Below are 57,671 nucleotides of genomic sequence, written 5' to 3'. Positions count from 1 at the left end.
TGGGAGCGTCCGCTGCGCCCATGGCCGAATGGCCCATACCTGCCATGCTGGAGTGATCCATACCTGCCATGTTCGAGTGGTCCATACCCTCCATTCCATCCATGGTGGAATGATCCATTGCCGGCATATCATCCTGAGAGCCCATGCTCCCACTACCCATTGAGCCGTGGTCCATAGAGCCATGATCCATGGAACCATGATCCATACCCGGCATTCCGCCCATATCAGCCATGGTCAGACGTGCCGGCTCGCGCATCTCGGGAATCGGTGCCTGCATACCCTTCTCTGGTGCCAGCGTCGCCCGAGCAAAACCCGAGCGGCCCATCGACTCGGCGAAGATGGTGTAGGCCTGGGCGTCCTTCGGATGAACGATGACGTCATAGGTCTCGGCAACGCCAATGCGGAACTCATCGACCGTAACCGGCCGGACGTTGTTACCGTCTGCCTGCACCACGGTCATTTCCATACCGGGAATGCGCACATCAAAGTAGGTCATGGCCGATGAGTTGATGAACCGCAGACGAATACGTTCACCGGGCTCGAACAGACCGGTCCAGTTCTGTTCCGGGCCCAAGCCGTTGATCATGCCTGTAAAGCCCTGCACGTCTTCTACATCCGCCTTCATCATCCGCATATCACCCCAGTCCATGCGATCGCGGACGGTACTCATCAATCCTTTCTCTGCAACATCAGAGAAAAACTCGGGCACCGTTTGCTGCTGACGGTTGTAATAGTCCGGCATCATTTTCAGGTTACGCATGATGCGATCACCCGAGTGTGGATGTTTGTCGGTTAGTTGAACCACATACTCACGATCGTAGCGGAAGGGTTCACGCCCTTCGGGCTCAATGACGATGGCCCCAAATGCACCGTCAGGCTCCTGGAAGCCCGAGTGGCTGTGATACCAATAGGTGCCGGCCTGTGTGATCGGAAACTCGTATGTGAAAGTTTCTCCCGGACGTATTCCGGGAAAGCTGAAGCCGGGCACGCCGTCCTGGGTGAAAGGCAGAATGAGTCCGTGCCAGTGTATGGAAGTCATTTCCGCCAGATTGTTGGTCACCTTTATCCTGACGTTCTCTCCTTCCTTGAAGCGCAGGATCGGACCTGGCGAAGCACCGTTGTAGCCTATGCCCTCCTTGACGAAATCCCCGGTATCGATCTGGACCCGGTCCACGATCAGATTGTATTCGCCGGCCAGTACCGACACAGGCGCCAACAAACTGAAAAAACCCAGCAGCAGGGCTCGCTTCATGGTTTTGCTCCAGACATTACTGATTGAATTGATGGGCTCGGTGAGAAAACGGGATCAGTCAAATACCACCTCGCCATACATGCCTGCCTGGTAATGGCCCGGGACATTGCAGGCAAATTCGATAGTGCCGCTTTCGGCAAATGTCCAGACCAGCTCCTGGCTCTTACCCGGCTCAAGCAGCACACTATTGGGATCATCGTGCTTCATGGAGTGGCCATTACCCATATCCATCTCCATCATGTCGTGGTGGATGGTGCCGCCGTCGATCACGCCATGGTTGACCATCATCATCATTTCTTCCTGATGGGCCTCATGGGTGGCTGCCGTTCCGATATTGAACTCGTGAACCAGGCTGCCCTTGTTCTCGACCACAAACCGCACGGTTTCACCCGGCTTCACCGCGATCGACTCGGGCTCGTAGTAGTTGTCGTGCATCTGTACGGTGATAGTCCGGTCAGCATCCGAGGCTTTGCCCACTTCCCCGATATTGACTCCCTCGCCGTGGGCACCATGGTGACCACCCGCGGCAAAAACAAAACTCGAGACCGATAAAGCTACCGCTGCAACTACAAATCTGGCTGGATTCATGACACCTTCCTCTCATTGGTCTGAATGAGTGCACCATCACCCATCAACCTGAATCCTTTCTGAAAATGGTGAATTAATTGCAGTTCAGTCTGGTTTCAGGTTGATGGGAGACACTGTCAACCTCCATCAATCCCGCGAGGAAGCCGCCCGTGCGACTACTGCTCGTTGAAGATGATTTATTGCTGGCAGAAGGACTTGCCAGCCAATTGGCCAAGGCTGGCTTCAGCGTCGATACCGCTCACACAGCCAGAGAGGCCGAGCTGCTTGGCAAACAGGAAGATTACCGGGTGTGTGTGTTGGACCTGGGCCTGCCGGATGGCAGCGGTCTGGATGTGCTGCGTAACTGGCGCGCGAATCAAGCAGACTTTCCGGTCCTGATCCTGACCGCACGGAGTGACTGGCAGGACAAGGTAAATGGACTCAAGGCGGGGGCCGACGACTATCTGGCCAAGCCCTTTCAGTCCGAAGAACTGATAGCGCGGCTCAATGCCATAGTCCGGCGCAGCGAAGGCAGAGTGCGCTCATTGATTACAGCGGGTCGGTTTGAGCTTGATGAACATCGCCAGAGCCTGAAAATGGGCGACGGTATCGAGCACAGCCTGACGGGCACCGAGTTCCGCCTTCTGCGCTGCTTGATGAGCCAGCCCGGTCATGTGTTCTCCAAGGAGCAGCTGATAGAGCAGCTTTACAGCCTCAATGAAAGCCCAAGTGACAACGTCATTGAGGCCTACATCGGCAGACTGCGCAAACTTGTAGGCACAGACACCATCTCAACGCGGCGCGGTCAGGGGTACCTGTTCAATGATACTGTTTAGGGGACCAACATCGGTAAAGGGTGCCTTGCTTGCCATACTGCTGCCAGCCGGAATCGGGCTGATGGCTATCGCCTGGGTAGTGCATGGTTTTCTGCTGGACAGAATGTCACGGGACTTTATAGAACACCGGCTTATGGAGGAGGTTACCTTTCTCCAATTGCAGCTGCAGGAAGTCGATGGCGTGGTAGGTGCACTGCAAACCGGTGATTACTTTCAGGAAGTCTTCCACCATGCCTTTGCCGTGCACTCCCCTACCACCACCGTCATCTCGCCCGAAACCTGGGCACCGCTGCTCAGGCCACTGATTCAATCCGGGAAACAGGGCAGCATCCGAGTGCAGAATAAAACGGCAGATAACGCACCGGCGGACATTCTTGCCTATCGGCGGTCGTTTGAAATCCAGGGCACGCCGATTGTGGTTATCGTCTCGGAGGATATGGATGCCCTCAAATTGAGTCAGGCGGAGCTGCATGCCTGGACCGCCGTAGTCTCGGTGTTATTAGTCGGCCTGCTGGCCGGAGTGATCTGGCTTGGCATCAGCTTCTCCATGCGCCCGGCAGCAGCACTCCAAGTGGCTTTGAAGCAACTTCAAACCGGTGAGATTTCGCGAATCGATGTAAAGACGCCAGATGAGTTTCGCCCATTGGTTCAACAGCTCAACCAATTACTCGACTCTCTGGATCAGCGCCTGGAACGTTCCCGGGAGGCGCTGGCCAACCTGTCCCATAGCGTGAAAACACCCATCGCCGCGGTCAGGCAGGTTCTCGAGGACACCAACCGACCACTCGATGACTCACTACGGCAACAGATGGCTGTGCGCCTGGGTGACCTTGACAAGCAGCTCGAAGCAGAAATGCGTCGCAGTCGATTTGCCGGACCTCAGGTCGGCAAGAGCGCCTATCCCGTCAAACAGGCGCGCGATCTCTTGTGGATGCTTGGCCGTCTTTACCCGGAAAAAACCTTCGAACTATCCACGTCCCTTGCAGAGGAAAGTCGGTGGCCGGTCGAGGAACATGACCTGAACGAAATACTCGGCAATCTGCTGGATAACGCCGGCAAGTGGTCAACACGCTTTATTGAGCTTTCCCTGGAACAGACCCCCCAGATGATCTCTATCACGGTCAGCGACGATGGTAGTGGTGTAGAGAACACTGAAATGATCAGACTGGGGCAGCGTGGCTTGCGACTGGATGAGCAGACACCTGGTCACGGTCTGGGCCTGGCCATTGTTCGGGACGTGGTAGAGCGGTATTCCGGATTAGTCCGCTTTATGCCAGCGCATTCTGGTGGATTACAGGTCAGGGTAGAAATCTTCGGCTAGGCTGGCTGGTAGGGTAATGCGCGAAGTCAATACATCGACAGTACCGATTGTTTTGTGCCGTTTTTTGATTTTTAACAACCGTTAATCCGATGCATCATGGTTTGGTAAATTACTCATCTCAAGGAGCAATCAATGGCTAAAGTACTCGTTCTATACCATTCCATGTATGGTCATATCGAAACCATGGCCCAGGCCGTAGCCGAAGGCGCTCGTCGTGTAGAAGGCGTTGAAGTCACGCTGAAACATATCCCCGAAACCATGGATCAGGAAGCTTTCAAGAATGCCGGCGGAAAGACGGATCTGGCTGGTAACCAGGCGTCCCCATCAGAACTGGGCGATTACGATGCGATCATCGTTGGCACGCCCACACGTTTCGGCAATATGTCAGGTCAGATGCGGACCTTCTTCGATCAGACTGGAGGTCTCTGGGCCAAGGGCGCCTTGTTCGGCAAGGTTGCCAGCGTATTCACGTCCACCGGCACGGGCGGCGGGCAAGAGATGACTATCACATCTGTGTGGACCACCCTCGCCCATCACGGCATGACTATCGTACCCATTGGTTACGGCACACCGGAGCTGTTCGATATCTCCAAGGTCAGTGGCGGCACACCTTACGGCGCATCGACCCTGGCGGGTGGCGATGGCTCACGGCAACCGGACGAGCGCGAACTGAGTATCGCCCGTTTCCAGGGCGAACATGTGGCCAAAATTACAGCCAAACTCAATAGCTGAATCAGATAGCAAAAAGCCGGGAAGCTTTCGCTCCCCGGCTCTTTTATTCTGACCCGCGACTATATCAAGCCAGAGCACCCAGTGCTTGCTCGTAGTTCGGCTCCTGACCAATTTCGGGTACCAGTTCGCTGTACAGGACCTGATCATTCTCATCCAGCACTACTACCGCTCTGGCAGTCAGACCAGCCAGCGGGCCGTCCTCAATCGCTACACCATAGTTATGGGCAAATTCGCTACCGCGCATGGTGGACAGATTGATCACGTTATCCAGACCCTCACCACCGCAAAAGCGCGCCTGGGCGAATGGCAGGTCAGCCGAGATGCAGACGACAACGGTGTTTTCCACATCGTTGGCCTTGGCGTTGAAGGTACGCACCGAGGTAGCGCAGGTCGGTGTATCAACGCTGGGGAAAATGTTGAGGATCTTGCGCTTGCCAGCCATGCTCGACAGTTCAACATCCGACAGGTCCTTGCCCACCAGACTGAACGCCGGAGCCTTGTCACCCGCCTTGGGGAAATCACCACCAACCAGAACTGGATTACCGCGCATTGTAACGCTAGACATAAGAGCTCCTTTGTACTTGTGGAAACCATGCAGAACCTGCATGGCAAATGACCGCCCGACATCCGCCGTGGCGGCCCTAGAAATCGATACGGTAGAAGAAATCCAGCGAACTGGCAAAGCCGCTCACCGCCTCAAGATATAACCTGCGAGTCAGATCATAGCGTATAGCCAACTGATTCGCCTGATCGAACACCCCGACACCATAACGCAGGCTGAGCTTTTCCGTAATGTAGCCCGCTGCGACAACTTGTGTCGAAATACCTGAGCCCTCGGTTTCCAGCTGAAAATCCTCTATGCCAAGTGTATTGGCCAGATTCTTGGCAAGCGGGGCGCCACCGGCCATGCCCAGAGCCAAGGCTGCCTGACCTACCAGGTTGCTGTCGCCGCCATCTGCTCCCAGGGGGCGACCCAGAATCAAATAGGCCAGGGCTTGCTCCTGGGGCATGCCTGGTTCGGAGAAGACTTCGGTCTGCGGCGCCTCGGCACGCCCGGTCAGGCGCAAACCGGCGACGACGTCGTCAACGCGCCGAATGGCTTCAATGTTAAGAAAGGGCTGTGAAATCGGACCGGCAAACAGAATTTGTGCCCGGCGCAGGCTGAGCCGCTGACCATAGCGCCGGAAACGGCCATCCAGAATATTCAGATCGCCGGTCGCATTCATATCTTCTTCGACCATGATGCGCCCGCTCAGACGCCCGCTCAGGCCGAAGGCCGAAAAGCGCAGCTGATCACCCACTGCCAGTTGTATTCGTGCGTCGATGTCCAGCGGTGGAGCTTGATCTTCAGGTTCTTCACCGACAATAACCACGTCCGGAGACAGCCTCACCGCCTGTTCGGGCAATTCACGTACAGTAATATCACCCTCAGGGACTGCTATCTCGCCCCTGACTCGCAGCTTGTTGTCAGCCAGCGTTACCTGCAGATCCGGGCTGACACGCAGGTCGGCGTAGGGTTCCACAATGACTGGTAGCCGACTGCCCTTCAAGGCCAGATCAAGATCAAGTTCCGGAGCCCAGGTGATGGAGCCAGTGAGACTCCCCTCGCCCTCATCGCCACTGGTCCACTGGCCATCCACCACAGCTCGCTGGCCATTGATATCAATCTCGACTTCAAGCTCCTCCAGGCTCACGGGCAGCTCGGGCCCGCTGACATGTCCTTCGACCAGTTGCAGCCTTCCGACTATCTCCGGTTGACGCAAGGCTCCGGCAAGCCTGCCGCTGCCACTCAATTCACCACGCAGGGTGTCTACCTGAGGCAGGAAAGGCCTCAGGATATTCAGTTTAAGGCCTTCGATATTGTACTGACCGGTGAGAATCTGCTCGCCTACCGGATCATCTACATCTGCCTGGATATCCAGCGTCCCGAAGCCTTCGCTGGCCAACTGGATACGACTGCGAGCGATGCCAGCTCGCATCTGGGTGTTGATATCCAGAAGATCGTAGGGAAACGCCAGAGTCTGTTCCGCTTCAGTAATCGCCACCATGCCGTCGACACTACGCAAGCTCAAGTCAACGACAGGTTCCCCGCCCACCGCCTGCTTGAGTTCGAGATTGGCATTGAGGTCCGCGTTCCAGGCAAAGCCCTCGGGAAGCAGATCCTCGAGCGAAGACAGGGAAAAATCGGTCAACGCAACATCGAGCTGGCGATCGGGCAACAGGCGTTGCTCCCCGTTGAAACACAGTCGCGCTTGCGCATGCCGCCAGCAGTGCTCGGCAATGCGTAACTGAGCGGGGTCAAGCCGGTATGTCAACCTGGCTGCGTCAACCAGCTGCCAGTCCAGCACACCATATTCGATGTCGGCACTGCTGAGCAGTCCCTGCCAACGATCATCACTCAATGCGCCCCGTAATTCGGCATCAATACCGGCGATACCGTTTTCCAGCTCGACTGCAAGTCGATGGGCCGCACGGTTGCCCTTTAAGGTCAGTGACAGATCGCCAATTCGGGTGTCGCCGCTGCGAATCTTCAGGGCGGTCAGAGTCAGATCACCAGGCATCGCCTCGGACAGAGTCACCTTGCCTTTCAGCGTCAGGTCCGCAATGCGTGACCCTTCATAAGCCAGACGCTCGCCACGCAGGTCAGCATCAATTATTGGCGCTGTCTGCCGCCCGCTGGTGTTGATATCACCATTGAGTGCACCGCCAAGTCCCGGCCAGAGCGTAGCCAGCTCAGGCATCCGCACATTTAACCGGGCGTCGATGTTGTCGCTGATTCGCCCGCTACCCGTAACGCTATTGCGGCCCTGGCGAAAGAGCAGATCCTCCAGCACCCAGGAATCCTCTCCCTTGCTCACCGAGCCAGTCAGTTCCAGGGGTCTGGCCCGTAATGTGCCTTCCAGCGCCCATTCGGCATCCAGCTCAAGTTGCTCGTTCACCAGGCTGCCGGTAGTGGCAACCGTTCCGTTCAGGTCCCCTGGAAGATCGTCTACGAAGGCGCCAGGGTCGATACCTTCGAGCACCATACGGGCATCCCATGCCAGGCCATTGACCAACTGCAAGATGCCGGTTGCAGTGGCGGAGCCAGCCTCGGTGATCATCTCAGCCGAAGCCACACGTATTTCGTCCGGGTTTCCGGATACGGCCATGCTCAGATCGACATTCTGCCCGGCCACACCAGATAGTTGTGCGTGCAGATTGCCCTGGCCCTGCATGTCACGCAGAGTGGCGTCAATCGATAGCTGCTCGAGTTGAATTTCACCGGTTTCCTGCGGATATAGCCACTGCCACGGAAACTGAGCCAGATCGAGCTCGACCTCCCCAACAAGCTGTTCTTCCCAACTGGCGCTACCGGTCAGCGCCACACGGCGAGTTGGCTGCTCGACGACGGACAGCGCCAACATCAGATCTTCCATTCCTGTCATGTTGATGATGGTAGCCAGATCAAGCTCTATGTCGCCGCCCTCACCAGGCAGGATGGCACCGCCGGTAATTCGATACCCCTCCTCCATATTGCCCTGCGCGTCCAGTGACGACTGGCGGATAACAAGCTCTCTGGGCAATTCCACAGGTACAACAAAACGATCGCCCCGCCACGCGAGGGTAGCCGGCATCTGCGGGTCGAGGGGTTGCAGCTGTGCGCTCAGGCGTCCTTCCAGGAAGCCTTTGCTGGCAGCTTCGACATCCAGTTCAGTAACACTTCCGCCCAGACGCAGATCAAGCGCCCAGGGCTGTTGATCGACCGGGGGCAGGTTCAGCAGTGCATGGATCTTCAGTGGCCAACCATTGACCAGCCGGATGTCGCCGTTCATTTGCCAGTCAAGATCGGGACCTGTGCCGGTAAAGCGATGAATGACCAGTTCGGAGTCACGCAGATGCGCTGCCAGCTCGATATTGGTCAGTAGAGGTTCATTGGAGTTGACGTACAAACTACCGACACGGAGCTGCTCGATCTGAACGCCAACCGGCAACCGGATATCCGGCAGCGTGATCTGGGTACGCTCCACCTGCTCCTCATCCGTTGGCTGCGTCGTCATCTGGATGCTGGCCACATCCAGTTCATCGACGCAAAAACGCGCACCAAAAAGACATTCGGGCGACCAGGCAAAGCGGACATCCTCAACCACAACCTCGATCCCCTGGTCACGCCAGACTATGCGATCGAAATCCCAGCCCCGCCACAGCTGCCCCTCCTCAAGCCCAAGTTCCAGTCGGGGTTCAAGCCCCTGTATACGCTCGAACAGCCAGCGATTGACTGACTCGTTCATAAGCAACAAGGCCAACAGCAAAGGGATGAGCAGCAGTACCAGCAAGCCTCTGAACAGTACCTTGAGGACGAACAGCATCATAGTTCCGGCCCCATGGAAAAGTGGATACGGAAGCCCTCATCCGAGTCACTGATGGACTGAGCGAGATCCACCCGAATAGGACCTACCGGAGATACCCAGCGAATACCCACGCCGACACTGGTCTTGCGAGCCGCAGCGAGGGAGTCCATGGCGTTGCCATGGTCTACAAAGGTAGCCGCACGCCACTTGGGAATGAATTCGTATTGATACTCGAGACTGCTATCGAGCAAAAACCGGCCTCCGACTCGCTCGCCGGAATCATCGGTCGGCGACAGGCTACGATAGTCATAGCCTCGCACCGACTGATCGCCGCCGGCAAAAAAACGTAGCGAGGGTGGGATCTGTTCAAAATCATCGGTATATACCGCGCCCAGACCGACCCTGGCTAGAAACCGGTGGTTTTCCTCAAACGTATACAGGCCTTTGGCTGTGGTAAAGACACGAGCGAAGTCGACATCCGACACTACCCCTTTCTTTGCTCCTTGCAGGTCCAGCATCAGACTGTAGCCCCGACTTGGATCAATTCCACCGACGCTTTTTGTGCGCTGGAAAGACACCCCCGGGATAAGGAGTGTGCTCTGTCCGGAGTCATTACCCAGGCTAAAGCGTTCATGCTCCAGACGCAGACCGGCGATCCGCTCCCATCCACTGTCCAGCAGCTTTTCATGCTGCGCCCCGACGGTGAAGCTCTGGCTCTCGATATCATCTATATCTTCGTTCTGCCATCCACCAAAAAAGCGCACTGAATTGGTTTGGGGGTGTGTCAGCGGAATCTGGTAATAACCGGTTAACGCTTGTCGGGGCAGGGAAAGCTCGAGTTCCGCTCCACGTTTGTGGCCACGGGCATTGACCCAATGCTCGGTCCAGCTGATGCGCCCTCGTGCACCCACGTCGGTTGAATAACCCGCGCCCAGCCCGAGGGAATGCGGCTTACGTTCAGCAATCTGCACCTCAACCGGGATAAGCCCTTCCTCGGCCCGTGAGGCCGGCGCTGAAACCAGGACATTCTCAAAGTATCCGCTGGCAAGCAGATCTCGATTCAGTTTGGCAAGAAGGTCGGCGTCGTATGGCGCACCGGTCCGAAAATCCACCATACGCTGCAGCAGGTTGTCGTCGAAGGGAGTTTCGGAAAAGACAACGTCGCCCAAACGGAAGCGCTCGCCAGTCTGGTAGACCAGCGTGATATCGGCGACGTTGTCTTCGATGTTGACCAGCAGGCGCTGCTGGCTGAATTGGCCCGAAAAATAGCCAAAGCGCAGGGCCTGATTAGCCATGTAACTCTTGATCGCTTCGTAGTGACCATGGTGCAACACGTCGCCCGGTTGCAACCGCCCTCTCTGGGCCCCTTGCAGATCAAAAGGTTCGGTTCCCATGCCGGCCCCTTCGACGCGAATATCCACTTCCCTGAGTCGGACAGGCTCACCCAGCTGCACTTCCAGCACCAGGACCGGGTCAGTCCGGTTGCCCGTTATTCGATGGGTGATCTCGGCCTGGTAATACCCCAACGCCTGCGCGGCATCAATCGCCTGCTCCTTGCTGTGCCCGGCTAGTCGCTCCATCTCGCGCCTTGTGGAAGCTTCCACTTCACCGACAAAGGCTTGAATATTGTCTTCTACCTGCTCATTTTCCGGCTCGACATTCACTTCGAGGCCGGCATGCGCTGCCATGGAAAAAAAGGTCAGCAAAATCAGCAGTAACGGACGAAGCATGTAGTTTTTCCAGCGACAAATAGGCCAAAAGTGATGCTAACATGCTGGCTACCCATGTCCGGCACAAGATACATCTTCTTACAGACCGGCACCCGGTCCAACCTGAACAGGATGAGCAATGAAATTCGTTTCCTTCAATATCAACGGGCTAAGAGCCAGACCTCATCAACTGAAGGAAATAGTCGAACGACATGCGCCTGATGTGATCGGCTTACAGGAAACCAAGGTCGACGATTCCATGTTTCCCCTCGATGACGTTGCTTCCCTTGGATATCACGTTCATTTCCATGGCCAGAAAGGCCACTATGGCGTTGCCCTGATGACCCGGGAAAAGCCCCTGTGGGTGAACAAGGGCTTTCCGGGGGACGGTGAGGACGCGCAAAAGCGCATGATAAGCGCCGCCATAATGAGTAAGAATGGTGAGCAGACGGTCATCTTCAACGGTTATTTCCCTCAGGGTGAGAGCCGCGATCACCCGCTAAAGTTCCCTGCCAAGACGCGCTTTTACGCCGATCTGCAGGCCCATCTGGAGCAGCAATTCACTCCGGATCAGCGTGTCGTGGTGATGGGCGACATAAATATATCCCCTGAAGATATCGACATTGGCATAGGGGCGGATAACGCCAAACGTTGGTTGCGCACAGGTAAGTGCAGCTTCCTGCCAGAAGAGCGTGAATGGCTGAAAAAACTGAAGGACTGGGGGCTGATTGATACATTTCGCCACCTGAACCCGAACGTAGACGATCGTTTCAGCTGGTTCGACTACCGCAGCCGCGGATTCGAGGCTGATCCAAAGCGCGGACTGCGTATAGATCTGATCATGGCAAGCAGGAACCTGATCGAACACTGTGTGGATGCTGGCGTTGATTACGATATACGGGGGATGGAAAAGCCATCTGATCACGCTCCGGTCTGGGCCGATTTCAAGGACTGACTACCAATACGAAAACAGAAAGGCCCCGCTTTAGCGGGGCCTTCTTTAACCTGAACAACCAGCTACTCGAAATTAGGCGCTCAGGCCATTTCCTCCTCAAGCACGTCGAGCACCAACTCGTTGTCCCTGCAGCTGATGTTGACGGTACCGCCATGATCTGCCAATTCCCCGAACAGGATCGCCTCGGCCAGAGGCCGTTTGATCTTGTCCTGAATTAGCCGCGCCATAGGGCGAGCTCCCATCAATGGGTCATAGCCATGTTCGGCAAGCCAGTCTCGAGCCCTTTCATCGACCTCCAGAAGAACATGCTTATCTTCCAACTGGGCTTGTAGCTCGGTAAGAAACTTGTCGACGACGAACTTGATGCTGTCATGGGTAAGACGTCCGAACTGGATAATGGTGTCCAGGCGGTTACGGAACTCCGGCGTGAAGGTTTTCTTGATCACTTCGGAGGCATCGGTACTGTGATCCTGCTGAGTAAAACCAATTGAAGCACGAGCCATCGATTCCGCCCCGGCATTGGTAGTCAACACGATGATCACATTGCGGAAATCCGCCTTACGCCCATTGTTGTCCGTCAGGGTGCCGTGATCCATTACCTGCAGCAGCAGGTTGAAAACCTCAGGATGTGCCTTCTCGATTTCGTCGAGCAAGAGTACACAGTGAGGATTCTTGGTCACGGCCTCTGTCAGCAGACCACCCTGATCGAATCCCACGTAGCCCGGAGGGGCACCGATGAGACGCGATACCGTGTGCCGTTCCATGTACTCGGACATGTCAAAACGCAGCAACTCGACGCCAAGACTCTTTGCCAGTTGCCTGGTAACTTCTGTCTTGCCAACACCCGTTGGACCCGAAAACAGGAAGGATCCCACCGGCTTGTCAGCGGATTTAAGCCCGGCACGAGACAGCTTGATGGCTGAAGCCAGCGAATCGATGGCCTCATCCTGGCCGAAAACCACTAGCTTCAGGTCGCGTTCCAGATTCTTCAGTAGCTCCTTGTCACTGGAAGAGACATGCTTGGGAGGAATACGCGCGATCTTGGCAACGATGGCTTCCACCTCTGCCACGTCGATCACAGCCGGACGCTCCGAAACAGGCTTTAGCCGCTGATAAGCGCCCGCCTCGTCAATCACGTCGATGGCCTTGTCCGGCATATGTCTGTCGTTGATATAACGTGAAGCGAGTTCCGCAGCAGATCTGAGCGCTTCATCGGTATAACCAATGCCGTGGTGGTCCTCGAAACGGCTTTTCAGGCCCTTGAGAATCTGAATGGTATCTTCCACAGAGGGTTCGATCACATCCACTTTCTGGAAACGCCGTGCCAATGCCCGATCCTTCTCGAAGATACCGCGGAACTCCTGATAGGTCGTTGAACCTATACAGCGCATTTCGCCGGATGTCAGCAGCGGTTTGAGCAGATTCGAGGCATCCATGACACCGCCCGAGGCAGCACCAGCACCGATAATCGTATGGATTTCATCAATGAAAAGAATGGCTTGCGGCCGCTTCTTGAGCGCCTTCAGAAGTGCCTTGAAGCGCTTCTCGAAGTCCCCCCGATATTTGGTCCCCGCCAACAGCGCGCCCAAGTCCAGCGAGTAGACAACCGCTTCAGAGAGAATATCGGGCACCTCACCATCAACGATACGCTTGGCAAGACCCTCGGCAATGGCGGTTTTACCCACGCCGGCTTCGCCTACCAGCAGCGGGTTGTTCTTGCGGCGGCGGACCAGAATCTGCGCGACACGTTCCACTTCGTGGGCGCGTCCTACCAATGGATCAATCCGCCCCAGCCGTGCCTGCTCATTAAGGTTAGTGGCGTACGCATCGAGGGGATTGGTATTGCCAACCGTCTCGCCCCCCTCGTCATCAATACTCTCGCTGTCCGGCGGAACCTGATCAGCTTCCCCGCCCACTTTGGAGATCCCATGGGAGATGAAGTTGACTATGTCGATCCTGGCAATCTGCTGCTGCTTGAGAAAGAAAACCGCCTGGCTTTCCTGCTCGCTGAAAATAGCGACCAACACGTTAGCGCCACTGACTTCACCCTTTCCGGAACTTTGAACATGGAAAACCGCCCGTTGCAAAACGCGCTGAAAGCCAAGCGTGGGTTGGGTTTCACGTTCATGATCCTGTTTCGGGATCAGCGGCGTGGTGGAGTCGATGAATTCGACCAACTCCCGGCGCAGGCGCTCGATATCGGCACCGCAGGCCCGCAAAACATCTATGGCGGCGTGATTATCCAGCAACGCGAGCAACAAGTGCTCTACGGTCATGAACTCATGCCGCTTGTTGCGCGCTTCCTTGAACGCCAGATTCAAGGTGATCTCGAGATCTCTATTGAGCATGGTGCCACCTCATCATGCGGCCGTGGCCGCTTTGTTACGCTTCCCGTTCAATCTGACATATCAACGGGTGCTGGCATTCCCTGGCATATTCATTGACCTGTGCGGCTTTGGTCTCCGCGATATCGCGGGTAAAGACCCCACAGACCGCCTTTCCTTCAGTATGGACCCTCAACATGATCTGTGTAGCTGCCTCTCGGTTAAGAGAGAAAAATGTTTCAAGCACTTCTACGACAAAATCCATCGGGGTGTAGTCATCATTCATCATGACGACCTGGTAGCGTGAAGGCGGTTTGAGCTCCGGCTTGCTGGTCTCCACCGCCAGACCGGAGTCATCCTCGTGTTCTGGATCGTCCGGTCTCTGGTTCAAGGTTAGTTGATAATTGGTCATTGCAAACATGAGAAACATCGCTGATTACAGGCTATTGGATAAAAGCCCGGTGACAAACTGTGAGCTACTACTCAGCTTGCCAGAGGCTGACTTGACTTACTTTGATTCAGTGTTAAAAAGTGTAAACGAGCATTGCACGGCGGTCATCTGTTACCACTACAGCGCCAAGCAGCTCAACACCGCGAACACAAAACCCCCAACCTGGGGCAGCACGAGGGATGTGGCATGCAATACGGCAAGGTGAAATGGTTCAATAACGCCAAAGGGTTTGGCTTCATTATAGCCGAAGGCCGGGATGAAGACCTCTTTGCTCATTACTCAGCAATTCAGATGGACGGTTACCGGACTTTGAAGGCCGGGCAACCCGTTCGGTTCGAGATTATTCAGGGCCCCAAGGGGCTGCATGCGGTCAATATTCAGTCACATGAGGTGGCGGAGCCCGGTATTCGTCCCGAGAGTGAAAGCAGAACAGAAGAGGCACATGCCGCGCAACACTGACTCCCCTTGGAGGCCAGAAAGCAGAAACAACAAGGCCGGCATTAGCCGGCCTTGTCATTATTGCACTGCCTGGGTATTTCAGCCCATGCTGGCAATCATGTCGTCACCAAACTCGGAGCACGAACGCAGCGTAGCGCCGTCCATCAAACGCTCGAAGTCATAAGTAACCGTCTTGTTGGCGATTGCGCCTTCTGTGCCCTTGATGATCAGGTCAGCAGCTTCAATCCAGCCCATGTGGCGCAACATCATCTCGGCAGACAGGATCAGTGAACCGGGGTTTACCTTGTCCTGACCAGCATACTTGGGCGCAGTGCCGTGGGTAGCTTCGAACATGGCCACGGTGTCAGACAGGTTTGCACCCGGAGCGATACCAATACCGCCAACTTCTGCAGCAAGCGCGTCGGACAGGTAGTCGCCGTTCAGGTTCAGGGTGGCGATCACATCGTAGTCAGCCGGACGCAGCAGGATCTGCTGCAGCATCGCATCGGCGATCACGTCCTTGACTACGATATTGCGGCCAGTTTTCGGGTTCTTGAATTGCATCCAGGGACCGCCATCAAGCAATTCGGCACCGAACTCGTCACGAGCCACTTCGTAGCCCCATTCCTTGAAGGCACCTTCGGTGAACTTCATGATGTTGCCCTTGTGCACGATCGTTACTGACTTGCGGTCATTGTCTACGGCGTACTGCAGTGCTTTCTGTACCAGCCGTTTGGTGCCTTCCTCGGAAACCGGCTTTACGCCAATACCGCACATGTCGCTGAAGCGGATCTTGGTTACGCCCATCTCTTCCTGCAGGAACTTGATCACCTTCTTGGCTTCAGGGGTGCCGGCCTTGAATTCAACGCCTGCATAGATGTCTTCGGAGTTTTCACGGAAGATGACCATGTCGACGTCGCCCGGCTTCTTCACGGGGCTAGGTACGCCGGTAAACCAGCGAACCGGACGCTGACACACATACAGGTCAAGCTGCTGACGCAGGGCAACGTTCAGGGAGCGGATCCCGCCACCTACCGGAGTAGTAAGGGGGCCTTTGATAGAAACAACATAATCCTTTACTGCATGCAGGGTCTCTTCCGGCAGCCAGGTATCCTGATCATAGACCTGAGTAGCTTTCTCACCAGCAAAAACCTCCATCCAGGAGATCTTGCGCTTGCCGTTATAGGCCTTCTCAACTGCTGCGTCGACTACCTTCATCATCACTGGTGAAATATCGACGCCGATCCCGTCTCCCTCGATGTAAGGAATAATCGGGTTGTCTGGCACGTTGAGGGACTGGTCGGCGTTTACGGAAATTTTGTCGCCGCTAGCCGGCACCTGGATCTTTTGGTATCCCATTGTTGACTCCGTTAAGTTGTCGTTGTCATGAATGATCCCGCGGGGTAACCCGAGATCAGAGAATACGGTAGTACTGATGGCGCACATTGTTGTAGTTTTCCTACAAAAAGTCACGCCCTTTTCGGTGGATAGGCGAGTTCTTCATTATCTGGAAACACTCTTTACGCCCTTTTACCAACCTGTCGGCAATGTCCGGCCTATTATGTAGTGTCACTACATAGCCACTACTTGTCCGTGTTCAGGAATCCTAGTCTTTTTTACCACCAAATCCAGTCAGCTCATACCATCGGACGGGTAGTGTGTTTCACCTCTGCTGTAGATATAGGCTAACCTATGCACCCTGCTCAGGAGCCCTACATGCGTTTCATACCCCACGTGACTGTTGCCACCATAATCGAGAATCAAGGCCGATTTCTGATGGTAGAGGAACACCGTGACGGGCGGCTAGTTTTAAACCAGCCAGCCGGTCATCTGGAAGAAGACGAAAGTCTTATTAACGCTGCCAGGCGCGAAGTTCTCGAAGAAACCGGCTGCACTGTCGAGATTACCAGCGTGCTGGGTATCTATCTATTCAAGGCCGCCAATGGCATCTGTTATCAACGCAGCTGCTTTGCGGGTCAGTTGCTGGAGGAACATCCCGAGATGGAGCTGGACGAGGGAATTGTTCGTGCACTCTGGATGACGCTGGACGAGGTGCGCGCACGCAGCGCGGACCTGCGCAGCCCCCTAGTATTGGACTGTATAGTCGACTACATCACCAAGCCTCATCATTCACTGGACCTATTTCGTTAAGATGACTATCTCAGCTAGCAAATCACCTGCCCAGACCCGCGTGATCGTCGGTATGTCTGGAGGTGTGGATTCATCCGTCTCTGCAGCCCTTTTGCTTGAGCAAGGCTACCAGGTTGAAGGCCTGTTCATGAAAAACTGGGATGAAGACGACGGCACCGAATACTGCACCGCCCGCGAGGACCTGGATGATGCCCAGGCCGTCAGTGATCGCCTGGGCATCAAATTGCATACCGCCAATTTTGCCGCTGAGTACTGGGACAACGTATTCGAGCATTTTCTGGAGGAATACAAGGCTGGCCGCACACCCAACCCCGACATCCTCTGTAACCGGGAAATCAAGTTCAAGGCGTTTCTCGATTACGCCCTGATGCTCGGCGCAGACCTTATTGCCACCGGCCATTATGTGCGTCGTGACGAACAGAACGGCCAGACTGTGCTGTTGCGTGGCCTGGATACCAACAAGGATCAGAGCTACTTCCTGCACGCGGTCGGTGCCGAACAGATCACGCGCACACTCTTTCCGGTAGGTGAACTGGAAAAGCCCGAGGTGCGGCGTATCGCCGAAAAGTACGAACTGGCAACCGCACGCAAGAAGGACTCCACCGGTATCTGTTTCATCGGCGAGCGTCGGTTCAGCGACTTTCTCAAACAATACCTTCCGGCCCAGCCCGGTGATATAGAAACCACCGAAGGTAAGGTTATCGGCAGACACCACGGCCTGATGTATCACACCATAGGGCAGCGTCAGGGTCTGGGTATCGGCGGTCTGCAGGGCGCGAGCGATGACCCCTGGTACGTTCTGGACAAGGATCTGCAGCGCAATGTGCTGGTGGTCGGCCAGGGGAATGATCACCCTCGCCTGTTTTCCAGCGCGCTGGGCTGCTCGGCCATCTACTGGGTCAATGAACTCGAGGTATCCGCGCCGTTGCGCCTGACTGCCAAGGTCCGCTATCGCCAGCCCGACCAGGACTGCACACTCGAGCGGACAACCGACGGCTACCTGATTCGTTTCGATGAACCTCAGCGCGCCGTGACTCCGGGACAATCCGTGGTGCTTTATCAGGGCGATGTCTGCCTGGGTGGTGGCGTGATCGAAACCGCCGTTCCGGCATTTGATAAGGACGCAGCATGACCAACGCCGAAGAGCAGGTAATAGCCCTTGGTGCGATTTTTGAAGCAGCCATTCAGGTGGACAAACTGGCGCGCACCGGTCAGGTCAGCGAAGGCCCGGTCACCTGCCTTCTGGGCAGCATCCTCAATCGCTCCCCTGATGACGTCATCGCAGTCTACGGCGGATCTCACCACGACATCCGCCGTGGTATCCAGGCCCTGCAAGCCATGCTTGAGCGTGATACCGCGTCCCTGCAACGCGATGCCTTGCGTTACAGCATGAATCTTCTGACCCTGGAACGGCAATTGAGCAAACGCGACGACATGCTCAGCGTGCTCGGTCAACGACTTGAGCAGGCCAACTCACAGGTTGAACATTTCGGCATCATGCACGACAACGTTGCAGCCTCGCTCGGAAGTATTTACCAGGACACCCTCAGCACACTGCGGCTACGCATTCAGGTGCATGGTGATATGCGCTACCTGCAGCAGCCGGATATTGCCAACCGGATCCGGGCCCTGCTTCTTGCGGGAATCCGCTCTGCCAGGTTGTGGCGGCAGCTCGGGGGGCATCGTTGGCAGTTGCTCATCGCCCGCAAGAAACTACTGGAAGCCACCCGGTCGGTACTCAATGGTTGAGCTGGTCAGGCTTGACCAGCCACGCAAAGGTGCGATTCTGCTGGCGTGCTCAGCGCTTATGTTTGCGCTGATGGGTATCCTCATACGCGAAGTATCAACCACGGTAAATAATGAAAACGTGGTGTTCTTTCGCAATCTGCTCGGCGTGCTGTTCTTTCTGCCAATGATACTGGTCAAGGGCTTCGGCCCCTTCCGTACCCACCACCTGCGCAGCCACTTTCTGCGTACTTTCTTCGGCCTGGGCGCCATGTACTGCTTTTTCTATGCAATCGCCCACCTGCCCCTGGCCGACGCGATGCTGTTCACCTACGCCGCGCCGGTATTCACACCACTCCTGGCCTGGTGGTGGCTTCGCGAATCACTGACTTTACGCATGATCTTCATGGTTCTGCTGGGCTTTGCCGGCGTGTTGCTGGTCGCCAAACCCTCGGGAGCGCTGTTCGACCCCAACGCTCTTGCCGGCGTGGGAGCCAGCTTGCTCGCGGCCTGTGCCTTTGTATCCATCCGCGCAATGAGCAATACCGAGCCGGCCACCCGGATCGTATTCTATTTCGCCCTGTTCTCCTCTTTGTTGTCAGCCATTCCTTTGCTCTGGGCCTGGCAACCCCTGGACTCCAGACAGCTGGGCATGCTGGTGGCAATTGGCCTGGTGGCCACTGTCAGTCAGCTACTGATGTCACGTGCCTACAGCCTCGCACCGCCCGGAAAAATCGGGCCCCTGAGCTATCTGGCGATTGTCTTTTCCGGCATTTTCGCCTGGTTCCTCTGGGGTGAGATGCCCGGTCTTTCTTCCTGGATTGGCGCCGCTCTCATATTTGCCTCAACCATGATCAGCATCTTCCTGCCCGGCACCCGGGCCAAAGCCGGCTGATCTGGTGTATCATCTGGCGTTTTTCCGCCCCATCTTTTGACGAGAAAACCTATGCAACTCTCCTCCCTGACCGCCGTATCCCCGGTTGATGGCCGTTACGGCAGCAAGACAGCCAGCCTGCGCCCTATTTTCAGCGAATATGGTCTGATCCGTTTTCGCGTTCAGGTCGAGGTGAGGTGGCTACAATGCCTGGCGGCCCATCCGCAGATCCCCGAGATCGGTCCCTTTTCGGATGAAGCAAACGCCCTGCTCAATAAGCTGGTCGACGATTTTCAGCCTGAACATGCCGAGCGCATCAAGGAAATCGAGCGCACGACAAATCACGACGTGAAGGCCGTTGAGTATCTGCTCAAGGAACAAGTGGAAAGCCTGCCCGAGCTCAAGGCAGTGAATGAATTCATCCACTTTGCCTGCACCTCCGAGGACATCAACAATCTGTCCCACGCGCTGATGCTCCGCGCCGGTCGCGATGACGTGATGCTTCCGTTGATGCAGCGCATTGCGGACGAGATCCGCACCCTCGCTGTAGCCCACGCCGACGTGCCCCTGCTGTCGCGCACCCACGGCCAACCTGCCTCGCCCACAACCATGGGCAAGGAACTGGCAAACGTGGTCTACCGTCTTGAGCGTCAGATCAAGCAGATCGCGGCCGTCCCCCTGCTGGGCAAGATCAACGGCGCCGTAGGGAACTACAACGCCCACCTGTCGGCTTATCCGGAGATTGACTGGGAAGCCAACGCCCAGAGCTTCGTGGAAGAAACCCTGGGACTGGACTTCAACCCCTACACCACTCAGATCGAGCCGCATGATTACATCGCCGAGCTCTATGATGCCACCGCGCGCTTCAACACCATTCTGATTGATTTCGACCGTGATATCTGGGGCTATATTTCCCTGGGATATTTCAAACAGAAAACCATTGCCGGCGAGATTGGCTCTTCCACCATGCCGCACAAAGTCAACCCGATCGATTTCGAGAATTCCGAAGGTAACCTGGGGATCGCCAACGCCATTCTTCAGCACCTGGCCAGCAAACTTCCTATCTCCCGCTGGCAGCGCGACCTGACCGACTCCACTGTGCTGCGTAACCTGGGTGTTGGTTTTGCCCATAGCTTGATCGCCTATGAATCAACTCTCAAGGGAATCAGCAAGTTGGAGCTAAATGCTCAACGTATTGCTGATGATCTGGATGCCACATGGGAAGTACTTGCCGAGCCTATTCAGACCGTCATGCGCCGTTATGCCGTGCCGGATGCCTATGAGAAACTCAAGGAACTGACGCGCGGCAAAGGCATTACACCCCAGGCGCTGCAGGAATTCGTCGATACACTGGAAATACCGGAACAAGCCAAGACTGACCTGAAAGCCCTTACGCCTGCCAACTATATCGGCAGTGCTATCGCTCAGGCGAAACGGATCTGACGGCTTCAATCACTCAACAAGGTCTGACCCATGTCTCTGCCGCACCCTACCGCCCTGCTGGGCGGCATAAGCCCGGACGTTTTTCTGCGCGAATACTGGCAGAAAAAACCCCTGCTCATTCGTCAGGCCTTTGTAGAGCTGGACAACCCCCTTTCGCCCGATGAGCTGGCCGGGCTGGCTCTGGAAGAAGAGGTCGAATCCAGAATTGTGCTGACCCAGGGCGCCACCCCCTGGGAACTCCGCCGCGGCCCATTCAGCGAAGACGACTTCAAGACCCTGCCCGAGCAGAACTGGACTCTGCTGGTCCAGGCTGTGGACCAGTTTGTGCCGGAAGTGGCAGAGCTGATGAAAGCGTTCATTTTCCTGCCGACCTGGCGCCTGGATGACGTCATGATCAGCTATGCGGCCCCTGGTGGCAGTGTAGGGCCGCATTACGACAACTACGACGTTTTCCTGCTGCAAAGCCATGGCCGCCGCCGGTGGAAGATCGGCCAGAACTGCGATGATCAGAGCCCCTTGCTCGACCATCCCGATCTACGCATTCTCAGTGACTTCCAGGAGCTGCAGGAGTATGTACTGGAGCCAGGCGACATGCTCTATATTCCGCCTGGCGTAGCTCATTACGGAATAGCCGAGGATGAGTGCATGACCTGCTCCGTCGGCTTCCGGGCGCCCAGCCACCAGGACATATTGCTGCATTTCACTGACTTTCTGGGTCAGTATCTGGGTGACAGCCAACGCTATGGCGATCCAGATGCCACACCCGTCGCCGACCCGGCCGCCATAGATGATCAAAGCATCGAACGACTCAAGAACATTGTCCTTGAGTTGGTCAACGACAAGTCCGCTTTGGCCGCCTGGTTCGGCAGGCACATGACTGAGCCACGCTACCCAGAGCTGATCCAGCCACAGGAGCTACCGGCCGGCACTCTGCTGGAGGAACTCCGCAATGGTTATGGACTGATGCGAAACCCCAGCGCCCGGCTGGCCTACCGTCTGGAAGCAGATGATCACCTGCTGCTGTTTGCCAGCGGTGAACACTGTCTGTTGCCAGCTACCCTGTTGCCTCTTGTTCAACTAGTCTGTAACAACGACTATTTTGATAGCGAAACCCTGCTTGGCTGGCAGGCTGACGAGGAGGCATGGACCCTGCTGGAGCAGCTATTGACTAAAGGGGACCTCCTGCTGGAGGGAGATGATGAATGAGATTGAAGTTCAGGTAGTTGACTGGCACACCACCGAGGCCCTGCGTGATATTCGCAGGGCCGTTTTCATTATTGAACAGCAGATCCCCGAATCGCTTGAATGGGATTCGGACGATCCCGTTGCCACTCATTTTCTTCTCACCTGTGATCAGGAGCCTGTCGGCACGGCAAGACTACTTGATGACGGTCATATCGGCCGGGTTGCCATCCTGCAAGAGTGGCGTGGCCGCAATCTGGGCGAGACACTCATGCTCGCCGTCATGGAGCACGCCCAGGCGCTCGGAATGCATACCCTGCTGCTCTCGGCGCAGAGCTATGCGCTTGAGTTCTATCGGCGGCTGGGCTTTCAGGTCTGTTCCGCGGAATATCTGGAAGCAGGTATTGCGCACTATGCCATGCGTCGCGACAACCCCTGCAACGACATGCCGCCCATTGAGTTCGTCTCCCCAGGGCGTTTCAGTATTCACAACCCGCAAGAGGCTGCGGCCGTCACGCGCGAGTTGAATCTGACCTGGCAACTGGGGGAGCATCGCGACCTTATAGAAATAGACGAGCAGCAGACACAGGACCATCTGCTCTGGATGCTTGCACAGGCCCGCCGCCGTGTATTCATCTATGCCGCCGATCAGGCCGTGTGGCTATTCAACAGGCGCGAGGTTATCGACGCGGTCGAGCAGTTGGTGGCTCGTCAACCCAAGGCCCGCGTTCAGATTCTGTTGCATGAAGCTACCAAACCTTTCCTCCAAGGCCACTCTCTGGTCAACCTGATGCACAGATTCCCCAGCTTGCTGCAGATTCGCAAACAGCATCCTGAACGCCTCAAGGGACCACAGGTCTATATGCTTGTGGATGACAGCGGGGTCCTGATGCTGCCGCGATCGATTCGCCGCGAGGGCTTCATCCGGTATAACAGTCCAGACCAGGTCAGACGCTGGCAGGGTACCTTCGAAGATTTATGGGCCAGCAGCCAGAGTGATTCTGCTATCAGGAGATTTCTGTTATGAAAATGCCAAAATGGCAACAAGCAGCTGCGCTCCTTCTCGCTCTGGCAGCGTCTGGCCCGTTGCAGGCGGCGCCACAAACCGAGATATTCAGCCTTGGGTACAGCATGGCCGACAGCATGATCCCGGCCATTCAGCCCATGCTCGGCGAAGACGAGCGCGTGTCTGCCTATGGCAATCAGCTGATTGTGCGCGCCGAACCAGAGCGGCTGGAAGAGATACGCACCCTGCTCGCCAACCTGGATCGCAAGCCAGCGCAAATCAGAATAAGCGTAGCCAACAGCGGCAGCGCATTGAGCGGCGATCGTGGCTTCCAGATTAACAGCCGTGTTGAAACCGCAGCGGGCGATATCGTTGTAGGTGACGGCAGTAATCAGACACGCATCATTCGCCGTGAGACACGGGGTCAGAATGATGGAATCCGTCGTCTAACGGCGAGTGAGGGTTATCCGGTGCTTATACAGTCGGGTCAGAGCGTTCCTCTGACCAGCACTGCTACGGATGTATATGGACGGGTCGTCCAGCAAACCCAGTACCGCAACGTGACGCAGGGTTTTTATGCCACGGTAAGACTCAATGGCGATCAGGCTACAGTAATCCTTAGTGCCAATAATGATCGCCTTAACCCGAATGACAAGCGCATCGTAGACGTTCAACAGGCTGATACCGTGGTCTCCGGACGCGTCGGGGAATGGATCAGTATTGGGGGCCTGGGCGACACTGCGCGCAGCAACGACAAAGATATCGGCCGACGCACCACCACCCGCAACCAGAATGACAGCAGCATCCGGTTGATGGTCGAGCGTCTGTAACAGGCTTCAAACCTACCTCAAGTTCGTGTAGTTGGTCGAAAAAATCACTACACGCGATTGACTTATTGCCAACCAAGTCGCATCATTGCGTCGCTCCCGCTAGCCAGAGATTCCGAAAGGATTTCTCCGGACCGCATCCCTAACCATCGGATCGGTCAGTGTCTCAACAGCCCACAAGGCAGTTCGACGAGGTTGCGACTGGAACGAAGTTGTCCTGAGGGACGGGGAAGCGATTTAGCGTCAGTCTGAATGATTGAAATACCACTGCTCTGCCCTGGGAATACATCCTTTTCTCCTGGCAAACGCGACCACGTTCGCGATAGCAGCTGCAATCGTTCACCTGCTCATACCCCTCCTCATGGTTCATTTCTTTCAGTCCTGTTCAGACGCGCAGCGGTGCACCGCCCATGCACGACCTTTAGCATGTGGGTTTTGGGTGGAATATTCGTGCTCAACCAAACGCAAACTTTGAAGGATTGACCATGTCAGCTTATCAAAACGACATCAAGGCCGTAGCCGCGCTGAAAGAAACTGCCGGTAACAGCTGGAGCGCTATCAACCCAGAATCCGTGGCTCGCATGCGCGCCCAGAACCGCTTCAAGACCGGCCTGGAAATCGCCAAGTACACTGCCGCCATCATGCGCAAGGACATGGCCGAGTACGACGCCGACACTTCCGTCTACACCCAATCACTGGGTTGCTGGCACGGCTTCATCGGGCAGCAGAAGCTGATCTCGATCAAGAAGCACCTGAAGACCACTAATAAGCGTTATCTGTATCTGTCTGGCTGGATGGTTGCCGCCCTGCGTTCCGACTTTGGCCCGCTGCCTGACCAGTCCATGCACGAAAAGACTGCTGTTTCCGGCCTGATCGAAGAGCTGTACACCTTCCTGCGCCAGGCTGATGCACGTGAACTGGACCTGCTGTTCATGGATCTGGACGCCGCCCGCGATGCTGGCGACAAGTCCAAAGAAGCTGAAATTCAGACCAAGATCGACAACTTCGAAACTCACGTTGTGCCGATCATCGCCGACATCGACGCCGGTTTCGGTAATCCCGAAGCCACATACCTGCTGGCCAAGAAAATGATCGAAGCTGGTGCTTGCTGCATCCAGATCGAGAACCAGGTTTCCGACGAGAAGCAGTGCGGTCACCAGGACGGCAAGGTAACTGTTCCCCATGAAGATTTTCTGGCCAAGATCAACGCTGTGCGTTACGCGTTCCTTGAGCTTGGCGTTGATGACGGCGTCATCGTTGCTCGTACCGATTCGCTGGGTGCAGGCCTGACCAAGCAGATCGCAGTAACCAAGGAGCCGGGCGACCTGGGTGACCAGTACAACTCCTTCCTGGATTGCGAAGAAGTTTCTGCTGCCGACATGAAGAACGGCGACGTCGTTCTGAACCGTGATGGCAAGCTGCTGCGTCCCAAGCGCCTGCCAAGCAACCTGTTCCAGTTCCGCGCCGGCACTGGCGAAGACCGTGTTGTTCTCGACTGCATCACCTCCCTGCAGCATGGCGCCGACCTGCTGTGGATCGAGACCGAAAAGCCTCACGTTGGCCAGATCGCCAAGATGGTTAACCGCATCCGCGAAGTGATCCCGACTGCCAAACTGGTTTACAACAACAGCCCGTCCTTCAACTGGACCCTGAACTTCCGTCAGCAGGTATTCGATGCCATGGCTGAAGAAGGCAAGGACGTTTCCGCATACGATCGCGCCAAGCTGATGAGCGTCGAGTATGACGAAACCGAACTGGCTCAGATCGCTGACGAGAAGATCCGCACCTTCCAGGCTGACGGTTCACGTGAAGCAGGTATCTTCCACCACCTGATCACTCTGCCCACTTACCACACCGCTGCGCTGTCTACCGACAACCTGGCCAAAGGGTACTTCGCAGATCAAGGCATGCTGGCATACGTGAAAGGCGTTCAGCGCCAGGAACTGCGTCAGGGCATCGCCTGCGTCAAGCACCAGAACATGGCTGGCTCCGACATTGGTGACAACCATAAAGAGTACTTCGCTGGCGAAGCGGCTCTGAAGGCTGGCGGCAAAGACAACACCATGAATCAGTTCGGTTGATAACCATCTGATTGGACTTCGGTCCAGGTGTTTGGAGAAAGGCCACCCTCGGGTGGCCTTTTTTATTGCCACACGTCTGCTTCGGGTGTCTCGACCACAACATCTTGAGTACAATGCGCGCTGATTTTTGCTTCAGCCCTCCCCGACGTTAAAGGTTCTCTCCGCATGGCACGTCTTGAACTTGAATTCCCAGACAATCAGTTTTACTTTACCACTCAACTGACGGTACGCATCACCGACATAAATGCCGGCAAACATCTGGCCAACGACTCGATGGTATCGATGATCTCCGAAGCCCGGGCACGCTTCCTGTACCAGTTCGGCATCGAAGAAGTCAGTGATATGGATACCGGCATCATCGTCACAGACCTTGCAACAACCTACAAACGCGAGGCTTTCGCCAGGGATGCGCTGATATTTGAGGTAGGCATGATGGATCTGAACAAATACGGTGGAGATATCATTTTCCGCATCACCAAGGCGATAGGCGGCGAACTGGTTGCCCTTGCCAAGTCCGGCTTTGTGTTCTACGACTTCACCACGTCAAAGGTCGCACACATGCCGGAAGACTTCCGCCTGCGCTTCCCCGGCGTCAATTACATCTAAAAGCGATTTTGTCGCCAGCTCAAACATAAAAAAACCCGGCCGAAGCCGGGTTTTTTTGTACTACAGATTGAGTTCTTAGCGAACTTCAACCTGAGTTTCGACGTCAGCTTCAACGCGACGGTTCATCTGACGACCTTCGTCAGTAGAGTTGTCAGCGATTGGACGCTCTTCACCGTAGCCAACGGAGTTGATGCGTGAAGCCTCAACACCTTCGTTGATCAGAGCTTGACGTACTGAAGCAGCGCGACGCTCGGACAGACCCTTGTTGTAAGCATCGGAACCGACCGAGTCAGTGTGACCTTCAACGGTAGTAGTAACCGAAGGATAGGTCTTCATGAATTCAGCCAGGCTGTTGATGTCGTTACGGTACTCAGGACGGATGCTCGCCTTGTCGAAATCGAACTTGACGTCCAGCTCAACGCGAACGTTCTGCATCTCAGGCGCAGGCTGTGGAGCCGGAGCAGGTGCAGGTGCCGGAGCAGGTGCCTGGGCAACAGGAGCCGGTGCACCACCGAAGTTCAGACCCATGCCAACGCCAGCCATCCACTCAACTTCGCTGGTGTCGATGGCGTACATGCCATCAACGCCAGCTTTCACGTAGAAGTTTTCGCTGAGGTAGTTTTTCACGCCAGCACCGACCAGTGCCATGGTGGTGCGATCGTCGAAGCTACCACCAACGCCGTCCAGTTCCTGGTGACCCAGACCACCGGAGAGGTAAGGACGGATAGCGCCTTCACCGAAGTGGTAAACAGCTTCCAGAGTCATCAGACGGCCGTCGATATCTTCACCGGTAACGTCAGACTCGAGGCTGTCACGGTAAGTACCCAGGTTAACGTTCAACAAAACATCATCGGTGAGGAACGTACCAATGCCGCCGCCCACCAGAGTGCCGTCGCTCATGTCACGGTAGCTACCTGTGAAGTAGCGCTTGGCGAACGCTTCCACTTCAACTGAACCGGCGCTCTGAGCCATGACAGGCATGGCAGAAGCAGCGATCGCGGCACTAACAACGATACCCAGAGTGTTTTTCAATTTCATTAGTAAATCCCCATCAATCCGTTTAGGACGTTAACTTGCGTAAAACTCACGCTGGAGTATAACAGAAATAATGAAAAGCAAATAAAAACCGTTCAAAAAGGATTATCAAGGTGTGATCTGAGTTTCTCTAATGCTCTTTTGTATCGCATCTTAGTTGCACTTAGCCCCATCCGCATGATGTCCGCTATGTCCTGAAACTCCAATTCGGCTACAAAACGCAAAACAAGTATCTCGCGATCCACCTGATTAACATGCACCAGCCAGCGATCCAGACTGATCCGGTCGGTCACCTGCACTGCATCCAGCTCCGGGCTTTCTTCTTCCTGCGGATCCAGACTCAGCGCATCGAGCAACCGACGCTTGCGCTTTTCCTTGCGATACTGCGTGATGCACTCGTTATACGTAATACTGTAAAGCCAGGTTTTGAACTTTGCTTTTCCCTCAAACTGACGCAATCCATGCAACACCTTGAGCATAACCTCCTGACAAACATCATCAGCGTCACGCTCATTGCCCAGATAACGGGCACACACGTTGAACAACGTGCGCTGGTAACGGCGCATCAGTTCCTCATAGGCAACAGTAGTATGGAAAAGTTCCCGGTTCGCTCGCTCAACCAGCTCCTCATCCGTGAGCTCGAGCGGATTGTAGCGCGCCGTCTTATTTTGACTGGTCAAAATACGCTTTCACCACGGTGAGTGATTTGGTGGGTTTGTGGAAATTGTCAGCGCGCAACCCGCTGCTCAATCAAGGTGCGGTTTGAGACAGATACCAACTGACCGTCATCATCCATGACCTGAGTCTTGACGGTGCCAATCTCCTCCACTACGCCCTCGAGCCCCTCCATGCTGATCCGATCGCCTACCTGGTAGAGCTCCCGGACATAAATGCCGGCGATGATCTGGCTGACCACCGAGCGGCTACCCAGACCAAGGGCAAGTGCTGCGGCAAACCCGAAGGAAATCAGCACAATGGCGATGACCATATTAAGCAATTGGGTTTCTATTTGCAGCTGACCAATCGCCAGAGAAACAGTGATAATCAGAAGCAGGCCCTGGGCAAGTCTTCCCAGACCGTTTGCGTAGTCGATCCCTATACCCTGAGCAGCACCCCGTACCAGGCCATTGACAAGGTGCGACAGCAGCAGGCCAGCCAACAGAATGAGAGCTGCACCAAATACCTTGGGGAGATAGAGAGTAAAGGCATCCAGCGTAGAGGAGACCCTGGCCAGACCCAGGGTCTCCGAGGCAGAAACCACGAACATCAAAACGATGAACCAGTAGAGAATCTTGCCTACCAGCGCCGAGACCGGCATGACAATACCGACCCTGCTCAGCAACTTGGTAACACCCGCACCACTCATCAACCGGTCCAGGCCAAGTCGAGCCAGCCCTTTGCTGAGCAATGCGTCGACCAGTTTCGCCACGATAAATCCAAGCAGCACAATCAGCAGCGCTGCTAGCAGATTGGGAATAAAAGCCGCGATATTCCCCCACAGTGCCGCCATGCTGGCCATAAAGCTCTGGCCCCAGGTATCAAGTTGCATACTAGGTACTCTGATTATTTGAAGAGTCGGAGGAAGCACTCGTGCCGCGCCGGGCAGGACGCGCATGCCGCAAGCCGCGGGAGCCGCCCTCTGAAATCACCCAACCCCAGTTGGCAAAGAGGCCCAGGAGATCAAATACACCACTGCGGACGTGTACCCTGTGCAGCACCCGCTCCATTCGAGCGTCATCAACACTTTCGCAATCCTCTGCCTGATTCCCTTGCATCAGTTCACGCAGACGTTGCTCGATCGGATCTTCCATGTGTACCTCTGGCATACCTGTCACTGGCGGGCATAGTTGAGAAGCGAAGGAAGAAACCCGCTAAAAAAAGCGGGTCATCAACTCAGTCAGGCATCTGCAGTGCGTTGGGGGATACGATAATGCCATTGTTATCGGCATACACGTACTCACCGGGCCGGAAGGTCACCCCGGCAAAGGTGACCGCAACATTCAAATCACCTATACCGCGCTTATCTGTTTTCATGGGATGACTTGCCAGCGCCTGGATGCCCAGCGGTGTCTGAGCCAGAACGTCAACGTCGCGCACGCAGCCATAGACGATAATACCTTCCCAGCCGTTCTTGGCCGCCTGCTCTGCGAGCATGTCGCCCAGCAGTGCACGGCGCATGGAGCCACCACCATCAACCACCATGACCTTGCCGTGTCCGTCGAGAGCAACCTGCTCCTTGACCACGGAATTGTCTTCAAAGCATTTGACGGTGACGATCTGGCCGCCGAAGGAATCATGGCCACCAAAATTACTGAACATCGGCTCCAACACCAGCACGTCAGGATAGGTGTCGCAAAGATCCGGGGTTATGTAGTGCATAACATGTTTCTCCTTCGGTAAGCCATGATCCAGCCAAAGACCTTACTTCTGGTCTTCGGCAAGAAAGAACCAGGTATCCATGACGGAATCGGGATTCAAGGAAACGCTTTCGATTTTCTGATCCATCAACCAGCGCGCCAGATCCGGATGGTCGGATGGCCCCTGCCCGCAGATCCCTATGTACTTGTTCGCGGCAATACAGGCAGAAATCGCCATACTGAGCAGCTTTTTCACAGCGGCATTTCGCTCGTCGAATAGGTGAGCAATGATACCCGAGTCCCTGTCCAGCCCCAGAGTGAGCTGGGTCAGGTCATTGGAGCCGATCGAGAAACCATCAAAATGCTCGAGGAATTCGTCAGCCAGCAGCGCATTGGCCGGTAGCTCGCACATCATGATCAAGCGAAGACCATTTTCGCCACGCTTGAGCCCGTTTTCGGCAAGCAGCTCGACTACCTGTTGCGCTTCGCCCACGGTACGTACGAAAGGCACCATGATCTCGACGTTGGTTAGACCCATTTCGTCGCGCACGCGCTTCATTGCCCGACATTCAAGCTCAAAACAATCGCGGAACGACTCGCTGATGTAACGCGAGGCACCGCGGAAACCCAACATGGGATTCTCTTCTTCAGGCTCGTATAAACGACCGCCAATCAGGTTGGCGTACTCGTTGGACTTGAAGTCTGACAGACGCACGATCACCTTTTTGGGCCAGAATGCGGCAGCCAGCGTACTGACACCTTCGACAAGCTTGTCGATATAGAAGCTGACCGGATCAGCGTAACCGGCAATACGCTTCTCGACGCTGTCCTTCACGTCCGTCGGCAGACTGGCGAAATTCAACAGGGCCTTGGGATGCACACCAATCATGCGATTGATAATGAATTCCAGCCGCGCCAGACCCACGCCTTCATTGGGTAGATTGGCGAAATCGAAGGCACGGTCAGGGTTGCCCACGTTCATCATGATCTTGAACGGAATGGCTGGCATCGCATCGACGCTATTTGTGCGGATGTCGAAGGACAGCTGACCTTCGTAGATCATGCCAGTATCACCTTCAGCGCAGGAAACAGTTACCTGTTGACCATCGTGCAACTGGGTTGTCGCATTACCCGTTCCTACCACCGCCGGTATACCCAGTTCGCGCGCTATGATCGCCGCATGGCAGGTCCGGCCGCCGCGATTGGTGATGATTGCGCTGGCACGCTTCATCACTGGCTCCCAGTCCGGATCAGTCATGTCAGAGACCAACACATCGCCGGGCTGGACCTTGTCCATCTCGGTGACGTTGTGAATGATGCGTACACAGCCGGCGCCGATGCGCTGACCGATCGCGCGACCCTCGACCAGCACCTTGCCCTTCTCCTTCAGAAGGTAACGCTCCATCACGTTGACGTTGTTGCGGCTCTTGACCGTCTCCGGACGCGCCTGAACGATGTACAGCTTGCCGTCGTCACCGTCCTTGGCCCACTCGATATCCATTGGACGGCCGTAATGTTTCTCAATAATCAGTGCCTGCTTCGACAGGTCGGTTACTTCCTCATCGCTCAGACAAAAACGCGCACGTTCGGCCTTGTCGACGTCAACGGTCTGTACAGAGCGACCCGCGCTGGCGTCGGCGCCGTAGATCATCTTGATCGCCTTGCTACCCAGGTTGCGGCGCAGGATGGCTGGACGACCCGCTTCCAGCGTAGGTTTGTGAACGTAGAACTCGTCAGGGTTGACTGCACCCTGTACCACCGTTTCGCCCAGACCGTAGGCGCCAGTGATAAACACCACATCCCGGAACCCCGACTCGGTATCCAGCGTAAACATGACGCCCGCCGTGCCGGTTTCCGAACGCACCATGCGTTGCACACCTGCTGACAGGGCGACCAGTTTATGATCGAAGCCCTGGTGCACGCGGTAGGAGATCGCGCGATCGTTGAACAAGGAAGCAAATACCTCCTTGGCTGCGCGAATCACATTATCCACACCACGGATATTCAGGAAAGTTTCCTGCTGACCGGCAAAAGAGGCATCGGGCAAGTCCTCTGCGGTAGCAGACGAACGCACTGCCACAGACAGATTGTCGTTGTCGCCGGACAGTTCGGCAAAGGCCTTGCGGATAGCTGCATCGAGGGCTTCAGGAAAAGGCGCGTCCATGATCCATTGCCGAATCTGCGCGCCTACACGAGCCAGCTCGGTAACGTCATCGACATCCAGCGCGTCCAGCGAGGCATTAATGCGCTCATTCAGACCACTTTGTTCCAGGAAGTCGCGATAGGCCTGCGCTGTGGTGGCAAAACCGCCAGGGACGGAAACGCCGGCGTGAGCCAGGTTGCTGATCATCTCACCCAGGGAAGCGTTCTTGCCGCCAACCCGTTCGACATCGTCAACACCCAGTTGCTCGAAGGACACTACGTACTCTAACAAGGTGATCTCTCCGTAAATCAATGAATTGGCAGCGCTGCCGCGCTGGTATCTGGCCGGACTGACACAAATGCGCCACAATGGCCCCATCGAGACAGGGGCAACTTCGCTATCCTCGCGCTCAGACACCAACATCTTAAGGCCTCGCGCATGAAACGCACCGCTTTTTTCATTTCCGATGGTACCGGTATCACCGCCGAAACGCTGGGGCAAAGCCTGCTGTCACAATTCGAGAACGTCGAGTTCATCAAGCTGCTAAGACCCTATGTCGACACCGTGGAAAAAGCGCGGGACATGGTACAACAAATCAACGCAGCTGCCGAGCGGGACGGCATCAGACCGATCATTTTTGACACTGTGGTCAACAAGGATATTCGCAACGAACTGGCTGCTTCTAACGGCTACCTGATCGATATTTTTTCCACGTTCCTGGCGCCCCTGGAGCAAGAAATCGGTGACGGCTCCTCCTACTCTGTGGGCAAATCACATTCGATACAACATGGCGGTCTGTACAAAGAGCGTATCGATGCGGTGCACTACGCCATGGACAACGATGACGGCGCTCGCACGGAACACTATGACCGGGCGGATATCATCCTGGTAGGAGTTTCGCGCTGTGGCAAGACTCCAACCTCGCTGTATCTGGCGCTGCAATCCGGTATTCGGGCAGCCAACTATCCGCTGACCGAAGAGGATATGGAGCGGCTGCAATTGCCCTCAGCACTCAAAGCCCACAAACACAAGCTCTTCGGCTTGACCATCGATCCGGACCGACTGACCAGCATTCGTCATGAGCGCCGCCCCAACAGCCGTTATGCCAGCTTCGGCCAGTGCGAGTTCGAAGTACGCGAAGTGGAAAGCTTGTTCAAGCGCGAAAACATTCCCTTCGTTAACACCACGACTTTCTCCATCGAGGAAATCTCTGCAAAAATCCTTGTGGAGATGGGTATCGAGCGCCGCCTGAAATAATCAGGAGCGCTCAGTCTATCCATTCTGCAGGTATCTCCCGACGCAGACATTCAGCCAGAGCGGATACCTTTCGGGCAGGCCGGCCAAAGCTGTAGTGCAGGCCTACCTGCAAAGACGCGGGTTGCCACTCCGGCAAACACTTCACAAAACTACCCGGGTGAGCCTGCTCGTAGCGGCTCGCGTACCAGCTAGGCAAGACGCCGATGCCCTGCCCTCGCACCAATGAATCGGCTTGCAATACCAGCGTGTTGGCCTTCAATCGCGATGGTGCCGGGGTAAAGAGATACTCTCTACCGCTCTCGTGCTGCAGCAGCACCGGGCGTGAACCCGCGTCCAGTAGATTGACCCAGCGATGCCGGCCCAACTGATCGGGTCGTTCAGGTATGCCATGGGAGGCCAGATACCCGGGGCTGGCGTACAGCGCAGTTTCCCAGCGTCCCAACTGTTCACAGCGCAGACTTGACGACTGCCCCGGCCCCAACCATAACCAGAGATCACCTATTCCCCCCCGACCGGCATCAGGCGAGCCCGCGGCTACAACCAGTTCGAGATGAATGCCCGGGTGCAGCGCCAGAAAACCATCGACTACCGCCGGCAACCAGCCACGTTCGAAGGCATTATGCACATGCAGCACGAGTTGCCCACTGACCTCTTCCCGGAGATCGTCCAGCGACTGCTGGCTCTGTTCTGCCAGATCCATCAACTGACGACAGTAGTCGTAAAACAGGCTACCGGCTTCGGTCGGCACCATGCGATTGGAGTGGCGCAGTAGCAAACGCTGGCCAACCCTGCCCTCCAGTTGACTGATACGTCTACTCAGCGTCGATTTTGGCAAACCCATGCTATGGGATACAGGCGTTAATCCACCTTGCTCGACTACCGCGGCAAATACGCTTATTTCATTGAAGTCGTGCATTACCAAAATGTCTGGTTCCTTCGAATCGTCGCTGGAAGCGCCCTGCCCCTGGAGTCCACGGAGAGATTGGCAGCTCCGAATCCTGCATTTAATGATAACCATTGTCAAATGTGAATATATCGCATGCGTTCCAGTTTACGGAACTTCGTGTTGCGGCCCAGGCAGTGGAACTTTCGGCACATGGCCCATAAAATCCGCCTCACAGTAATAATGATAATTATTCCTATTAGCCAAACTGATTACTCTAAATGGCCCTTTGGCCCTGGGAGATACACCGGAATGATCTTCACGCTCAGCCCCACGAACACAACCCGCCACCTGCTCGGCGGTGCCGCCCTGCTGGCCTCGAGTATTGCACTGGCTAACCAGCAGGACGCCTACCAGCTCCCTGATCTGACGGTAGTCTCGGCAACGGGCTATGAACAGAAGATTGCCGATGCACCTGCAAGCATCAGCGTGATCAGCCGAGAGCAACTGAGGAGTAAGCCATACGCCGGTCTGGCAGACGCCCTGCGTGATGTCGAAGGCGTCGACGTGGGAGCCGATCTGGACAAGAACGGCAATATCAGCATCACCATGCGCGGCCTGCCCAAGGACTACACTCTGGTCCTGATTGATGGCCGGCGTCAGAGCGACATTGGCGATATTGGACCGAACAACTTCGGCAATAGCCAGTTCATGTACATGCCTTCCATGGAGGCTATAGAGCGTATCGAGGTTATCCGCGGGCCGATGTCGACCCTGTACGGCGCTGATGCCATGGGGGGTGTGATCAACATCATTACCCGTAAGGTGCAGGAGAATTGGGGGGGAGCTATAACTCAGAGCTACACCCTGCAGGAGGATTCCCAGTTTGGCGATGATCAGAAAACCGACCTGTTCGCCAGTGGCCCATTGATAGAGGGTGTGCTGGGGCTCGGTCTGCGGGGCAGCCTGTATGACCGCGAGCAGAGTGACCCAGGTTACAGCGTCGAGAATCTGATCAACGGCGACGGCACACCTTTTACCGACAGCGGCAGCTTTGGTGACAAGAAAATTGTTGCGGCAAAGAACTGGAATGCCGGATTCACTCTTAATCTCACAGCGCTCGAGAACCACGACTTCCAGCTCGAATACGACGTCGCCAAGCAGCGCTACGATAACACCGAAGGCCAGACCGGCACCCTCGACTCGGTAGACAGCCTATGGCGTGGTCGCAATGGCATTGTCCAGCCGCGTGTGGGGTACACCGAATACCAGCGCGTGGAGCGGGAGCAGTTCGTCCTCGCACACTCCGGCCGCTGGAATATCGGACAGAGCGAAACCAGCCTCACACGCAGCACAAGCAGTAACCTGGGCCGCTCACAGCCCCTGACCGTTCAGGAAAGGGAAAACTTGCAGGTGATCTGGGATCAGGCGGTTGCCGACCAGGGTACCAACACGCCGCAACTGACCGACCCGATCAGGGCTCAACTAGAGGCTGAGTATCTACCCAGGGAGCGCCGGGAGCTGGAAATCCGCAACACCATCTTCGATACCAAGCTGACCAGCCAGCTCGGCGCCCACTATCTCACCATCGGCGGGCAGTACCTGTTTGCCGAAATGGAAGATGGTGTATTTGGCATGAACGGCGCTGGCTATCAGTCAGGCACGACCCAGGATCACAAACAATGGGCGCTGTTCGCTGAGGATAACTGGGACGTGCTCAATGACCTGACCCTGACCCTGGGTGCCCGCTACGACCATCACAACATCTTCGGCAGTCAGATCAGCCCGCGCGGCTATCTCACCTGGCGCACCAACGATCAGTGGACTCTCAAGGGCGGTGTCAGTACCGGCTACAAGACCCCCAAACCCAATGAACTGTACCCGGGGATCGTCGGTTTCGGTGGTCAGGGCGTCAGCCCGTTCGCCGGCTCGCCAGATCTACAGCCCGAGACCAGCACCAATTATGAAGTCGCGGCGTATTACGACAACCTGGACAACTTCAACATCAATGCCACGCTGTTCTTCAACCGCTTTAAGGACAAGATCGCCCGAGCCGACGCCGTGCCCAACTGCTACGACGCCAATGGGGTGAAGTACCTGAGCAGTGGCTGCGTGGATGTAGGGCCCGGCTGGGCCGAGCTCGGCTACAACAGTTTCAGCCAGAGCACCAACGTCGACAAAGCTGATACCAAAGGTATCGAGTTGGCTGCGAAATGGGATATCACCCGCGCCGTCGCCCTCAGCGGCAACTACACCTACACCGACAGCGAACAGAAAAGTGGCGCTCAAAAGGGCCTGCCGCTGGTCAACACGCCGGAGCACATGTTCAACGCCACACTGGGTTGGGACGTATTACCACGGCTGAACCTGGCCTTGATCGCCGAGGTACGGGATGAGCGCTATAGGGGCACAGCCACCACCGCCGGGCCGCAACCGCAGACCCGCAAGCTGTATTACAAGTCCTATGACATCTATCACCTGGGTGCACGATTCCGGGCAACGGATGCGCTGACCATCAATGGCAGGATCAACAACCTGCTCGATCGCGACATGGCGGGCCGCAACTGTGAACCGACCTATGACGGCACTGGCAGTCTGGACACCTGGTCTTGCAGCAACGACTACAACGTCACCGAAAAAGCCCGCAGCTTCTGGCTGTCGGCCAACTACAGCTTCTGATCGAGCCGGGACCCGGCAGCCGGTTCGCCGGCGCTGGCTCCTATAACCCTAGAGAAAACCCATGCACAAGCGTTTCACCCTGGGATCGTTGCGCGAATGGCACTGGATAAGCTCGGCACTGTGCCTGGCCGGTCTGCTGTTGTTCGCGGTAACCGGAATAACCCTCAACCATGCCGGGCAAATTGAAGGCCGCAACGCCATCACCACGGTGGAAACGCAGTTGCCCGAAGAGCTGCTGGTTATGGCCCGCGAAGCCTCAATCGGCGAAGCGGGGCTACCACAGCGGCTGCAGGATTTTCTCGAGCAACAGATCAACACCAGTCTGTACGGTCGCGCGCCTGAATGGAATCCGGGCGAGCTCTACATAGGCATGCCAAGGCCCGGCGCCGACGCCTGGTTGAGTCTGGATCTGGAAACCGGTGATTTGCTGTTCGAGGACACTGACCGCGGCTTGATCGCCTATTTCAATGATCTGCACAAGGGCCGTCATACCGGCATTGCCTGGAGCTGGTTCATTGACGTGTTTGCTGCTGTCTGCGTGCTGTTCAGTCTGACTGGGCTATTGCTGCTGCGACGTCAGGTCGCCAGCCGCCCCACAACCTGGCCTTTGACCGGCCTGGGTCTGCTGATCCCCCTACTACTGATGTTTTTGCTCATCCACTGACAGGAATAATCGATGCACAAGTCACTGACCCTGTTTTGCGCTCTGCTCAGCGGGCCTCTTGCCGCCGCCGAGATGAATATCGAGGTGCAGATCCCCCGGCTCGATGCCGCCGAATACCATCGCCCCTACGTCGCCCTGTGGCTGGAGCAGGACAACCGCCACGCGGCAGATATCGCCCTCTGGTACGACCTGAAGCTGGCTGAGCAGGAGGGCGAGAAGTGGCTAAAGGATCTACGCCAATGGTGGCGCCGCAGTGGCCGCAGCCTTGACCTGCCGATCGACGGTCTCAGCGCCGCCACCCGGCCGCCGGGCACCCATAGGTTAACGCTGGATAACACCAGGCTTCCGCTCGCCGAGCTTGCCCCGGGCAACTACGAACTGGTGGTCGAGGCGGCACGCGAAGTAGGCGGCCGTGAAATGCTTCGCCTGCCTTTCCAGTGGCCACCGCAAGAAACAACCACCTCAAACATCCAGGGCGACAACGAACTGGGAAGAGTCACTTTGACGCTGACCCCCTGATACAACAACAGCCGGTTTCCGGGTGAAACCCTGGGCCTCCAAAAGGAATGAATCAATGAACAAAGTTCTGAAATACACACTAGTAGCAACTGCCATCTGCCTGGCTTTGCCAGCGCAGGCCCATCGCGCCTGGTTGCTGCCGTCAGCTACCGTCTTGTCCGGTGAAGACCCCTGGATAACCGTCGACGCCGCCGTTTCAAACGATCTTTTCTACTTCGAGCACTTCCCCCTGCGGCTGGCCGGTATCGGTGAAGCGGCTGCCAAAACTGAGACGCAAAACGGGCGGGCGCCCTCGCCTTTGCTTATCAGCGCACCTGACGGCACGCTGGTGGAAGGACTGAACGGCAAAACCGGCCGCTATCGCACTACCTTCGACGTGCATCTGACCCAGAAAGGTACCTACAAACTGGCTGTAGCCAGCGGTCGCCACATGGCCACCTATACTGACAAAGGCGAACGCGCCCGCTGGATGGGTGAGCTGAAGGATCTGCAAGCCAATCTGCCAGCCTCGGTAGAGGACCTCGAGGTTACCCAGGGCAACTCGCGCATGGAAGTGTTCGTGACGTCCGGCAACCCTAGCGATAGCGTATTCGAGCTCACGGGGAAAGGCCTTGAACTAACCCCCATCACTCACCCCAATGATCTCTACGCTGGCGAAGCCGCCGAGTTTGCGTTCAGCCTGGACGGCAAACCTGCTGCCGATATGAAGGTGACGATCATTCCCGGCGGAAACCGTTACCGCGATGAACTGGGTGAAATGACGATGCAAACGGATGCCAACGGCAGGATCGAAATCACCTGGCCTTCGGCTGGCATGTATTGGCTAGAGGCGGAATACGACACGAAGGCGGGAGTCACACCGCCAGTCACCCGTCGACGGGCCAGTTACAGTGCCACGCTGGAAGTGCTGGCGCTCTGATCCATGCCAATATTGAATGTGATGCAAAATGTCGGCGCCGAACGCGTCGGCTGGGCCCTTCTGGTCACGTTGCTCTGGGTGATTGTCTGTCTCTGGTCCTGGCACTGCTCCCGCAGGAAGGCTGCGCCCGCCGAGGCGCCATGGTTAGTCGCCTACGCCAGCCAGAACGGTACGGCCGAGACACTGGCAAGAGCCACACTTGCCCAGATACAAAGCCTTGGCGAAGCACCCCCTACGGCGCAACTGCTACCGTTGAACAGCGTCAAGAGAGGACATTTGCGCCGGTGTCGGCGGATGCTTTTGGTGGTCAGTACGACAGGTCAGGGTGCGGCGCCGGAAAATGCGCGGCAGTTCTTTCAGCGTTTCCTTTGCAAATCACTGGATCTCAGTCACCTGGAATATGCAGTGCTGGGGCTGGGTGACCGGCGCTACAAGCGCTTTTGCGCTTGCGCCGAGGACCTGGACGACTGGCTTGCGGCTCAGGGGGCAACCCGGACATTTACAGCGCTGAAAGCTGACCGCAGCGATCCACGCACGCTCGCGCAGTGGCACGAGAATATTGCGTTAACACTGGCACCGGGGGAAACCAGCAACCTCGATGCGCCAGCATGATCTGCTGGTTCACAATGCTGTTCAGGCAAAGCTGCCCGGCAAATCGCTGGGCAACAGCCCTGTCCAGCGCTTGAAAGAACGACGGAAGTTGGCCTTGTCATTGAAGTTCAGATAAGCCGCCACTTCGTCACTGCTAAAGCCCTTGCTCACATAGAGGTCCAATGCCACATAGGTTCTGACCTGATCGAGCAGCTGCTGAAAATGGGTATCGTGTCGCTTCAGCTTGCGTTTGAGCGTTGCCGCGCTCATCCCCTGTGCCTCGGCCAGGCGGTCGAGCCCAAGGGGCTGCCGGATATGTTCATGGAGATATTCGAACAGGATATCGAGCATGCTTGGGGCCATTTCATCAGCTGCTGCCAACTCTTCAAGGCTGGCCTGCTCGGCTACCTGCCCTACCGTCACGGACACATTGGACCAGGGCCGAACCAGGAATTCGCGCGGCAGACGCATAAGGTTTTGCGGGCAACCGAACCGCACCTCCTCGCTCAGATGTACCCAATATTGTTCGACATAACCGGGTTTCGGATGGCGCAACTGGTATTGCCATGGCAAGGGCCCGCCCGAGAGCCACCGACACATGGCCGTAACCGCTGTCATGCACGCCTCCATCAGGAAGATTTCACGTCCGCCCACCCCGCAGCTATCGAACCAATGGATATAAGCGTACCGGTCATCCAGCCTGAAACGGGGGGTCAGAAGAGGCGAAAGGCGCCGGCGTAAAAGCACCAGACGCTCCAGGGCCTGCTGCAGATTCTGGGCGTGGCGCAGGGCGTGGCTGGCATTCCCGTAATGGCCGGGCAACAACTGCTGGCCGAACAGAAAGCTGCAATCATCTCCGCCTTGCAGTTGACGCACGTTGTCGATCAGTCGCAGAAACTGCTCGGCGGTAACCGACTGCCGACCACCCAGAATATCCTGGTAAAACAGTCCGGTACCCCGCAGCAGTCGGTGACTGTCAATTCCGCGTCCCAACGCCAGATCAAGCAGACTGGCAGGTTGGTGATGGGCCGGAATGAAGCGCGCATCGCGTTCGTACCAGTTCCGTTGTCTGGCAGGTGCATTGCTCATGCGCTGCGGGCCAGAGGCATCTGCTTGGCCTGTGCCATGCGCAGGTTCAGGCGTTCCAGCAGACCCTCCGCGCTTTCCTGTCGCGCCATCACCGCCACCGTAGTGGCGCTCAGCACAAGCCGCTCACCCTGTCCGGTGGTTCTGTAGGCCAGGTGCGCAATGGCCAGTGACACCTCCATTGCCATTACCTTTGCCTGCGACTCCAATGTATTGGGCAGGACAATAACGAAGCGGTCGCCGGCCAGGCGGCAGAGCAGATCGTGTTCACGCAGGTTCAGTAGAACCAATTGCGTGACCACCTGCAGCACGCGGTCACCTTCTGCCTGTCCGTAATCGCGATTGATCGTGTTGAATGTATCCATATCCAACATGACCAGCGATAGCGGTTGACGGTCTGCTTCTGCCTGCTGAATGGACGACCCGATCTGGTTTCTGAGATAGGTCGCGCCTCCCAGCGGGGTCAGTGTGTCGAACTCGCGATGCTCACGGTAAAGCCGTTCACGGTTGCGCATCTGCAGGTTGATCGCCAGTTGCTCACTGTGCCAGTGATAGATGCCCAACGTAAGCAGCACGAAACCCACCGGCATCGGCCCGGACTCAAGCCATCCGTCCCAACGTACGCTGTCGGGCAACTGGATGAACTCATCAATCACATCCATCCACAGGGAAAAGAACAAGCAGGCAAGACCGGCAAACAGGAGTGTGGTAACACGACCCGCAGGTCGACTTTTCAGCAGTAGACATATCCATACCAGCACCAGTATCGCCGACCCGCCCTCGCCCGCCACGTCCAGCGGATCCCAGATGGACAGAGGCTTCACTGCTCCCAGGGACAAATGCAGGATCAGCCCGAGATTGGCTACCAGAAACAGCACCAATAGCTTGATGCGGTGAAATGCGAACAATGAGGGCATGGAGGCCTCCGACTGGGACATGCTGCCCAGAACAACAGAGGCAGATGACAGGGAGATTGCAGCGTGGGGGGTCAATTCAGCTCGCACGAACGCAGCATCTTTCTCTCTGAATGCCGCACTCCGCCCCAACGCGCCCACGCAGGCCTGTAGAACCGTTTACTCTTTCCTGTTCTGACGAGTCAATTAAGCTCAAAACTGATTGGAAATTGCCCCACAACCCCCGAAAACGGGGCGCGCCGGCAAGCATTGTAACCAAACTGACATCCAGGCTCCCTAAGGTCCGTTGGCAACAGAGCAAGCAGCTCCTTGCTCCATGGCAATCAACCGGGGGAAGAACCATGTCAGGCCGAAAGCAGATTGTTACTCGTAATGGATTCAGAATCAGCGTCATGGCATTGGCCATCAGCGCCTGCGCGCAGGGTTGGGCGGCGGAAAACCAGCCCGAGATCGTCGAGGTAATCGGCCAGGCAGCCCAATTGGAGCAAGCGCTTGAAGAACAGCGCCGCTCCAGTTCGATCGAAAGCGTGGTACATGCCGACGCTATTGGCCAGTTACCCGATGACAACGCTGCAGAAGCTTTGCAGCGAGTACCCGGCCTCTCGGTAGAACGTGATCAGGGCGAAGGACGTTTCGTTCGGGTTCGTGGCCTGGGTTCGGACCTGAACAGCGTGACGATCAACGGCACGCTGGTACCCGCCCCCGAAGACGATCGCCGCGCAGTGGCGCTGGACGTATTGCCCAGCGAGTTGATCCAGTCGCTTTCCGTCGTCAAGACACTCACCCCCGATATGGATGCCAACTCCCTGGGCGGCACTATCGAAGTGGAAAGCCTGTCTGGTTTCGACCACGACGAGCAGTTCTACAGCATTAACGCCGAAGGAAGCTACGATGAAAATACCAGTCAGACCAGCCCGAAGCTGTCTGGCTCATTCAGTGACCGTTACAGCCTTGGCGACGGCGTGGACAATTTTGCGTTCGCCGCCGCAGTCAGTTGGCAGGAGCGGGACTTCGGCTCCGACAATGTCGAAACCGGAGGAGCCTGGGATTTCGATAACGGCCCAGCGCTCGAGGAGCTCGAGCAGCGTCGCTACGACATTACCCGGGAGCGAACAGGGTTAGGCCTCAACTTTGATTACCGTCCTGATGAAGACAGTGAAGTGTATCTGCGCACACTTTACAGTCGCTACAAGGACGATGAAGTCCGCCAGGCGAGCGTAATTGAATTTGCAGATCCGCAAGGCAGCGGTCAGTCAGGCACCGCCGAGGCGGCACGCGAACTGAAGGCACGCGAGGAGACTCAGGAGGTCAAGAGCCTGGTATTGGGAGGCAAACGGCACCTGGGTGACTGGACTCTTGCCGCCCAGGCCGGTTACAGCCAGGCAAGTGAAAAAAGCCCGGACGGTCTGGCCAACGCCTCTTTCGCCGGTAACGATGACTTTATCAATGCCGGCTTTACCGACACGCGCAAACCCCGCTTGAGTATCGAAGACAGCTTTTACGACCCATCGAGCTTCACACTCGATGAAGTAGAGCAGGAAAAACAGACCACCACAGACACCGAACGCAACATTCGCCTGGACCTGACCCGGGATTTCTACATCAGCATGATGCCGTCCCAGCTGAAGTTTGGTGCCAAGGCCAGCCGGCGCCAAAAGGACAACGATCTGGATGTCTGGGTCTATGAAGACTTTGATGAGCTGGGCTTTACGGATGATCAGCTCAACATGACCAACTTCAGCCGCGGTAATACCGATTACGGTCTGGGTCGCTTTGGCCCAGGCGCTTCACCGGACGCGGTACAGAACCTGATTGGCGGCCTGGCGCGTGACGATTTCTACGACGAGGAAGAATCACGGATCAACGATTTCGATATCGACGAAGACATCAACGCCGCCTACATCATGAATACTGTGGATATCGACGCGCTACGTATCATTGCCGGCATACGGTACGAGAGTACCAAGCTCGATGCCCGCGGCACCGGGTTGAATGACGGTGTTTTCGAAGCCAGCAACACCTCCAACGACTACGATCACTGGCTGCCCGGTCTGCACGCCATCTATCAGCTCAATTCCAAAACCCAGATCCGTGCGGCCTGGACCAACAGCGTCGTGCGGCCGACCTTCGGTCAACTGTTTCCGGGATTCGTGCTGGACGGTGATGAGGCCGAGTTTGGCAACCCGGGCCTTGACCCACTGGAAGCCAGCAACTTCGATCTGGGGATCGAGCACTACATGGGCCGCGCCGGGGCTGTGTCAGCTTTCGTCTTCTACAAGGACATCGAAAACTTCATCTACAGCGCAAACGTCGCCGGTACCGGTGACTATGTGGGTTTCGATGAAGCTTTAACCTCGGTCAACGGCGACGAGGCGGAAGTTTATGGCCTTGAACTGGCCTACTCCCAGAAATTCAACTGGTTGCCCAGCCCCTGGAACGGATTCCTGCTCAATGCCAATTCGACCTTCACGCGCTCCAATGCCCGCATAGACCAGTTCGACCAGGATCTCGGCGCGCGCAGGGGTCGCGACATCAGCCTGCCCGGTCAATCGGATGTCACAGGCAACCTGACCCTGGGCTGGGAGAACGAGAAGCTCAGCCTGCGCCTGTCGAGCAACTACAAGTCCGACTACCTCGACGAGGTCGGTAACGTGCTTGATAAACGCTATGACTTCCAGGTCGATGATCAGCTGTTTGTCGATTTCAGCGCCAGCTACTTCCTGACCCAGAACCTCCAGGTGTTCTTCGAGGCGCAGAACCTGACCGATGAATCCTATTACGTTTACACCGGCAGCCGCCGCTTCAACGCCCAGTACGAAGAGTACGGTCCGAGCTACAAGCTGGGCCTGACGCTCAGCCAGTTCTGAGGCCCTATCGCCCCGGCCCCGAGGGCCGGGACATCCTGATTTTTTTGAGAACAAATGATGATTAATCGCTTCACACTCACACTGGCCGCCGCGCTGGTGTCCAGTGCAGCATTGCTTGGCGGATGCACACCTGCTGAAAGTCAGACGCAGGAAGATCAAGGCTCCGGCACAACTGCTAACGCCAGCGCCCTGCCCACAGAACAACCACGGTTGACACTCACAGGGTGGGAACCCGAGTCAGCTGGCAACGCAGAAAGCTGGACCTTAATACCCGAACATGCCGACAACGGCGACCTGGACCGTGCCGCCGCCAATAACAAGGGTTTGTGGTTGATGAATGACCAGGGCAAGGTCCAAGCGCATCTGCCCGGCCGTTTTGCCACTCTGGATGTGCGTTCACACGCGGGCGGTCTTACTCTGGCCAGCGTGAACAGCCGTACCGCCAGGCCCATGCTGATCAGATTCAATAGCCAGGATCAAAGCTTCGGACAGCCGCTGTATCTCCCTGCTACCCAGTACAAGGTTGAAAACCTTTGCCTGTACAGAGACGAGCAAGAGAATCTGTTTCTCTTTCTGCTCGGAGAGGAAGGTATTGGAGAGCAGTGGCTGATAGCGAGCGACCAGCGCCTGCTCGACAGTGCTTTGCCGGTCCGGCGTTTGAGCATGCCACCCCAAAGCGAGTTCTGCGCAGTAGATGACCAGCAACATCTGCTCTTCGTCAACGAAGAGACCGTTGGTGTCTGGGCCTACGGGGCACATCCCGAGGCAGAACTGAGCCGTGCAGCAATTGACATGGTCGCCCCCTTTGGCTCCATAGCCGCAAGCGCAGCGGGTGTGACTGCCGTGCCTGGAGGATTGTTGGTGCTGGATGCCGAAGCCGCTCTTATGCACCGCTACCAGCAGACCGGCAACGACTGGTCCGCACTGCCGCCCATAAGCCTGAGCGAGCTTGAAGAACCTGAACGAGTCACCAGCCGGCCAACCGAAAATGGCATTGACCTGCTGCTGGTCAACGATGGCAAAACGGCGCTGTTTGCGGGAGAGCTGCAATGGCGTCCCGAACCAGCCGAACTAGCTGCTCCCTTACCGGTTCTGCTACCCCGGATACATACCGACGCTATACCCAGCGCCGGCGATGCGGCTGACGATCCAGCCATATGGGTCCATCCCAGCCAGCCGGAACGCAGTCGCGTACTGGGCACCGACAAGCGCGCGGGTCTGGCTGTTTATGACCTGCAGGGCAAGGAGCTGCAGTTTCTCGCGGTTGGCCGGCTGAATAACGTCGATGTGCGTCGCAACTTTACCTTCAATGGGGGCTTGGTTGACCTGGCCGTGGCGAGTAATCGCGACAGAAACAGTCTGCATCTGTTTGCCATTGACCAGTCCAGCGGCGAACTGACAGACATAGGCCAGATTCCAACACCTTTAAGCGAGATTTACGGCCTGTGCCTGAGCCAGTCGCCAGAGGGCCTCATCTACGCCATTGCCAATAGCAAGAGCGGCCGGTTTCTGCAGTACCAGTTGAGCGCAGAGGTCCAGCAGGTCCGAGGCGAGCTGGTCCGCGAGTTCGCCACCCAGACCCAGCCCGAGGGCTGCGTTGCCGATGATCAACGCCAGAAGCTGTTTATCGGTGAAGAAGACGAGGCGGTATGGGTGCTGGACGCCGGCGCCGATGCGCCTGCAACGCTACAAAAGGTAGTCGGGATTGGCGGTCTGGTAAAGGACGACATCGAGGGTCTGGCGTTCTACCAGCATCCGGAGCATCCCTATCTGGTGATTTCCAGTCAGGGCAACGACAGCTTTGTAGTGCTCGACGGCGAAGCGCCCTACACCGTACGCGGCGCCTTCCGGGTCGGTCTGAACGCCGAAGGGGGAATTGATGGCGTGTCGGAAACCGACGGACTGGAAATCAACTCGAGCAATCTGGGCAGCGCTTGGGGCAAAGGCATGCTGGTCCTGCAGGACGGCCGCAAGCGTATGCCAGAGGGCAACCAGAACTACAAATATGTGGCCTGGCAGGACGTCGCCAAGGCGCTGGGTCTGGACTGAACCTGTCCACAGATCGTCACACAAGCATCATTCAATAGGTGTACGGGCTGCCAATGGCGGCCCCTTAACGGAGACACAAAGCCATGCCTACAACGGTAGACACTATGTCCATTTGGGGATTGATAGAAGAAGCCAGTGTGCTGGTACAGATCGTCATGCTGGTTCTGGTCGCGGCGTCCGTCGCGTCCTGGTTCGTGATAGTACAACGCAGCACGCTCATGGCATCTGCCCGACGCTCGCTGCGTCAGTTCGAGAATCAGTTCAAGGCAGCAGGCAATCTCGATCAGTTGTTTTCCAATTCAACCGAGAACCGTAATGCCGCCGAACAGGTATTTCGCTCCGGCTTCGGTGAATACCAGCAGCTCAGTCAGTATCCCGGCACCGAGTCAACCGCGGTTATGGAAGGGACCCAACGGGCAATGATGACCGCAATTGCCCGTGAGGAAAAACGGCTGGAAAAACAATTACCCTTTCTCGCCACCGTCGGTTCAGTCAGCCCCTACATCGGCCTGTTCGGGACGGTATGGGGAATCATGAACTCCTTCATCGGCTTGTCCCAGGTTCAGCAGGCGACCCTCGCGGCCGTAGCCCCCGGAATTGCCGAGGCGCTTATCGCCACCGCCATTGGCCTGTTTGCTGCGATACCCGCGGTGATCGCCTACAACCGCTTTGCCGCCAGCAGTGAAGATCTGATCGCCAGCTATTACACGGTAGCCGACGAACTGGCCACCCTGCTCCACCGTCGTTTGCACACGCCAGGCCAGAGGTAACCCATGCGTCCAGTCAGGCACAAACGCAAACCGAAGGCCGAGATGAATGTGGTGCCCTATATCGACGTCATGCTCGTGCTGTTGGTGATCTTTATGGTCACCGCGCCCATGCTGACCCAGGGCATACAGATCGAACTGCCCAAGGTCGCCAGTGAGGCCCTGCCAACCGATGAGACTCAATCCATCGTCACCCTCTCCGTTGAAGCTGACGGCACCTACCATTGGAACCAGGGCGAGACGGTTGATACCGAGCATTACAGCGAGAGCGCCACCAGCCTGCAGGACATGTCCGCCCGGGTCTCGGGGCTGGTCGCGGCCAATCCCGAAACACAGGTGTTCATACGCGCCGATAGCGAGGCCGGCTACGGTCTGGTGGTCGCCGGCATGGCCGCTCTGCAGCAGAGCGGCGTTGTTCAGCTTGGTTTGATTACGGAGGCCCCCTGAGACAATGACTGCCATGCTGCCACCGACTACCCAGTCGCCATCTCACCCCTCGCCCCCGAGCAGGCTCGGCCATTTTGCATGGCCTGCGGTCGCCACCATGGCACTGCATGGAAGCGTCTTTGCCCTGCTGCTCGGCAACTGGTCGCCTGAGGCGCCCGCGGTGGCCACGGAACGGGTGCTCAGGACGCAACTGGTGACGATCAACACCGCACCGGCTCCCGAACCGCCCCCGATTACGCTGCCGGAACCACCGGCTCCGGAGCCACCCCCGCCTCCGCCATCCCCACCCGCCGAGGTGAAAGTGCCCGATCCGGTAAAGCCTCAAATCGATCATGCCGCCATTGCCCGAAAAAGAGTCGAGGAAGAGAAGCGGCGTGAGGAAGCCAAACTGGCCGAGCAACAGCGCCGGGAGCAGGCCCGAATCGCCGAGCGACAACGCCTCAAGGAGGAGCAAAGACGTGAACAGCAGCGGCTCGAGCAACTGGCTGCCGAACAAGCGCACCATGAGGCTTTAGACAGAGCTGAACAGCAACGCCTGGCGGCGGCAAAAAGCAAAGCGGCAGCAGACACCCTGAGCCAGTATCAGCCGATCAGCAAGAAACCTCCCGCCTACCCGAAACGGGCACTGGATCGGCATAAGGAAGGTGACTGCACCGTGGAATACACCGTGACTGCACAGGGCAAGGTGAAGGACCCGGTGGTGGTCGAAGGCGGCTGTGATGACATGGTGTTTGCCCGACCATCACTTACCTCCGCAAAGAGCTTTCGTTACCAGCCCCGGGTTGTAAACGGTGTTGCTGTAGCGGTGCCCGGCGTACGCAATACCTTCCGTTTTCGTTTGGAGCAATGACCATGCGACAGGACCACCAGCATTACCATGCCGATCTCGAAGCAGCAGACGATCAAAGCATCAACCCGAGCAAGGCTCCCACGCTGAACAGCCTGGTCAACCAGAGTCGCCGTAATCTGCTGAAAGGTAGCCTGGGCCTGGCAGCCTTTGGCTTTCTGGGCGGCAGATTGCTCTGGGGTACCGAAGCGCTGGCCATGGGAACGTCGTTACTGGGATTCAAGGGAGTAGCCGCGCAAACGTCCGCCGCATTCGATCAGGTCATCGTGCCTCCGGGTTACTCCGCCAGAGCTTTCTTCAGCTGGGGCGATGCAGTGTTGGAGGAAGCCCCGACCTGGCGGCCGGATGCCTCTGACGATTGGCAGGCGCAAATGCAACAGGCGGGCGACAACCACGATGGCATGCACTTCTTTCCCTTCGCCGATGCGCACAATGATCATGGTCTGCTGGTTATCAACCATGAATACATCAACCCGACTCTGCACACCGGGGGGATGACGTTTTTCGAAGACGATACCGGGCGCAAACAGCGTCCCATGGATCAGGTACGCAAGGAGCAGGCGGCCCACGGGTTGAGCATCATCGAGGTACGCAGGGACCAGCACGGTATCTGGCAGCGGGTGAGTAAATCCCGTTACAACCGAAGAGTGACAGCCATGTCCCCGATTGACCTGGCCGGACCGTTACGCGGTGATAACCGCATGAAGACGGCCAGTGATCCTGCTGGTGTGCAGGTGTTGGGCACACTGAACAACTGCTCAATGGGCGTTACGCCCTGGGGCACCTATCTGGCATGCGAAGAGAATTTTCATAACTACTTCGTCAATCGTGATGGTGTTGACTATCAGCAGCGTGACGAGCATCGACGCTACGGTATCGGCAATCAACAGAACAGCCGCTATTACGCCTGGGAATCGGTAGATCCACGATTTGACGCCACGCCCTATGCCGAGCAGCCTCATCTGGGGCACTGCAATGAACCCAACCGCTTTGGCTGGGTGGTAGAAATCGACCCCTTCGATCCAACCGCAACCCCGGTAAAACGCACGGCTATGGGGCGCCTCGGGCGCGAGTGTTCGGTGCTGTCACTTGGCGGCGATGGACGCATGGCCTGCTACTCCGGCGACGACAGCCGCGGTGAATACGTCTACAAGTTTGTGCCCGAGGGACGATTCGACGCGGCTCAGCCCGCCGCCAACAGGCGCTTGCTCGACGCCGGGATTCTCTATGTTGCGCGGTTCAATGCAGATGGGTCAGGCCAATGGTTACCCCTGGTCTGGGGTGAAAATGGATTGACTGCCGAGAATGGGTTTGTCGACCAGCAAGGGGTATTGCTCAACGCCCGCGGCGCCGCTGATTTTCTGCAGGCCACCCCGATGGATCGACCGGAATGGGTGGCCGTTCATCCACAAACCCGTGAAGTCTATGTGACGCTGACCAACAACAGTGAACGCGGATCCTGCTTCCGGGTGGATGCGGCTAACCCGCGTCCCGATAACCTGCACGGCCAAATCCTCCGCTGGAACGAAAGCGACGCAGACCCTACTGCCACGACTTTCACCTGGGAGCTCTTTCTGCTTGCCGGGGATCAACCCGGCACGCTGGATGACTCTGGCCAGCCCGTCGCTGAGCATCTGACCGGCAATATCAAAGGCGATATTTTTTCATCCCCTGACGGTCTGGCCTTCGACGCTGACGGTCGTCTCTGGATTCAGACCGACTCGGATGACCAGGCATCCCACACCGCAAGAACCGGGTGCAATCAGCTACTGTGCGCTGATCCTGTCAGCCGCGAGGTAAGGCGCTTTCTGGTTGGCCCATCGGGTGCAGAAATCACCGGTATTACCTGGACGCCGGATTACCGAAGCATGTGGATCAACGTACAGCATCCGGGCATCAGTTATCCCGCCAGCGATGGACAAACCCGCCCGCGCAGTACCACGGTTCTGATCAGCCGAGATGATGGTGGCGTGATCGGAGCCTGATCATCCACTTGATACTAATACTAATAGATTCATGGAGTTATATGAGTATTTTTACTAAATTTCTAGCTTTAATCCTGGCCTTGATTCTAGTTGGCCCAAGCACACTACAAGCCAGTCCGACAGATGACTCAAAACCCGTACTGCGCTTTGCTGTGTTGGGTGACGCCGAGCCCAAACCCCTGGCTGAATTCCCCGGGCTGGCCAGCGCCGTCGATCACGTCAATAGTCTGGCTGCAGAACAGCCCATGGATTTCGTCATTGGCGTTGGTGATATCGCTCACAAGGGCACCTTGATTCAGTACGACAACGCCAGCCTGGAGCTCGAGCGACTTAGCCTGCCCTTCTATCCCATCATGGGAAACGAGGAGCACCATTCCAGCGTTGCCCGCTTCCTTCAATATGCCAATCGCTGGAACGCCGGCAAAGCTCACATAGGTAACGACCGCTATGTCGTCGAGCGGGAACAGGTTGCCCTGGTATTTGCCTCACCGGATCACGGCCGTGACTTTGATAACAGCGGTGTGCAATGGATGGCTGAACAGATTGAACATCTGTATCCCAAGCCGGTTTTTCTGATCGTCCACGGCGCCCAGGCCGGCGCCTATCCGGAAAATGCGGACAAGGGCATCACCAACGGTAGTTTTGACAGTGTTCTTGGTATGGAAAATCTGGCGGTGCTGATTTCCGGTGATCTGCATATGGACATGGACCGCGTCGATCACTCGAAAAAGATCGGTCACGTGCAGTATTTGCACATACCTGGACTGGAAAGGACCAAAATTCCGGATGAAACGCGGCACATTCCGATGTTTCGCATTGTGTCGCTGTACGCTGACGGCCAGGTGGTAGTCGATACCTATGAAGCTGGTGCGGGTGACCCGCCCCTTGAGCGTCACGACTATCGCTTCTCTCTGCACGACTGACGCGCCCCTTGCACAGGAAACCCGGTAACTGTTGCGCTATCTGACGGCCTGGCTGTAGCTCAGCCAGGTCTGTGGATGCGGCTATGATTGCGGACCATATCCAAGCTGGTCCGGCACAGGCCCGTCATGCGTTCTATCAATTTCTTTCCTTCAATCCTCAATGGCGTAACGCGCGACTCGAGCCTGTCCACCCTGACGGCCGGGTTTATCGCTATGCTGACCGGCTACAGCTCCTCTGTCGTGTTGATGATCCAGGCGGGACAGGCAGCCGGTCTGACCCCGGAGCAGATCGCTTCATGGATCTGGGCTCTCTCCATCGGCATGGCGATATGCACCCTGGCGCTATCTCTGCGTTACCGGATGCCCCTGGTCGTTGTCTGGTCCACCCCCGGCGCGGCGCTCCTGATAACCAGCCTTCCGGGTGTGACTTACGGTGAGGCGATAGGTGCATTCATGGTATGTGGGTTAATGCTTCTTGTCAGCGGGATCAGCGGCACCGTAGCGCGCCTGATGCGCTGGCTTCCCACTTCACTGGCGGCCGCCTTGTTGGCCGGCATTCTGTTTCGTATCGCCAGCCAGATGTTTGATGGTACCAGCGAACACACCGCTCTGATCGTCTTGATGCTTGCCAGTTATTTGTTGGGTAAACGTTGGCTGGCACGTTATGCGGTACTGATTGCACTGATAACCGGGACCCTAGTGGCATGGCTTGCGGGCATGCTGGATATGCCCGAGGTCACCTGGGCATTGACCGCGCCAGTATGGACAACACCCAGCTGGTCACTGGGCACCGTCATCAGTATCAGCTTACCGTTATATATCGTGGCCATGACGTCGCAAAACCTGCCGGGACTGGCAATACTCAAAACTGACGGATACGAGCCCGATCCGGCACCTATATTGTCACTGACAGGAATCGCTACGATTTTGCTGGCGCCTTTCGGGTCACACGGACTGAACCTGGCGGCAATCAGCGCCGCTATATGCACCGGCAAGCAATCACACTCCAATCCTGCCCGGCGTTATACGGCGGCACTTTGGTGCGGGGTTTTCTTTGCTGTCGTAGCCCTGTTCGCGGGCAATTTGACAGCTTTGTTCATGGCGCTCCCGCCCGTACTGGTTATCAGTATTGCGGCCCTGGCATTGCTGGGATCAATAGCCAACGGGCTTGCAAAAGCAATGGAGCAGCCGGGGGAGCGAGAGGCCGCCCTAATCGTGTTTCTGATCAGCGCATCAGGTTTTACGCTTTTCTCGATCGGAGCTGCATTCTGGGCACTGGTCGCGGGCCTGATCGCCTGGCTGATATTGCCCGGCCATTCCGGCGGGCCCAAGGGGAACCAGTAACTGCGGGCAACACAGATCTTGCTCAACCCCGGCGAGCCCCTGCGCCCAAAGATTGCCAGAGTCATTTGGAAACCGTACTCTGGGAAAAATCACAGGAGAGCCCCATGAAACTCATAGCTCTGACATCAATACTCGCTGGCAGCATGTTGAGTGCAAGCTGGTTATACGCTGCCGACCCTGTCGCCATCGACGTCTACCGAGACCCTAACTGCGGATGCTGTTCAGCATGGATTGACCATTTGGAGGAAAACGGTTTCGCAGTGAACGATCACCTGGAAGGTGATATGGGCCGGATCAAGCAACAACAAGGTGTGCCTCGGGAGCTGGGCTCCTGCCACACCGCAGTTATTGACGGACGCTTTGTGGAAGGCCATGTCCCAGCCGCCGACATCCTACGCATGCAGCGTCAGCCCGGCTTGCTGGGGCTTGCCGTACCAGGTATGCCGGTGGGCTCACCCGGAATGGAAGTAGGCGATAGAGTAGACAATTACGACGTAATCGCAATTGAAGCGGACGGCACTCAGACAAGGTTCAGCAACTACCCCTGAGCGAATTACAGACTCAGTTCGTTTTCAGTCTGGGTCATCGGCTCTCCTTTCTTTTCAGAGCCATTCCCGGGGCTGATAACGAACCGGTCACGCCCTTCGTCCTTTGCCTCGTACAGACACAAGTCAGCTTCATGCATCCATGCATCAACGCTGGCATGTTGGTCCAGTACACAGCCGCCGATTGAGACTGTGACGGGCCCACCAGGCCCCTTGAGATGTTCGGCAACACTCATGCGGATGTGTCCGGCGGTTTTCTCCAGCCCCTCGCGGGAGAGCTTGGGAAGCAATAGAACGAACTCCTCACCGCCCATGCGGAACAACCTGTCAGATTGCCGACAGGATTGTTTGATGATGCGGGCAAAGTCGATCAGTACACGATCCCCGGCTTTGTGCCCATGACTGTCGTTGACCTCCTTGAACAGATCAAGATCCAACACCAGCATACCGTAGCGGGTTCCGTACCGTCGGTGCTCGGCAAGGGCGATTTCCAGTTCCGAATCCATCGCCCTGCGATTGCCCACACGAGTCAGCGGATCCAGTGTGGCCAGCTCGACCAGTTGCACACGCTGACGCCGGCCACGGTAGGCAAAAACCGAGGCGAAAAAACTGGCGATGAGACAGGTCACAAAGAACGAGGTCATCTGATAATGACTTTCAAACACCACGCCGGGATTCAGATAGCCATAAATGCAGATGGCCAGCAGCGAGCTGAAGGTCGCCAAGGCACTCTGCAGCGGCGGCACAACAAAAAAGTTGAACAGAATAAGAGTGTAAAACCAGAATAGCCCGTTAACGCCCAGCTTCATCGCAACCAGGAAGGTGCCAATCGAATAGACCACAGCCAAAAACTGACCTGGCCGCAGCGTGTTACCGGTTCGCCAGGCGTACAGCACCGCGAGCATGGTACTGCACACCAGAAACGCATCAACCAAGCCGACAACCAGATTACCTTCAAGCAAGCGGAAAACGGTATAGGGGGTTATGCCGATCAGGGAGCAAAACCCTACCAGGGTGATGATGGATAACTGAAAATCGTCCTTCAGACGCATCCAGATATTGTGCATTGAGGTACTGCCTGTTTTTATTGTTCAACCCGACCGTGATCAGGATTGTTTCGCAGTGCGAACATTACATCCAGATACAGTCTCAAACAAGAGGCAGATGTATCCCTTAGGAAAATGACTCGTTACGGTACATTATCTGCGTATAGACTCAGTCCGGTTTCGCTTTTAAGTGCATGCGCGACACCGACGCTGAACTCTCGTCAGAGGCTGGCTTCGGCACTCTGTTGAATGCGCTTGACCATGGCTTTCAGGCCATTGCCACGGGTCATGCTCAGGTGCTTGAGCAGATTCAATTCGGCAAAATACTGCTCGATATCGAAGGCCAGGATTTCCTGTGGGGTTTTGCCGTTATAGGCAGCCAATACCACAGCCAACAAACCCTTGACGATAAAAGCATCGCTATCGGCATCAAAATACAGGCGACCGTCCCGTTCATGACCGACCAGCCACACCTGACTCTGGCAACCACGCACAATATGGTCGTCAGAACGCTGAGCGTCTTCCAGCGCTGGAAGCTCGCGACCAAGGTCGATTATGTACTTGTAACGCTCTTCCCATGTGTCGAAGAATGACAGCGTATCGATAATATCGTCGCTGGTGACTTCGGTGCCAAACTGACTCATGTGCTGCAATTCCTCAAAAAAACATGCCGGTGGCAAGCTGGGCTTCTTCGCTCATCATTTCACGGGACCATGCCGGATCGAAAACCAGATCCACTTTAACGGCCTCCACATTCGGCACACGGCGCACCCGGTATTCCACATCACCGACCAGAACCGGTCCCATGCCACAGGCGGGCGCAGTCAAGGTCATGCGAATGTCCACACGCCGATGTTCCTGGTCGACTGAGACAGCATAGATGAGCCCCAGATTTACCAGATCCACAGGGATCTCCGGGTCATATACCGTGCGTAGCGCTTCCCATACCTGATCTTCATGAATCTGGTCGTCAGTTGGCTCGGGGAAACTGAGCAACTCGGGCTCAAGGCCAAGCCTGGCCGCATCGGTGCCGTCAACTCGGACCATCTGGCCGTTATAGGTCACCGTGTAATTGCCACCCAGTGCCTGGGTTATGGTAACAAAGGTGTCCTTGGGAATGGTCAGCGGTGTGCCATCCGGAACCCGGCGCGCGGGACAATCTGCCTGCGCAACCACCATACGTCTTTCCATCTGAACGTCTGCCTTAATTCACGCTGAAACTTTCACCGCAACCGCACTGGTCGACGACGTTGGGATTGACGAAACGAATCTGTTTGTTGATGCCTTCCTTGACCAGATCAATTTGCGTGCCGCTGAGAACCGGTAGGCTCTCACTGTCTACGAAGAGTTCGATCTGATCATCAAGACGGTAATGCAGGTCGCTCTCGGCGCCCTCCTCGACCATATCGATCACGTACATGAAACCGGTACAACCGCTCTTCTTCACACTCAGGCGGACTGATCGTCCGGGCTGAGTCGCCAGCTGGTGGCGGAAATGCTCCAGTGCAGCGGGCGTGACTGTTACCACCTGGCTGCCCGGATCAAAGGATTCAACGCTCATGCATGACTCCTATAGGAACTGTCTGACCTTGGCCAATGCCTCGAACAAACGATCAACATCGGCAAAGGTATTGTAAATACTGAAACTGGCGCGAATAGTGCCCGGGATACCGAACTGGTCCATGATAGGTTGCGCGCAGTGATTTCCTGTGCGCACCGCAACACCCTGCTGGTCGAGCAGCATGCCAACATCGTGCGGGTGGGCACCCTCCAGCAGAAAGCTCATCACCGCAACCTTGTTCCTGGCCGTGCCAACCAGTTTCATACCGGGCGTATCCAGTGCACGTTTTTGTGCGTAGGCAAGCAGCGCGTCTTCATGTGCAGCAGCGCCTTCACGATCCAGCGCTTCAACATAATCCACTGCCGCGCCCATGCCGATGACACTGGCGATATCCGGTGTGCCAGCCTCGAACTTGTATGGCAGCTGGTTGTAGGTCGTGCCATCAAAACTGACCGACTCGATCATTTCCCCGCCACCCTGGTAGGGGCTCATACTTTCAAGCAATTCCCTGCGTCCATAAAGCACACCAAGGCCAGTGGGGCCGAAGAGCTTATGGGCCGAAAAGACATAAAAGTCACAATCCAGCGCCTGCACATCAACCGCCCAGTGACTGATCGCCTGGGCGCCATCGACCAGACATAGCGCACCATGGTCGTGGGCCAGCTTTACGATGTCCGCAACCGGATTGATGCTGCCAAAGGCGTTGGATACGTGGCCGCAGGCAACCATGCGCACACGCTCATCGAGCATCTGCTCGAAAGCCTGCATGTCGATGGTACCAGTACCATCCACCGGGATAGCTTCAACTGTCGCGCCAACTTCGGCCGCGACCATCTGCCAGGGCACAATATTGGAATGGTGCTCCATCGCTGACACCAGAATCCGATCGCCCTTCTGCAGATTAGCCCTGCCCCAGCTGGCGGCTACCAGATTAATGCTCTCCGTGGTGCCCCGGGTCCAGATAACCTGACAGGCATCAGGGGAGTTGATGAAACGCGCCACCTTGTTGCGGGCCGCTTCGAACTTCTCCGTAGCGCGTTCGGCCAGGGCGTGGGCACCGCGATGAACGTTGCTGTTGTCCTGCTGGTAATAATCGACAATCGCCTGAATAACCGCCTTGGGCTTCTGCGTGGTAGCGGCGTTGTCCAGATAAACCAGCGGATGCCCGTTTACCTCCTGGTTCAGGATCGGAAAGTCCAGGCGCACCCGCTCGGCATCGAACGCAGTACCCGTCTTCAGCGCCAAATCAGTCATGGGCCAATTGTCCAATCTTGCCGCTCTTGCGACCAAACAGCTCGGCCAGACGCGGGCGGAGATATTGCTGGATCGCAGGCTCCGGCACCTCGTTGAGCAGCTCGTTGATAAAACCGAAGCTGAGCATGCTCATGGCCTCTGCATGTGATACGCCGCGGCTCTGTAGATAGAACAGGGACGT

General features: G+C 56.5%; 52 protein-coding genes and 1 pseudogene (1 of these 53 cut by a window edge). 30 read left to right on the top strand and 23 right to left on the bottom strand.

Annotation, left to right across the window (positions count from 1 at the left end; genetic code table 11):
- Together FZF01_RS04375 and FZF01_RS04370 are read right to left on the bottom strand one after the other, a co-directional pair.
- On the bottom strand, positions 1-1,252 hold the 5' portion of the coding sequence (locus FZF01_RS04375) for a copper resistance system multicopper oxidase (RefSeq protein ID WP_150276934.1). The gene continues 527 nt to the left of window position 1, outside the view; only the first 1,252 of its 1,779 coding nucleotides appear in the window; it begins with the start codon at positions 1,250-1,252; its stop codon lies off the left edge, out of view.
- A gap of 54 nt (positions 1,253-1,306) precedes the next feature.
- Entirely contained in the window at positions 1,307-1,840 is a 534-nt protein-coding gene (locus FZF01_RS04370; RefSeq protein WP_150276933.1) for a cupredoxin domain-containing protein, read from the bottom strand.
- Between the two features lie 149 nt (positions 1,841-1,989).
- Here FZF01_RS04370 and FZF01_RS04365 point away from each other — a divergent pair, with 149 nt between their 5' ends.
- The 3 genes from FZF01_RS04365 to wrbA all read left to right on the top strand — a co-directional run bounded on the left by FZF01_RS04365 (position 1,990) and on the right by wrbA (position 4,708).
- The gene (locus FZF01_RS04365; RefSeq protein WP_150276932.1) at positions 1,990-2,655 is read left to right on the top strand and encodes a response regulator transcription factor; all 666 of its coding nucleotides are present in this window, start codon (positions 1,990-1,992) and stop codon (positions 2,653-2,655) included.
- Entirely contained in the window at positions 2,642-3,976 is a 1,335-nt protein-coding gene (locus tag FZF01_RS04360; protein WP_150276931.1) for an ATP-binding protein, read from the top strand. The genes FZF01_RS04365 and FZF01_RS04360 overlap by 14 nt, the downstream gene beginning before the upstream one ends.
- Positions 3,977-4,108: 132 nt before the next feature.
- A complete protein-coding gene (gene wrbA / locus FZF01_RS04355) occupies positions 4,109-4,708 on the top strand; it encodes an NAD(P)H:quinone oxidoreductase (protein WP_150276930.1) in 600 nt (199 codons plus the stop codon).
- 64 nt (positions 4,709-4,772) lie between these two features.
- Here wrbA and tpx read toward each other — a convergent pair whose 3' ends face one another.
- The 3 genes from tpx to FZF01_RS04340 form a co-directional block, all read right to left on the bottom strand.
- Positions 4,773-5,273: a thiol peroxidase gene (gene tpx / locus FZF01_RS04350; RefSeq protein WP_150276929.1), complete on the bottom strand. Its 501-nt coding sequence runs from the start codon at positions 5,271-5,273 to the stop codon at positions 4,773-4,775.
- Positions 5,274-5,349: 76 nt separating this feature from the next.
- Complete coding sequence (locus tag FZF01_RS04345; protein WP_150276928.1) at positions 5,350-9,057, bottom strand: translocation/assembly module TamB domain-containing protein; 3,708 nt, start codon at positions 9,055-9,057, stop codon at positions 5,350-5,352.
- Positions 9,054-10,766: an autotransporter assembly complex protein TamA gene (locus FZF01_RS04340; RefSeq protein WP_150276927.1), complete on the bottom strand. Its 1,713-nt coding sequence runs from the start codon at positions 10,764-10,766 to the stop codon at positions 9,054-9,056. The genes FZF01_RS04345 and FZF01_RS04340 overlap by 4 nt, the downstream gene beginning before the upstream one ends.
- Before the next feature lie 118 nt (positions 10,767-10,884).
- On the opposite strand from FZF01_RS04340, the gene xthA reads away from it, so the two are divergent.
- Complete coding sequence (gene xthA / locus FZF01_RS04335) at positions 10,885-11,700, top strand: exodeoxyribonuclease III (RefSeq protein ID WP_150276926.1); 816 nt, start codon at positions 10,885-10,887, stop codon at positions 11,698-11,700.
- 80 nt (positions 11,701-11,780) lie between these two features.
- Here xthA and clpA read toward each other — a convergent pair whose 3' ends face one another.
- The gene (clpA, locus tag FZF01_RS04330) at positions 11,781-14,048 is read right to left on the bottom strand and encodes an ATP-dependent Clp protease ATP-binding subunit ClpA (protein ID WP_150276925.1); all 2,268 of its coding nucleotides are present in this window, start codon (positions 14,046-14,048) and stop codon (positions 11,781-11,783) included.
- Positions 14,049-14,082: 34 nt separating this feature from the next.
- Positions 14,083-14,445, bottom strand: a complete 363-nt coding sequence (gene clpS / locus FZF01_RS04325) for an ATP-dependent Clp protease adapter ClpS (protein ID WP_150276924.1) — start codon at positions 14,443-14,445, stop codon at positions 14,083-14,085.
- A gap of 216 nt (positions 14,446-14,661) precedes the next feature.
- Here clpS and cspD point away from each other — a divergent pair, with 216 nt between their 5' ends.
- Entirely contained in the window at positions 14,662-14,934 is a 273-nt protein-coding gene (gene cspD, locus FZF01_RS04320; protein ID WP_150276923.1) for a cold shock domain-containing protein CspD, read from the top strand.
- A 78-nt stretch (positions 14,935-15,012) separates the two neighbouring features.
- On the opposite strand, the gene icd is transcribed toward cspD, so the two are convergent.
- A complete protein-coding gene (icd, locus tag FZF01_RS04315) occupies positions 15,013-16,272 on the bottom strand; it encodes an NADP-dependent isocitrate dehydrogenase (RefSeq protein WP_150276922.1) in 1,260 nt (419 codons plus the stop codon).
- A gap of 357 nt (positions 16,273-16,629) precedes the next feature.
- On the opposite strand from icd, the gene FZF01_RS04310 reads away from it, so the two are divergent.
- From FZF01_RS04310 to FZF01_RS04265, 10 genes are all read left to right on the top strand, one after another.
- The gene (locus FZF01_RS04310) at positions 16,630-17,064 is read left to right on the top strand and encodes an NUDIX hydrolase (RefSeq protein WP_150276921.1); all 435 of its coding nucleotides are present in this window, start codon (positions 16,630-16,632) and stop codon (positions 17,062-17,064) included.
- A 1-nt stretch (position 17,065) separates the two neighbouring features.
- The gene (mnmA, locus tag FZF01_RS04305) at positions 17,066-18,196 is read left to right on the top strand and encodes a tRNA 2-thiouridine(34) synthase MnmA (RefSeq protein ID WP_150276920.1); all 1,131 of its coding nucleotides are present in this window, start codon (positions 17,066-17,068) and stop codon (positions 18,194-18,196) included.
- Complete coding sequence (hflD, locus tag FZF01_RS04300; RefSeq protein ID WP_150276919.1) at positions 18,193-18,813, top strand: high frequency lysogenization protein HflD; 621 nt, start codon at positions 18,193-18,195, stop codon at positions 18,811-18,813. The genes mnmA and hflD overlap by 4 nt, the downstream gene beginning before the upstream one ends.
- Positions 18,806-19,684 carry a DMT family transporter gene (locus FZF01_RS04295; RefSeq protein WP_150276918.1) on the top strand — a complete coding sequence of 293 codons (879 nt, stop codon included), beginning with the start codon at positions 18,806-18,808 and terminating at the stop codon, positions 19,682-19,684. The genes hflD and FZF01_RS04295 overlap by 8 nt, the downstream gene beginning before the upstream one ends.
- Positions 19,685-19,735: 51 nt before the next feature.
- Positions 19,736-21,106 (top strand): adenylosuccinate lyase, encoded by a 1,371-nt coding sequence (gene purB, locus FZF01_RS04290; RefSeq protein ID WP_150276917.1) that lies wholly within the window; start codon positions 19,736-19,738, stop codon positions 21,104-21,106.
- A 30-nt stretch (positions 21,107-21,136) separates the two neighbouring features.
- Positions 21,137-22,312 (top strand): ribosomal protein uL16 3-hydroxylase, encoded by a 1,176-nt coding sequence (locus FZF01_RS04285; RefSeq protein ID WP_150276916.1) that lies wholly within the window; start codon positions 21,137-21,139, stop codon positions 22,310-22,312.
- The gene (locus tag FZF01_RS19730) at positions 22,305-23,315 is read left to right on the top strand and encodes a GNAT family N-acetyltransferase (RefSeq protein ID WP_150276915.1); all 1,011 of its coding nucleotides are present in this window, start codon (positions 22,305-22,307) and stop codon (positions 23,313-23,315) included. Before FZF01_RS04285 ends, FZF01_RS19730 begins: the two co-directional genes overlap by 8 nt.
- The gene (locus FZF01_RS04275; RefSeq protein ID WP_150276913.1) at positions 23,312-24,124 is read left to right on the top strand and encodes a secretin N-terminal domain-containing protein; all 813 of its coding nucleotides are present in this window, start codon (positions 23,312-23,314) and stop codon (positions 24,122-24,124) included. The genes FZF01_RS19730 and FZF01_RS04275 overlap by 4 nt, the downstream gene beginning before the upstream one ends.
- A 482-nt stretch (positions 24,125-24,606) precedes the next feature.
- On the top strand, positions 24,607-26,202 hold the full coding sequence (locus FZF01_RS04270) for an isocitrate lyase (protein WP_150276912.1): 1,596 nt from the start codon (positions 24,607-24,609) through the stop codon (positions 26,200-26,202).
- A gap of 165 nt (positions 26,203-26,367) precedes the next feature.
- Positions 26,368-26,808 (top strand): acyl-CoA thioesterase, encoded by a 441-nt coding sequence (locus FZF01_RS04265; protein WP_150276911.1) that lies wholly within the window; start codon positions 26,368-26,370, stop codon positions 26,806-26,808.
- A gap of 75 nt (positions 26,809-26,883) precedes the next feature.
- Here FZF01_RS04265 and FZF01_RS04260 read toward each other — a convergent pair whose 3' ends face one another.
- The 6 genes from FZF01_RS04260 to ppsA all read right to left on the bottom strand — a co-directional run bounded on the left by FZF01_RS04260 (position 26,884) and on the right by ppsA (position 32,634).
- The gene (locus tag FZF01_RS04260) at positions 26,884-27,846 is read right to left on the bottom strand and encodes an OmpA family protein (RefSeq protein WP_150276910.1); all 963 of its coding nucleotides are present in this window, start codon (positions 27,844-27,846) and stop codon (positions 26,884-26,886) included.
- 92 nt (positions 27,847-27,938) lie between these two features.
- Positions 27,939-28,523: an RNA polymerase sigma factor SigX gene (sigX, locus tag FZF01_RS04255; protein ID WP_373286445.1), complete on the bottom strand. Its 585-nt coding sequence runs from the start codon at positions 28,521-28,523 to the stop codon at positions 27,939-27,941.
- A 47-nt stretch (positions 28,524-28,570) separates the two neighbouring features.
- On the bottom strand, positions 28,571-29,392 hold the full coding sequence (locus tag FZF01_RS04250) for a mechanosensitive ion channel family protein (protein ID WP_150276908.1): 822 nt from the start codon (positions 29,390-29,392) through the stop codon (positions 28,571-28,573).
- A gap of 1 nt (position 29,393) precedes the next feature.
- On the bottom strand, positions 29,394-29,669 hold the full coding sequence (locus FZF01_RS04245; protein WP_150276907.1) for a hypothetical protein: 276 nt from the start codon (positions 29,667-29,669) through the stop codon (positions 29,394-29,396).
- A 67-nt stretch (positions 29,670-29,736) separates the two neighbouring features.
- The gene (gene rraA / locus FZF01_RS04240) at positions 29,737-30,222 is read right to left on the bottom strand and encodes a ribonuclease E activity regulator RraA (RefSeq protein ID WP_150276906.1); all 486 of its coding nucleotides are present in this window, start codon (positions 30,220-30,222) and stop codon (positions 29,737-29,739) included.
- A 42-nt stretch (positions 30,223-30,264) separates the two neighbouring features.
- Positions 30,265-32,634 (bottom strand): phosphoenolpyruvate synthase, encoded by a 2,370-nt coding sequence (ppsA, locus tag FZF01_RS04235; protein ID WP_150276905.1) that lies wholly within the window; start codon positions 32,632-32,634, stop codon positions 30,265-30,267.
- Between the two features lie 147 nt (positions 32,635-32,781).
- Here ppsA and ppsR point away from each other — a divergent pair, with 147 nt between their 5' ends.
- On the top strand, positions 32,782-33,600 hold the full coding sequence (ppsR, locus tag FZF01_RS04230; protein ID WP_150276904.1) for a posphoenolpyruvate synthetase regulatory kinase/phosphorylase PpsR: 819 nt from the start codon (positions 32,782-32,784) through the stop codon (positions 33,598-33,600).
- Between the two features lie 10 nt (positions 33,601-33,610).
- On the opposite strand, the gene FZF01_RS04225 is transcribed toward ppsR, so the two are convergent.
- On the bottom strand, positions 33,611-34,516 hold the full coding sequence (locus tag FZF01_RS04225; RefSeq protein WP_150276903.1) for a LysR family transcriptional regulator: 906 nt from the start codon (positions 34,514-34,516) through the stop codon (positions 33,611-33,613).
- A gap of 279 nt (positions 34,517-34,795) precedes the next feature.
- On the opposite strand from FZF01_RS04225, the gene FZF01_RS04220 reads away from it, so the two are divergent.
- The 5 genes from FZF01_RS04220 (at position 34,796) to FZF01_RS04200 (ending at position 39,876) form a co-directional block, all read left to right on the top strand.
- Positions 34,796-37,162: a TonB-dependent receptor domain-containing protein gene (locus tag FZF01_RS04220; RefSeq protein WP_150276902.1), complete on the top strand. Its 2,367-nt coding sequence runs from the start codon at positions 34,796-34,798 to the stop codon at positions 37,160-37,162.
- A 61-nt stretch (positions 37,163-37,223) separates the two neighbouring features.
- Positions 37,224-37,826, top strand: a complete 603-nt coding sequence (locus FZF01_RS04215; protein ID WP_150276901.1) for a PepSY-associated TM helix domain-containing protein — start codon at positions 37,224-37,226, stop codon at positions 37,824-37,826.
- Positions 37,827-37,838: 12 nt separating this feature from the next.
- Positions 37,839-38,345 carry a DUF2271 domain-containing protein gene (locus FZF01_RS04210; protein ID WP_150276900.1) on the top strand — a complete coding sequence of 169 codons (507 nt, stop codon included), beginning with the start codon at positions 37,839-37,841 and terminating at the stop codon, positions 38,343-38,345.
- 55 nt (positions 38,346-38,400) lie between these two features.
- Positions 38,401-39,264 carry a DUF4198 domain-containing protein gene (locus FZF01_RS04205; RefSeq protein WP_150276899.1) on the top strand — a complete coding sequence of 288 codons (864 nt, stop codon included), beginning with the start codon at positions 38,401-38,403 and terminating at the stop codon, positions 39,262-39,264.
- A 3-nt stretch (positions 39,265-39,267) separates the two neighbouring features.
- Positions 39,268-39,876 (top strand): flavodoxin domain-containing protein, encoded by a 609-nt coding sequence (locus tag FZF01_RS04200; RefSeq protein WP_150276898.1) that lies wholly within the window; start codon positions 39,268-39,270, stop codon positions 39,874-39,876.
- 21 nt (positions 39,877-39,897) lie between these two features.
- On the opposite strand, the gene FZF01_RS04195 is transcribed toward FZF01_RS04200, so the two are convergent.
- Positions 39,898-40,944, bottom strand: a complete 1,047-nt coding sequence (locus FZF01_RS04195) for an AraC family transcriptional regulator (RefSeq protein ID WP_150276897.1) — start codon at positions 40,942-40,944, stop codon at positions 39,898-39,900.
- Positions 40,941-41,858: a GGDEF domain-containing protein gene (locus tag FZF01_RS04190; RefSeq protein WP_150276896.1), complete on the bottom strand. Its 918-nt coding sequence runs from the start codon at positions 41,856-41,858 to the stop codon at positions 40,941-40,943. The genes FZF01_RS04195 and FZF01_RS04190 overlap by 4 nt, the downstream gene beginning before the upstream one ends.
- Before the next feature lie 389 nt (positions 41,859-42,247).
- On the opposite strand from FZF01_RS04190, the gene FZF01_RS04185 reads away from it, so the two are divergent.
- From FZF01_RS04185 to FZF01_RS04145, 9 genes are all read left to right on the top strand, one after another.
- Positions 42,248-44,722, top strand: a complete 2,475-nt coding sequence (locus FZF01_RS04185) for a TonB-dependent receptor (protein WP_223825405.1) — start codon at positions 42,248-42,250, stop codon at positions 44,720-44,722.
- A gap of 57 nt (positions 44,723-44,779) precedes the next feature.
- Complete coding sequence (locus tag FZF01_RS04180) at positions 44,780-46,771, top strand: phytase (protein WP_444542567.1); 1,992 nt, start codon at positions 44,780-44,782, stop codon at positions 46,769-46,771.
- Between the two features lie 83 nt (positions 46,772-46,854).
- A complete protein-coding gene (gene tolQ, locus FZF01_RS04175) occupies positions 46,855-47,541 on the top strand; it encodes a protein TolQ (protein ID WP_150276893.1) in 687 nt (228 codons plus the stop codon).
- 3 nt (positions 47,542-47,544) lie between these two features.
- Positions 47,545-47,985 (top strand): protein TolR, encoded by a 441-nt coding sequence (gene tolR, locus FZF01_RS04170; protein WP_150276892.1) that lies wholly within the window; start codon positions 47,545-47,547, stop codon positions 47,983-47,985.
- Positions 47,986-47,989: 4 nt separating this feature from the next.
- Positions 47,990-48,835, top strand: a complete 846-nt coding sequence (locus FZF01_RS04165; protein WP_150276891.1) for an energy transducer TonB — start codon at positions 47,990-47,992, stop codon at positions 48,833-48,835.
- 2 nt (positions 48,836-48,837) lie between these two features.
- Positions 48,838-50,817, top strand: a complete 1,980-nt coding sequence (locus FZF01_RS04160) for a PhoX family protein (RefSeq protein WP_150276890.1) — start codon at positions 48,838-48,840, stop codon at positions 50,815-50,817.
- 41 nt (positions 50,818-50,858) lie between these two features.
- Entirely contained in the window at positions 50,859-51,740 is an 882-nt protein-coding gene (locus FZF01_RS04155; RefSeq protein WP_150276889.1) for a metallophosphoesterase family protein, read from the top strand.
- Between the two features lie 126 nt (positions 51,741-51,866).
- Positions 51,867-53,084: a benzoate/H(+) symporter BenE family transporter gene (locus FZF01_RS04150; protein WP_150276888.1), complete on the top strand. Its 1,218-nt coding sequence runs from the start codon at positions 51,867-51,869 to the stop codon at positions 53,082-53,084.
- Positions 53,085-53,188: 104 nt separating this feature from the next.
- Positions 53,189-53,632: a DUF411 domain-containing protein gene (locus FZF01_RS04145; protein WP_150276887.1), complete on the top strand. Its 444-nt coding sequence runs from the start codon at positions 53,189-53,191 to the stop codon at positions 53,630-53,632.
- Positions 53,633-53,637: 5 nt separating this feature from the next.
- Here FZF01_RS04145 and FZF01_RS04140 read toward each other — a convergent pair whose 3' ends face one another.
- From FZF01_RS04140 to FZF01_RS19515, 6 genes and pseudogenes are all read right to left on the bottom strand, one after another.
- Positions 53,638-54,696 (bottom strand): GGDEF domain-containing protein, encoded by a 1,059-nt coding sequence (locus tag FZF01_RS04140; protein WP_150276886.1) that lies wholly within the window; start codon positions 54,694-54,696, stop codon positions 53,638-53,640.
- A 200-nt stretch (positions 54,697-54,896) separates the two neighbouring features.
- Positions 54,897-55,319 (bottom strand): SufE family protein, encoded by a 423-nt coding sequence (locus tag FZF01_RS04135; RefSeq protein ID WP_150276885.1) that lies wholly within the window; start codon positions 55,317-55,319, stop codon positions 54,897-54,899.
- A 13-nt stretch (positions 55,320-55,332) separates the two neighbouring features.
- Positions 55,333-55,866, bottom strand: coding sequence for a putative Fe-S cluster assembly protein SufT (gene sufT / locus FZF01_RS04130; RefSeq protein WP_223825384.1), 534 nt, complete (start codon positions 55,864-55,866; stop codon positions 55,333-55,335).
- Positions 55,867-55,879: 13 nt separating this feature from the next.
- Positions 55,880-56,236 (bottom strand): HesB/IscA family protein, encoded by a 357-nt coding sequence (locus FZF01_RS04125; protein WP_150276884.1) that lies wholly within the window; start codon positions 56,234-56,236, stop codon positions 55,880-55,882.
- A 9-nt stretch (positions 56,237-56,245) separates the two neighbouring features.
- The gene (locus tag FZF01_RS04120; RefSeq protein WP_150276883.1) at positions 56,246-57,490 is read right to left on the bottom strand and encodes an aminotransferase class V-fold PLP-dependent enzyme; all 1,245 of its coding nucleotides are present in this window, start codon (positions 57,488-57,490) and stop codon (positions 56,246-56,248) included.
- Positions 57,483-57,671 (bottom strand): annotated as a pseudogene (locus tag FZF01_RS19515) (hypothetical protein); the annotation flags it as partial. The pseudogene FZF01_RS19515 and the gene FZF01_RS04120, both read right to left, overlap by 8 nt.

This window comes from Halopseudomonas salina (assembly GCF_008641105.1).
The sequence above is the reverse complement of the archived record's forward strand: the minus strand, read 5'-3'. Positions and strand labels throughout refer to the sequence as shown.

Bases quoted from the DNA above. Each gene is read 5' to 3' on its own strand.
- FZF01_RS04200 (WP_150276898.1), top strand. From the start codon at position 39,268: ATGCCAATATTGAATGTGATGCAAAATGTCGGCGCCGAACGCGTCGGC.
- FZF01_RS04155 (WP_150276889.1), top strand. From the start codon at position 50,859: ATGAGTATTTTTACTAAATTTCTAGCTTTAATCCTGGCCTTGATTCTA.
- FZF01_RS04140 (WP_150276886.1), bottom strand. From the start codon at position 54,696: ATGCACAATATCTGGATGCGTCTGAAGGACGATTTTCAGTTATCCATC.
- tolQ (WP_150276893.1), top strand. From the start codon at position 46,855: ATGCCTACAACGGTAGACACTATGTCCATTTGGGGATTGATAGAAGAA.
- FZF01_RS04135 (WP_150276885.1), bottom strand. From the start codon at position 55,319: ATGAGTCAGTTTGGCACCGAAGTCACCAGCGACGATATTATCGATACG.
- FZF01_RS04120 (WP_150276883.1), bottom strand. From the start codon at position 57,490: ATGACTGATTTGGCGCTGAAGACGGGTACTGCGTTCGATGCCGAGCGG.
- icd (WP_150276922.1), bottom strand. From the start codon at position 16,272: ATGGGATACCAAAAGATCCAGGTGCCGGCTAGCGGCGACAAAATTTCC.
- FZF01_RS04295 (WP_150276918.1), top strand. From the start codon at position 18,806: ATGGTTGAGCTGGTCAGGCTTGACCAGCCACGCAAAGGTGCGATTCTG.
- FZF01_RS04270 (WP_150276912.1), top strand. From the start codon at position 24,607: ATGTCAGCTTATCAAAACGACATCAAGGCCGTAGCCGCGCTGAAAGAA.
- FZF01_RS04160 (WP_150276890.1), top strand. From the start codon at position 48,838: ATGCGACAGGACCACCAGCATTACCATGCCGATCTCGAAGCAGCAGAC.
- FZF01_RS04275 (WP_150276913.1), top strand. From the start codon at position 23,312: ATGAAAATGCCAAAATGGCAACAAGCAGCTGCGCTCCTTCTCGCTCTG.
- purB (WP_150276917.1), top strand. From the start codon at position 19,736: ATGCAACTCTCCTCCCTGACCGCCGTATCCCCGGTTGATGGCCGTTAC.
- FZF01_RS04225 (WP_150276903.1), bottom strand. From the start codon at position 34,516: ATGCACGACTTCAATGAAATAAGCGTATTTGCCGCGGTAGTCGAGCAA.
- FZF01_RS04310 (WP_150276921.1), top strand. From the start codon at position 16,630: ATGCGTTTCATACCCCACGTGACTGTTGCCACCATAATCGAGAATCAA.
- cspD (WP_150276923.1), top strand. From the start codon at position 14,662: ATGCAATACGGCAAGGTGAAATGGTTCAATAACGCCAAAGGGTTTGGC.
- wrbA (WP_150276930.1), top strand. From the start codon at position 4,109: ATGGCTAAAGTACTCGTTCTATACCATTCCATGTATGGTCATATCGAA.
- sufT (WP_223825384.1), bottom strand. From the start codon at position 55,866: ATGGAAAGACGTATGGTGGTTGCGCAGGCAGATTGTCCCGCGCGCCGG.
- clpS (WP_150276924.1), bottom strand. From the start codon at position 14,445: ATGTTTGCAATGACCAATTATCAACTAACCTTGAACCAGAGACCGGAC.
- FZF01_RS04195 (WP_150276897.1), bottom strand. From the start codon at position 40,944: ATGAGCAATGCACCTGCCAGACAACGGAACTGGTACGAACGCGATGCG.
- FZF01_RS04285 (WP_150276916.1), top strand. From the start codon at position 21,137: ATGTCTCTGCCGCACCCTACCGCCCTGCTGGGCGGCATAAGCCCGGAC.
- mnmA (WP_150276920.1), top strand. From the start codon at position 17,066: ATGACTATCTCAGCTAGCAAATCACCTGCCCAGACCCGCGTGATCGTC.
- FZF01_RS04180 (WP_444542567.1), top strand. From the start codon at position 44,780: ATGATTAATCGCTTCACACTCACACTGGCCGCCGCGCTGGTGTCCAGT.
- FZF01_RS04220 (WP_150276902.1), top strand. From the start codon at position 34,796: ATGATCTTCACGCTCAGCCCCACGAACACAACCCGCCACCTGCTCGGC.
- FZF01_RS04360 (WP_150276931.1), top strand. From the start codon at position 2,642: ATGATACTGTTTAGGGGACCAACATCGGTAAAGGGTGCCTTGCTTGCC.
- clpA (WP_150276925.1), bottom strand. From the start codon at position 14,048: ATGCTCAATAGAGATCTCGAGATCACCTTGAATCTGGCGTTCAAGGAA.
- FZF01_RS04125 (WP_150276884.1), bottom strand. From the start codon at position 56,236: ATGAGCGTTGAATCCTTTGATCCGGGCAGCCAGGTGGTAACAGTCACG.
- FZF01_RS04340 (WP_150276927.1), bottom strand. From the start codon at position 10,766: ATGCTTCGTCCGTTACTGCTGATTTTGCTGACCTTTTTTTCCATGGCA.
- FZF01_RS04215 (WP_150276901.1), top strand. From the start codon at position 37,224: ATGCACAAGCGTTTCACCCTGGGATCGTTGCGCGAATGGCACTGGATA.
- rraA (WP_150276906.1), bottom strand. From the start codon at position 30,222: ATGCACTACATAACCCCGGATCTTTGCGACACCTATCCTGACGTGCTG.
- xthA (WP_150276926.1), top strand. From the start codon at position 10,885: ATGAAATTCGTTTCCTTCAATATCAACGGGCTAAGAGCCAGACCTCAT.
- FZF01_RS04260 (WP_150276910.1), bottom strand. From the start codon at position 27,846: ATGAAATTGAAAAACACTCTGGGTATCGTTGTTAGTGCCGCGATCGCT.
- tpx (WP_150276929.1), bottom strand. From the start codon at position 5,273: ATGTCTAGCGTTACAATGCGCGGTAATCCAGTTCTGGTTGGTGGTGAT.
- hflD (WP_150276919.1), top strand. From the start codon at position 18,193: ATGACCAACGCCGAAGAGCAGGTAATAGCCCTTGGTGCGATTTTTGAA.
- FZF01_RS04145 (WP_150276887.1), top strand. From the start codon at position 53,189: ATGAAACTCATAGCTCTGACATCAATACTCGCTGGCAGCATGTTGAGT.
- FZF01_RS04370 (WP_150276933.1), bottom strand. From the start codon at position 1,840: ATGAATCCAGCCAGATTTGTAGTTGCAGCGGTAGCTTTATCGGTCTCG.
- FZF01_RS04265 (WP_150276911.1), top strand. From the start codon at position 26,368: ATGGCACGTCTTGAACTTGAATTCCCAGACAATCAGTTTTACTTTACC.
- tolR (WP_150276892.1), top strand. From the start codon at position 47,545: ATGCGTCCAGTCAGGCACAAACGCAAACCGAAGGCCGAGATGAATGTG.
- FZF01_RS04245 (WP_150276907.1), bottom strand. From the start codon at position 29,669: ATGCCAGAGGTACACATGGAAGATCCGATCGAGCAACGTCTGCGTGAA.
- FZF01_RS04345 (WP_150276928.1), bottom strand. From the start codon at position 9,057: ATGATGCTGTTCGTCCTCAAGGTACTGTTCAGAGGCTTGCTGGTACTG.
- FZF01_RS04190 (WP_150276896.1), bottom strand. From the start codon at position 41,858: ATGCCCTCATTGTTCGCATTTCACCGCATCAAGCTATTGGTGCTGTTT.
- FZF01_RS04210 (WP_150276900.1), top strand. From the start codon at position 37,839: ATGCACAAGTCACTGACCCTGTTTTGCGCTCTGCTCAGCGGGCCTCTT.
- FZF01_RS19730 (WP_150276915.1), top strand. From the start codon at position 22,305: ATGAATGAGATTGAAGTTCAGGTAGTTGACTGGCACACCACCGAGGCC.
- FZF01_RS04185 (WP_223825405.1), top strand. From the start codon at position 42,248: ATGGCATTGGCCATCAGCGCCTGCGCGCAGGGTTGGGCGGCGGAAAAC.
- FZF01_RS04250 (WP_150276908.1), bottom strand. From the start codon at position 29,392: ATGCAACTTGATACCTGGGGCCAGAGCTTTATGGCCAGCATGGCGGCA.
- FZF01_RS04150 (WP_150276888.1), top strand. From the start codon at position 51,867: ATGCGTTCTATCAATTTCTTTCCTTCAATCCTCAATGGCGTAACGCGC.
- FZF01_RS04205 (WP_150276899.1), top strand. From the start codon at position 38,401: ATGAACAAAGTTCTGAAATACACACTAGTAGCAACTGCCATCTGCCTG.
- FZF01_RS04165 (WP_150276891.1), top strand. From the start codon at position 47,990: ATGACTGCCATGCTGCCACCGACTACCCAGTCGCCATCTCACCCCTCG.
- ppsR (WP_150276904.1), top strand. From the start codon at position 32,782: ATGAAACGCACCGCTTTTTTCATTTCCGATGGTACCGGTATCACCGCC.